The sequence below is a fragment of the Empedobacter sp. GD03865 genome, assembly GCF_029840775.1.
Lineage (GTDB): Bacteria > Bacteroidota > Bacteroidia > Flavobacteriales > Weeksellaceae > Empedobacter > Empedobacter falsenii_B.
Map to the genome: position 1 here is coordinate 1 of NZ_JAOCDF010000022.1, position 56640 is coordinate 56640.

Here is a 56640-nt window from a genome sequence, read left to right on the forward strand (position 1 = left end):
TGACGCTTGGTAATTTTGAAAATAATTCTTTAGTTGTAGCAAGTTTATTAAAATTTGAATTGGCGACATCAATATTATAATTGCCATTTTCTATTTTGAAAGTTTCTTTTTTTCCATTGATTATAACTTCATCAATTTGTACAGTTTCATCAATGTTTAAGTGAAATGTTTTATTTTCGTTCAAATAAAAAGGTTCTTCATCTTGAATATTATTGTCATAAATAACAGAAATTAAATAGATTTTAGGTTCTAAATTTTCAAAGTTAAATTTAGAATTTTCAGTTTCAATTGTTTGAATAACATTTTGAAATTCATCGTATAAAATAACTTTTGCGTGAATTGTTTTTGACTCTTTTTCTGATGAAATATATCCTGTAATCGAATATTTTTCTTGTGCAAAAGCAAAAGAGCTAATCAAAATGAGAATTAATTGTAGAAACTTCATAATAAAATTGTGTTGATTATTGTTTTACTTACATTTAGAGGAAGTAAAATTTTTGTTTGAACAATTTTAATTTATATTTTTAAATGTTTTTTATCAACTTGGTGTCAAATGATAATTGTTTACAATGTTATTCAAATTAAAGAAATACAATATGTTACGTTTTATAATTTCAGAAAATAGGTTTCTTAAATTTATCACAGTTATTCTATTCATATTCAGTTCAATAAATATGTTTGGAAAAACACAAAATGATAAAGCTGAATTTTTGCGTCAAAAAAATAATGATTTGGTTGAAGAAAATCTTCGAATTATTGATTCTACGATTTCAACAGCTTATCGGTTGAATGATAAAGTTGTGTTGAGTGAAGCTTATATCGAAAAAGGAAATTATTTTTTGGAGCAGCGTAATTACAATAATGCTTTGAAAAATTTTACTATTTCAAAGGAATTATCAACTGAAATAAAAGATGATTTTACATTTTATTCTTCGCTTGTTGGAATTGCTAAAACAAAGGAAAACTTACATGAAACAAAGGAATCTATAGTCTTGTACGAAACTTCTTTACCTTATTTCGAAAAGCATAAAGAGCAACCAAAATCGTTCAGCATTTATCTCTCAATTCTTGGGAAATTGTCTTATTTATATAGCAAAACAAATCATCTGAACAAAAGTGATTATTACAACAAAATTGAATTATCTGAAACGGTTGATACGGTAAATTATCAATATGCTTTGAAGAATAAAGGAATTATTGATTTCTACAAAAAAGATTATAATTCGGCATTTAATACATTGAAAAAAGCACAACAAGCTTTCTGGAAGCAAAATGATATCAAATGGTATGTGATTTCGGAGCAATTTTTAGGTGAAATTTTATATCAACAAAAGCGAAATAGAGAAGCAATCCAATATTTTGAAAATGTTGTGGAATTCTCAAAACAATATAAAATTCTTGATGAAGAACTGCGACTTTCTTATGAACGAGTAGTTGAATACAACGAGAAATATGGAAATAGTCGAGATAAATTATTATCTGTAAATAATTTATTGTCTTTTGATAGTTTATTTTATGTGGCTGATCATACTGTTTTGAAACCAAATCTCGAGAAATATGAAAATACATTCCTGAAAACTGAACGAAATTTATTGAAAGAAAAGAATCAAAACTTCAAAAGATCTTCATTTTTTGGTTTGGTTGCAATTCTAATTTTTGGTGGAATTGTTTTTTATAAAATGAATCAAAAACATCAAAAAAAGAAGAATTATTTACAAAAATGTCTTGATGAAATAATGATAATTGAAGCAGATATCAAGGAAGAAAATCAAGTAGAAAAAACAAAATTTGAGGTTGAAATTGATGAAGATTTCGAACAAAGTTTGCAAATATTTGAAGAACAAAAGTTGTTTCTAAATCCAAAATTTTCGTTGAATGATTTGGTTCTAGAATTGAACGCCAATCGAACAATTGTGTCAAATTATATTAATCGTTCCAGATCGAAAAATTTTAACCAATATATCAACGAATTGAGAATTAATCATCTTTTGAAACGATTTGCAGATGAACCAAATCTAAAAAAATATACAATTGATGCATTAGCAGAAGAAACAGGTTTTAATTCGAGAAAGACTTTTTCGGATGCTTTTTTGGAACATACAGGTTTTCGTCCGTCTCAATATTTACGGAATATTCTTGAATAAAAAAAGCAATCCAATTGGATTGCTTTTTTTATTATTATATGAAATTGATTAATTCACTTTACTTAATGTACGAACTCTAATTTCTTGTAAAACATCTTCTACAGACATTCCTACATATGCACCTTCTTCTACAATTGGGTACAATTGATCATAAGACATAATACGCGTATTGTCGATACGTAAATTTACGTGAGAACGATTGAAATCTCTGTGAGATTTAACACCTGTTGCAGAAATTAATTCAGATAATATATGCATTGTTTTCTTGTGGAAATTATACATACGAGTTGCTTTATCTTCTACATCTAACCCTTTCATCAATTCACGATCTTGGGTCGCAACACCAACTGGACATGTATTTGTATTACATTGTAAAGCTTGGATACATCCTACAGCCATCATCATAGCACGAGCCGAATAAACTAAATCTGCACCAATCGCCATTGCACGAGCAATGTGGAAAGAAGAAATAATTTTTCCAGAAGCTACAACACGAATATCTTTTTTAAGACCATAACCACGTAAAGTATCAACTGCGAAAGCTAAACCATCTAACAAAGGCATACCTAGAGAGTTAGAGAACTCTACAGGAGCAGCTCCAGTTCCACCTTCACCACCGTCAATTGCGATATAATCTGGTTTGATACCCGTTTTAATCATTGCTTCACAAATTTCGATAAACTCACGTTTAATCCCTATACACAATTTGAAACCAACTGGTTTTCCACCTGATAATTCTCTTAATTGTTTGATGAAATGTAACATTCCTTCTGCATCAGAGAAAGCTGAATGAGATGGAGGAGAATCAACAGTTGTATATGGTTCTACAGCACGAATCTTAGCGATTTCTGGAGTATTTTTATTTGCTGGTAAAATTCCTCCGTGACCTGGTTTTGCACCTTGAGAAATTTTTAACTCAATCATTTTTACATTTGGTAAAGTAGCGCGTTCTACGTACTTATCTGGATCGAAACCACCATCAGTAGCACGACAACCAAAATATCCTGTACCAATTTGCCAAATCAAATCTCCACCTGGCTGTAAGTGATATGGAGAAATTCCCCCTTCACCTGTATTGTGCGCAAAATTTCCTAATTTAGCACCTTTGTTCATCGCTAATACAGCATTTTCACTTAACGAACCGAAAGACATTGCAGAAATGTTTAATAAACTTGCTAAATAAGGTTGTTTACATTCACTTCCACCAACTTTTACACGTGGATCATCAGCATGTTTGATTTTTCCTGCATACATCGAGTGATTTAACCACTCATATCCTGGTTCATAAACATCTAATTGCGTCCCAAAAGGAACTGTGTCAATTACATTTTTTGCACGACGATACACCATACTACGCATCAAACGGTCAATAGGTTTCCCTTCAGTATCCGTTTCAACAAAGTATTGCATAATTTCTGGACGAATACTTTCTAACAAATAACGTCCATGTCCAATAATTGGAAAGTTTCTTCTGATAGCGTGTTTTGTTTGCGAGATATCTGCAAATCCTAAAGCAATCAAAGGAAGAATAATTATTAAAGACCATAAGATACCTGGCCAAAAATAAGAGATTACTCCAATTGCAACAAGAGTAACGATAGATCCTACTACGAAAAGTTGTCTTACTTTCATAAGTAAAAATTTAAATGATTTTGATTAAAAATTTGGTGTCAAATATATCTAAAAAAACTCGGTTTAACGCCTATATTTCTGAAATAATTTCTTTTAAATTGTTGATTTCAAACGTTAGAGAAAACCCATTATTTCAAATAAGTTAACAATTATCTAATGTCGTGAAATAAAATGAAATATTATTTAGATTTTTTTAAAAGATGTTCAAACTTTTTGAGAAATGTCAAAGGAATTATTCTTTATAAACTCTCGTTAAATCTAATAATTTGATAGGTCCCATCGAAAAATTCTTAACTTTTTTATTCAAAAATAACGTCGTTTGATCATAAAATAATGGCAAAATTGGAGCGTTTTGCATCATCAATGCATCCATTTTTTGATAAATTTTGGCACGTTCGTCTGAATTATTAGTCAAAAATGCTTGTTCATACATTTTATCAAATTCACCATTTTTGTAATGTGAATAATTTGGTCCTTCTGGCGCAAAGTTTTTCGAATAATATAAGGACAAAAAGTTTTCGGCATCTGGATAATCTGCGCCCCAATTTGCACGAAACAACGTAAATTTCCCTGTTGCTTTTCCATCACGCATTGTTGGTCCAGGTACAACATTCACTTTTATCGGTAAACCTAATTTCGCCATTTCCGCCGCAATATATTCGCAAACATCTACATATTCTTGCACTGTTGTCAGCTCGATTGGCGTAATTTTTCCGTTCGTTTTTTTATAGCTATTGATTAATTCGCGTGCTTTTTCGGGAGAATATTTGTAACCACTTTCGGGAGAATAACCTGGTAAACCTTTCGGAATGAAACCTCCATCTGCTTCAAAAGCTTGCCCTTTCATCATATATTTGATGATTTTGTTTTTATCAACTCCATAATTTAAGGCTTGACGCAATTTCAAATCAATTGCATTTGGTGCATCAAGGTAAAAACATAAATAAACGGTACTTAAATAAGGAACTTTTTGAATCGTTAAAATATTCGAATATTTTGGATTCAGATCACCGATTGGATTTAGAATTTCGTCTTTATAAGAAGGATCCAAATCTGCCATCATATCCAAATTACCTTTGATTAATTCTAAAAATTCTGAATTTTTCTCTGGTAAAAATGATAAATTAACCGCTTCTAAATATGGTAAACGTTGTCCTTTTTCATCAAACTCGAAATACTTTGGATTTTTTCTAAAAACCATTTTCACATTATCTTCCCAAATCTTAAATTGAAAAGGGCCTGTACCAATTGGATGTTTCAAGAATTCATCGTTTCCATTTTTGAACAATTCTTTCGGAACAACCGAAGCATATTTCATCGAAATTAATCCCAAAAATGCAGGATAAGCCTCTTTTAATTTAATTTCAAAAAGTGTATCATTTATTGCTTTATACGAATCGATATTATTCATAATCCAACCTCCAGAACCTCCAGTTTTAGGATCTTTTAAACGATTAAAACTATATTCAAAATCTGAAGCAGTTACAATTCGAGTCGAATCTTTCCCAAAAGCTTCATGCTTGTGAAAAAAAACATCATTTCTCAAAGTAAAAGAATACGTTTTTCCATCTTCAGAAATTGTCCAAGATTTTGCAATATCTGGCTGAATTTCTAGTTCGTTATCAATCTTCACTAAACTATTGTACATTAAATTGCATGCCCAATTATTGGCTTGTGTACGTGCATTGATAGGATCTAAAGAAGAAATATTATCGTAACGATTTAATTTAAATACTTTGTTTTCATCGATTTCAATTTTCTTAGAACACGAAAATATTGAAACGAATAACATAATGTAGATAAAGTATTTAGTCATTTTGAATAGCTGATTTATTTATGTTTCAAAACTATGGATAATTTCTTAAATTTGCAGCTATGAATAATCAAACTAAAACAGTTGCATTTCATACATTGGGATGTAAACTTAATTTTTCTGAAACTTCGACGATCGCAAGAAACTTGAAAGATAATGGATATCAGAAGGTTGAGTTTACAGATTCTGCGAATGTGTACGTGATAAATACATGTTCGGTAACCGCAAATGCAGACAAAGAGTGCAGAACGATTGTGAAAAATGCAATGAAAGCAAATCCAGAAGGTTTTGTTGTCGTTGTAGGTTGTTATGCGCAGTTGAAACCGCAAGAAATTGCGGAAATGGAAGGTGTTGATTTGGTTTTAGGAGCTGCAGAAAAATTTAATATTGCTGAATATTTAGACGATATCAATAAAAAAGAAGAAACAATTGTACATTCTTGTGAGATTGAAGAAGCCGATTTTTACGTTGGTTCATACTCAATCGGTGATCGTACGCGTGCTTTTTTGAAAGTGCAAGATGGTTGCGACTACAAATGTACGTATTGTACAATTCCTTTGGCTCGTGGAATTTCGCGTTCAGATACAGTAGAAAATGTTATCAAAAATGCGAATGAAATTGCACAAAAAGGAATCAAAGAAATTGTATTAACGGGTGTAAATATTGGTGATTACGGTAAAGGTGAATTCGGGAATAAAAAACACGAACATACTTTCTTGGAATTGGTACAAGAATTAGATCAAGTTGATGCGATAGAACGAATCAGAATTTCTTCGATTGAACCAAATTTATTAAAAAATGAAACAATTGATTTTGTTTCAAAAAGTAATCGATTTGTTCCGCATTTCCATATTCCATTACAATCTGGTAGCGATGAGATTTTGAAGAAAATGAAACGTCGTTATTTATCTAATCTTTATTTAGATCGTGTAACAAAAATTCGCGAAGTGATGCCAAATGCGTGTATTGGTGTAGATGTAATTGTTGGTTTTCCAGGAGAAACAGAAGAATTGTTTATGGAAACATATAATTTCTTAAACGAATTACCAATTAGCTATTTACATGTATTTACTTATTCGGAAAGAGATAATACAGAAGCGATCGAATTTGAAGGAGTTGTTGATCAAGGAGAGCGTAAACGTCGTAATAAAATGTTAAGAATTTTATCGGAGAAAAAACGTCAAGCTTTTTATCAATCGCAATTAAATTCGACTCAGAAAGTATTGTGGGAACATGATAATAAAGATGGAAAAATGTTTGGTTTTACAGAAAATTATGTAAAAGTTCAGACAGATTTTAATCCAGAATTAGTCAACGAAACACAAATTGTAGATTTGGTTAGAATCAATCACAATGGAATTGTTGAAGTGAAAATTCAAGAGTTAGAATTAGCAAAATAAAATTGTAAATATTAGTTAAAAAGAAGTTCATGTATTTTGAGCTTCTTTTTTTTGATTTACCTTTACATTTAGGAATAATAATTGTAGTTTTAAATAAAAAATCAAGGTCATGAAAATTATACACTTTACTTTTATAATTTTGTTGTCATTATTTGTAACAAGCTGTGGAACAGTTCAAGTAAGTACAGATTACGACAGATCAACAAATTTTGCTTCATATAAAACTTATACTTTTCACCAAAAAGGATTAGATAAGTTAAAGGTTAACGATTTGGATAAGAATCGACTAATTAAAGCAATTGATGCACAAATGGCTACAAAAGGATTTACAAAAGTAAGTTCTGATGCAGACTTAGTCATTAATTTATTGACAAGTTCTAAAGAACAAGTTTCTGTAAATAATAACAATTGGGGCTACGGTCCTTATGGTTACTATGGCGGATATTACGGCGGAAATAGCGTTTCTTCTTATCAAGCAGGAACAATTGTAATAGACATTATTGATGATAAACGTAATATATTGGTTTGGCAAGGTGTTGGTTCTGATCTTAATTTGAGTAATATCAGTGCTAAAGCGGAAAGAATCCCGAAAGCAATTGAAGAAATTCTTGCTAAATTTCCTCCTCAACCAAAAAAATAAATTTTCGAAAATAATATAGAAAGTTCTTCATTTGGAGAGCTTTTTTTATGAAATGAAGTTTGTATTAAAAAAAGCTTTAATTTTGTTAAAATTATACAATAACTTATGAAAAATTTAAAAACCAATCTATTAAGTTTATTTCTTTTAAGTTTATCTACTTTTTCTTTTGCTCAAATCGAATTTGGAGTTAAAGGAGGTGTTGGACTTAGTAACACAACTATTGTTCATGGAGTTTCTAAAGAGAGAGTTGGATTTTTAGTTGGAGGAGTTGCAAAATATCAATTAACTACTCGAAACGAAAATCATTATTTACAAGCCGAAGTTTTATATACTACTCAAGGTGAATATTCGTTATATAAAGAAGGTGGAGAGAAATACAAAGCTTTCTTAAATTATATCAATATTCCAATTATGTATAAATACTATTTTGATGATCAAGGAAAAGATTTCTTCGTTGAAGGTGGTCCTCAATTAGGTTTCAAAGTATCAGAAAAATTTGATGAAAATGAACCTGAAAGAGAAAATAATGTTCCAAAATCGTTTGATTTAGCTTTTAATATCGGTGGAGGTTATTCTATTGATAGAAAATACGAAATTAATTTACGCTATCAATATGGTTTAATAGATACTTACGACTATAAACGTTGGGATAATGGAACAAATCGTTCATCATTTTTAACTTTAGGAATTACATATTTCTTCAAATAAATTCAAAACCGCTTTATCAAGCGGTTTTTTTATTATCTTGTTTTAAAATTTAGTCAATGAATTTTAAACAAATTATTATTTTAGGTTTTTTCTTAATTAGTAGTAATCTATTTGCACAAAATACAATTAAAGGAAAAGTGATTGATGAAAAATCGCTTCCAATTATTAATGCTGAAATCTATGTCGATAATTCTACGATTAAATCAAAAACGAACGAAAAAGGTGAATTTGAACTAAGTCTTCCTAATGGACAATATAACTTAATTGTTCGTGCAAGTTTGTTTGAAAATTATATTTTGAATGTTAATACAAATCAAATTACATTTTATAAAGTAGTTTTAGAACCTGAAGTGGTAGCGTTGCAAGAAACAGTTGTTCAAGCAATATCTAAAGAAGATTGGTTGTATTATTATCAGACTTTTTTGAAATTGTTTTTGGGAAGTAATGAAGCTGCAAAAAAATGCAAAATAGAAAATTCGAAAGACTTAAGGTTTAAATATGATAAAAATACACGACAATTATCTGCTACTTCTAGAAATCCTTTAATCATTACAAACAATTACTTAGGTTATAAAATCGAGTATGACTTGGTTGATTTTAATGTTGATTTTAAGTCAAATTATGTCTTAACTCTTGGAACAGCACTTTTTACTGAGTTAAAATCATCAGCTTCTAAAGAAAAAAAATGGCAAGAAAATCGTCGTAAATCTTATTTAGGAAGTATTACTCATTTTATGAAAGCAGTTTATGAGAATAAAATTGAGGAAGAAGGATATGATATAAAACGATTGATTCGCAAGGATAATCCTGAATACATAAAATTTAAAGAAGAAACTTTGTTAGGAGGTAGAATTGAAGGTAAAGTTCCTCCAAAAATAATTACTTACTTAGTTAATCAAAAAGTTCCATCTGATAGTTTGAAAATCGTTGATAATAATAATCAGTATCTTAATTTTAAAGGATTATATTCAGTTGAATACAAAAATGAAAAAGAGGATTTGGACTATGCAAAACAGAATGGTGCAAAATATATTTCGAACCAACTTTCTATTTTCGCTATAAAAAGCGATTTATTAAAAATTGAAGAAAATGGTACATATTACCATCCTGCTAATTTGGTTGTTGAAGGATATTGGAGCTGGGAAAAAATAGCAAACATGGTTCCTATGGATTATAAAATTGAGTAATATTTAAAACCTATTTCTTAATTCCATAATATCCATGACTTTTCTTTATTGCCCATTTTTCTTTAAAATGAATCCATTTTAGTTGAAAAATCTTGCGCATTAACTTATCTGTATAGCGCATAATAAATACATGATAAATGGTATTCATCACTTGAAAAAACTCATTAGGAAAGGCGCGTAAAGACATTGAAAATCCTGCTTCTAAATAACGATTATAATGCCAATAACCACGTGGGATAAATAAAGCATCGCCATGATTCATGACAAAATCAAAACCTTTTGCGTGTTTCAAAGCTGGGAATTTTTCGTAATCGGGATGATCATAATCAATTTCGTAAATTGTATGTACCGAAAGTGGAACTTTATATAAAGCTTTGGATTGTTTTGGATCAAACAACAAAATTCGTTTATCACCTTGGAACTGAAAATGAATGAAATCCGTCATATCGACATCATAATGCATCAAAACTTTAGCTTCACTTCCTCCAAAAAATAGTGTAGGCAAACGTTCAAAATATTTTAAACCTAGATCAGGATAAGTGAAATTTTTGAGTAATTCGGGAATTTTATCTTTGATGATAAAAAAGAAAATTCTCAAATCAGAGGGTTCTTTTTTGATTAAATCCACATATTCATTAAACTTCATATGTGTAGCAGGAGTGTCCGAACTTTTGTTAGCGTCAGCAGGTTTGCTATCGTATAAAGGTACAATTTGTTCTCCAGCTTTTTCTTTGATATAATCGAGATTCCATTTGTCAAAATCTTTCCAATTCTTTGCATAACCTTTCAATAACAAAGGTTTCCTTTTTTTGAGATAATTTTTGATGAAATCTTCTTTCGAAATTGATTCAACTGTATCAATAGTCTGAAATTGCATGCGTTTTAAAGTATTGGATTACTCAAAAATAGAGAATCTATCTGAATTAAAAACAAAAAAGCCAACATATTGTTGACTTTTCATTTATTCTGTTTCTTTAACCATTCGAATCAGATACGCCATATTCCGAATTACACTATTGTGTTTTTTTACAAATGGATTTTCTTTGTTCCAAACGTATCCTGCTAAAACAGCACAAATTTTTTCTTTGACATCAGGATTTTCAGGTTGATGGAAAAATAATTCTTGCAAATTTCCTGTGTACCATTCTTGCACATAAGTGGTGAAAACATCGATACCTTCTTTCATATAATCTTCGTAATCTGTCTGCCAGTCTACTTTTTCGCCATTCATTTCTTTAATAGCAAGTTTAGCAGCTTTCAAACCACTTTCTGTTGCGAAACAAACACCAGAAGAGAAGACAGGGTCTAAAAACTCGGTACTATTTCCTGTCAACACATAACCATCTCCATACATTTTAGTCACCGCAGCGGAATAATTTTTTAACCAAATTGGGTTAAATTCAAATGGTAAATTACCAAAACGATTGACGTAAAAATCGGATTTTTGAATTGCATTTTGCAAAGCTTCTGTTGTATCTTGATTGGTTGATAATTGATTGATATAATCTGTTGGGCCAACGATCCCTACACTTGTTTTTCCATTCGAAAAAGGAATTACCCACAACCAAACTTTCGTTTCAATAATATCAAAAGAAATCTGCGTTCTTTCTTGACCTTCAGAGCGACGAACATCATTAATATGTGTGAAAATTGCTGAATGTGGATTTAGTTTTGATGGACTATCAATATTTAATAATCGTGGTAAAACGCGTCCATATCCACTCGCATCAATCAAAAATTTTGCATTGATTTGATACGTTTCTCCATTTTGTTTTTTTACAGTTGTAATCGATTTTTTTCCTTCAAATTGAACATCAATTACTTCTTCATTAAAACGCAAATCTGCACCTTTGTCTATAATTGCATCAGCTAAAGTCATATCGAAATCAGCACGCGGAACTTGCCAAGTCCAATCTTGTCCTTTCCCAAACTTTTTACTGAAATCGAAAATACAAATTTGTTCGCCTCGAATAAATCTCGCACCAGGTTTTACTTCGAAATTTTGTTTCTCTAAATAAGGTAACAATCCAGCTTCTTCAAAATGATCCATAGAGCGAGGGATCAAACTTTCACCAACAACAATTCTGGGAAATTGAGTTTTTTCTAAAACAATAACTTTAATGTTTTTTTCTCTTAAATAGGCTGCTGCAACCGATCCCGAAGGTCCTGCACCAATGATTAAAACATCTGTATTTTCAATCATGACTTTTTGTATAGTTTTTTAATTATTTTTGCAACTGATTGAGGGAGTAAATAACCAAAATCGATAAATCTTTTACCTAATCAATAACATGACAAAATTAACAATTGACACTATAGAAAACATACTTTTTGAGAATAAAAAATTATTGCTTGATAAATCAACATTTGATCGTGTGGAGAATAGTTTTAAATTTTTAAAAGAATTTTCAAAAAATAAAATAATTTACGGCGTAAATACAGGTTTTGGACCAATGGCACAATATCGTATTGAAGATGAAAATACAATTCAGCTTCAATATAATCTAATCAGAAGTCATTGTACAGGAATTGGAGAACCGTTGACGTTAGACCAAACAAAAGCTGCGGTTATTGCACGTTTTAATACGCTTTCGTTGGGATATTCTGGGATTCATCCTTCAGTTTTAGTATTGATGCAAGAATTAGTAAACCGTGATATTTTACCTGTCATTTATCAACATGGAAGCGTTGGTGCTAGTGGAGATCTGGTTCAATTGGCGCATTTGGCTTTGACATTAATTGGAGAAGGAGAAGTTTTTTATAAAGGAGAAATCAAATCGACGAAAGAAGTGTTTGAACTTGAAAATCTTCAACCAATAGAAGTTCATATTCGCGAAGGTTTATCAATTATGAACGGAACTTCGGTAATGACGGGAATTGGAATGGTAAATTTGATTAAAGTTAATCAATTAATTAATCTTTCGATTACGTTAAGCTCGATGATGAATGAAATTGTACAATCTTTTGATGATCATTATTCAAAACCGTTGAACGAGGCTAAACAACATGTTGGTCAACGTTATGTGGCGAATAAAATGACCGATTTTTTGAATGATAGCAAATTAGTCAAAAAACGTGCAGACGAATTATATCAAGAACGTACTGAGAAAATTTTTGAAGAAAAAGTACAAGAATATTATTCGTTGCGTTGTGTTCCTCAGATTTTAGGACCAATTTATGATACTTGGAATGCCGCGAAAGAAGTACTAGAAAATGAAATAAATTCGGCGAGTGATAATCCAATTATCGATGTTGAAAATCAAACTGTTCATCATGGAGGAAATTTTCATGGCGATTATGTTTCATTAGAATTGGATAAATTAAAATTGGCTGTTACGCGTCTATCAATGCTAAGTGAACGTCAATTAAACTATTTAGTCAATCCAAAAATCAATAATATTTTACCACCTTTTGTCAATTTAGGAACGCTTGGTTTTAATTTCGGTTTGCAAGCTGCTCAATTTACGGCGACTTCTACAACAGCTGAAAATCAAACACTTTCTACGTCAATGTATGTGCATAGTATTCCAAACAACAATGATAATCAAGATATTGTGAGTATGGGAACAAATGCGGCTACGATTTGTGCAAAAGTGATTGATAATACGTTCGAAGTGTTGACGGTTCAGAGTATGGCTGTAACGCAAGCGATAGAATTTTTACAAATACAAGATAAATTATCTTCGAAAGGGAAAGCATTTTATGATTCGATTCGTAAAATTGTTCCTGTATTTAAAGAAGATGAGGTGATTTATCCTTATCTTAAGGAAGTTAAAAAATATTTACTAAATAATAAAGTAAACTAAAGCATGAAATGTGCAATTGTAACAGGTGGTTCTCGTGGAATTGGAAAAGCAATTTGTTTGAAAATTGCAGAAGAACATGATTATCATCTTTTGATAAATTATAATTCGAATGAAGCTGCTGCGTTAGAAACTTTGAAAGATGTTGAAGCATTAGGAGGAACAGGAGAAATTTTAAAATTTGATGTGGCTGATGCAAATCAAACACAACAAGTTTTAACCGAATGGACAGAGAAAAATACAAATGCAATTGTAGAAGTAATTGTAAACAATGCAGGGATTACGAAAGATAATTTGTTTATGTGGATTTCACAAGATGATTGGTCAAATGTGATTAATACGAGCTTGAATGGTTTTTACAACGTAACTCATTTCTTTATTAATCCATTATTGAGAAATAGATTCGGAAGAATTGTCAATATAGTTTCTGTTTCCGGTTTGAAAGGAACGCCAGGACAAACCAATTATTCTGCTGCAAAAGCTGCTGTGATAGGAGCGACGAAAGCATTGGCACAAGAAATAGCAAAACGTAATGTAACGGTGAATGCTGTTGCGCCAGGTTTTATCGAAACGGATATGACAGATGAATTGGATCAACAAGAATTAAAGAAGCTGATTCCAGCCAATCGTTTTGGAAAAGCCGAAGAGGTTGCCGATTTGGTAAGCTTTTTGGTTTCTAAAAAATCGAGTTATATCACGGGAGAAGTTATTAATATAAATGGAGGAATTTATTCTTAGATAAAATGAGCCAAAGAGTCGTAATAACAGGAATGGGTATCTATTCTTGCTTAGGAACATCATTAGAAGAAGTAACAGAATCTTTGCGTCAAGGAAAATCAGGGATTATTTTTGATGAAGAACGCAAAGAATTTGGCTTTAAATCTGCTTTGACAGGAACTGTTCCTGCACCAGATTTGAAACCTTTTTTGAATCGTAGACAACGAATTACAATTGGTCAAGAAACAGAGTTTGCGTATATGGCAACTTTAGAAGCGTTGAAAAATGCTAATTTGACGGAAGAATATATCAAGACTAACGAGGTTGGAATTATATATGGAAATGATAGTGTTTCGAAAGCAATTATTGATGCAATAGATATTGTTCGCGAGAAAAAAGATACTGAATTAATTGGTTCTGGAGCGATTTTCAAGTCAATGAATTCCACTGTAACCATGAATCTTGCGACAATTTTTGAATTGACTGGAATCAATTTTACGATTAGTGCAGCTTGTGCAAGTGGCTCGCATTCGATTGGATTAGGTTATATGATGATCAAAGATGGTCTGCAAGATATGATTATTTGTGGAGGAGCACAGGAAATCAATAAATATGCAATGGCAAGTTTTGATGGTTTGGGTGTTTTTTCCGAAAATGAAGCAAATCCTACACAAGCTTGTCGTCCTTTCGATAAAAATCGTGATGGATTGGTGCCGAGTGGAGGTGGAGCAACATTGATTTTAGAAAGCTATGAATCCGCAGTAAAACGTGGTGCGCCAATTATTGCTGAGGTTTTGGGTTATGGTTTTTCATCGAATGGTGGACACATTTCTACGCCAAATGTAGATGGGCCAGCAATTGCGATGAATAGAGCGTTGAAACAAGCAAAAATTTCTGCTGATGAAATTCAATATATCAATGCACATGCGACTTCTACGCCAGTTGGTGATGCGAACGAAGCAAAAGCGATTGACCAAGTTTTTGGAAAAACGAAACCTTTTGTAAGTTCTACAAAATCGATGACGGGACACGAATGTTGGATGGCAGGAGCAAGTGAGATTATTTATTCTAACTTAATGATGATGAATAACTTTATTGCACCAAATATTAATTTCGAAGAAGCAGACGAAGATTCAGCTAAATTAAACATTGTTAAAGAAACCTTAAATAAAGAATTTGATGTATATTTGTCGAATTCTTTTGGATTTGGTGGAACGAATTCTGCCTTAGTAATTAAAAAATTTAACTCCTAATATGGTGAAAAGTAAAATCGCTGAAAAATTAAATGCTATCTTAATTGATGAATTTGAAGTTGATCCTTCTGTGATTTCAGAGGAAAAAAATATTAAAGAATCTTTAGATTTAGATAGTTTGGACTATGTTGATTTAGTGGTAATCATTGAATCTAATTTCGGTGTGAAATTAATTAAAGAAGATTTTCAAAATATGATAACTTTTGAAGATTTCTATGCAATTGTAGAACAAAAGTTAGAGAATAAATAACAGATATGAAACAATGGGATGGTCGTTCTAAAGGAACGGTCCTGGGATACAAAATATTTGTCAACGTTATGAAAAAGCTCGGAATTAAGGCTGCTTACTCAGTCTTAATTTTTGTAGCTTTTTATTATTTTATAACGGCTTATAGTAGTAACAAATCTATTTACGAATACTTTCGTTATCGATTAAATTTTTCGGTTTTCAAATCAATTTTAAGTGTTTACAAAAGTTACTATACTTTTGGACAAACCTTGATTGATAAAACAGCGATTAATGCAGGTTTACGTAACAAATATTCGTACGAATTTGATGGAATAGAATTATTAAGAAATCTATTGAATCAAAAACAAGGCGGAATCTTAATAAGTGCACATGTTGGTAATTTCGAAGTTGCAGAACATTTTTTTGCAGATATTGACTTTGATTGTCAAATTAATTTGGTTACAACAGATTTAGAACGAAATGTTATCAAAGAATATTTAGAAAGTATTTCGAAGAAACCTTCGGTAAAGTTTATCTTGATTCAAGAAGATTTATCTCATATTTTCGAAATAAATAATGCGCTTAGTCGAAACGAATTAATTTGTTTTACAGGAGATCGTTATTTCGAGGGAAATAAAACGATGTCAGAAGTGCTTCTTGGAAAACAAGCTAATTTTCCTGCAGGACCATTTTCTATTGCTTCTCGCTTGAAAGTGCCCGTTGCTTTTGTGTATGTAATGAAGGAAAAAAATTTACACTATCACTTATATGCGCGTCAAGCAAATTTCAAACATCGTGATGCAAATGCACTTTTGAAAGAGTTTTGCGTCAATCTAGAAACCATTGTAAAAAAATATCCTTATCAATGGTTTAATTATTTCGATTTTTGGATGTAAATTAGACCACAATATGAATTTTCAAACCACTAAAAAACCTAAACTTTTACATGAAATGCAACGTATTAGTTGTTTATTACTCTCAGTCAGGACAGTTAAATGAGATTGTCGATCAAACAACATATGATTTAGTTCAAAATCAAGATATTAATTTAACGAAATACAAGATAGAAATGGAAGAGGAATTTCCTTTTCCGTGGGATTTTTATTCTTTTTTCAATGCTTTTCCAGATAGTTTTCTTCAAAAAGAAAAGAAGATTAAACCAATTCCGACTGAAATCTTGAATCAGAAATATGATTTAATTTTATTGTATTATCAAGTTTGGTTTTTATCACCATCTATTCCAATAAATTCTTTTTTAAAGGATAAACAAGCACAGCAAATTTTAGAAAATTCTAAAATAATTACAATTAGTGGTTCGCGAAATATGTGGTTTTTGGCACAAGAAAAAATTAAAAAAATATTGAAAGAACGACAGTCTATATTAGTCGGAAACATCGCATTGGTCGATCATACACCAAATTTAGTAAGTGCAATGACAATTGTAAATTGGATGTTTTCGGGCGTTAAAAAACGAATGTTCAATTTGTTGCCTTTGCCAGGAATTAGTGAAAAAACTATTCAGGAAAGTAGAAGATTTGGTAAAATTATTCTAAATTCAATCCAAAATAATAATTACTCTAATCTACAAGAAAACTTAATTGAATCTGGAGCCGTTGAGGTAAAACCTTTTTTAGTTTCTGTTGATACAAAAGGGAATCGAATGTTTAAAGTTTGGTCTAAAATTATTGATTCTAAACAAGGTAAACAGCGAGAAAAGTATTTGAAATTCTTTTATTATTATTTAATTTTAGCTATTTGGATAATATCTCCATTAGTAAATTTGTTATATATTATATTTTATCCGTTCAACTATTTTAAATATAAAAAACAGGTAAAATATTTTCAAGGAATAGAATAATATGCAAAATGTATATATAACGAAAACGTCGAAGTTTTTGCCAAATCAACCAATTTCTAACGAAGAAATGGAAGATTTTTTAGGAAAAATTAATCAAATTCCTTCAAAAGCTCGAAGAATCGTTTTAAGAAATAATGGAATCAAAACGCGTTATTACGCTCTCGATAAAACTGGAAATGTCACACATTCTAATGCCGAATTGACGAGTAATGCAATTACAAATTTATTTGATACACAGTTCACAAAAAATGAGGTAGAAGTGTTGTCTTGTGGGACTTCAACGCCAGATTTGTTGTTGCCTTCTCATGCCGCGATGGTACACGGTTTATTGCAAAATAGTGTTTCGGTAGAGTTAAATTCTTCTTCGGGAGTTTGTAATTCGGGGATGAATGCGCTGAAATTTGGTTATCTTTCGGTAAAGTCAGGTAATTCTAAAAATGCAGTTTGTTCAGGTTCTGAGCGAGTTTCGACATGGATGAAAGCAGAAAAATTTGAGCATGAAGTTGAGAATTTAAAAGAATTAGAAGAGCAACCAATTATAGCATTCAAAAAAGATTTTTTACGTTGGATGTTATCAGATGGGGCCGCAGCTTTTTTATTGCAAAATCAACCAAACGAAGATTCGATTTCGCTTAAAATAGAGTGGATGGAATCTTATTCTTACGCACACGAATTGGAAACATGTATGTATGCCGGAGGTGATAAATTACCGAATGGAGAAATGAAATCTTGGAGCGATTTTTCTTCGGAAGAATGGTTAAAAGAATCCGTTTTTTCTTTGAAACAAGATGTCAAAGTTCTGAATGATAATATTTTGATAAAAGGCGTAGAAAGCATGAAAGCTGCAATGGATAAACATCAATTATCTTCAAATGAAATTGATTATTTATTACCGCATGTCTCGTCAAATTATTTTGTTCAAGGTTTATATGACGAATTTTGTAAGAGAGATATTTATATTCCGTTAGAGAAATGGTTTATGAATTTAAGCAAAGTTGGAAATGTGGGTTCAGCGTCTGTTTTTTTGATGCTTGACGAACTATTTCAAGACGGAAATCTTAAAAAAGGAGATCGTATTATGCTTTGTGTACCAGAAAGTGGGCGTTTTTCGTATTCGTACGTCTATTTAACAGTCGTTTAAAAAATGAATAAAATACAATTACCCAATCATACAATAGGATTTATCAAACAATTGATTCCACAGCGTGAACCAATTATTATGGTAGATGCTATTTTTGAATATGAAGAGGAAAAAGTTGTTGGAGGCTTAACGGTCAAAAACGATTCGATTTTTGTCGAAAATAATCAATTGAAAGAATCTGGAATATTAGAACACATGGCACAAACAGTTGCTTTGTATACAGGTTATCAATTTTACATTCGAGATGAATCGGTTCCAACAGGATATATTGGCTCGATGAAATCAATAGAGATTAATCGTTTGCCAAAAGTGAATGAGAATTTAACAACAACAGCAACTATTTTGCACGAAGTAATGGGAGTGACTTTGGTTTCGATTGAAACAAAGATAGAAGGAGAAGTAATTGCAAAAGGAGAGATGAAAACAGTGATTGCAGAAACATAATTTTATGAAAGTAAATCAGGAAATTGATATTCAACAATTTCTTCCACATCGTGAACCAATGCTTTTTGTAGACACGATTTCTTGGATTGAGAAAACCTATGTTGAAGCTTTATTTACGATAAAATCGAATCAATTATTTATTCAGAACGAATATTTTGCAGAAGTTGGTTTATTGGAAAATATGGCGCAAGTTTGTTCGACAATTATTGGACAAAATTATTTTATCAATTTTTCTGATGTACATAAAGGTGATGTAATAGGTTTTATTAGTTCGATTAAACAAGCTGAAATTATGCAATTGCCAAAAGTTAATCAAACCATTACAACAAAAGCAACGTTGTTAGAAGTTTTTGATTACGATGAATTTGCAATTAGTTTGATGCAAGCAAAAGTTATATTGAATGACGAAATAATTGCGACAGCTACAATGAATTTAATGCTTCAAAACCATAAAAAATGAAACAATCTGAAGTACCACAAGATAAAGGACATCTCAAGAATTTCAACGAAGTGTATTATGCAATCGATGAACAAGGAGAATTTTCTCAAACATTGAGTGCAGGTTGGGAAGCGAAAAATATTGTTCAGTCCGAAACTTTAAAAATTTTGGATGAACGAACAGAGGAAGCAAGACAAAAAGTAATTGATGGAAAAGCAAGTCCAATTTTATATTTCATGGAATTGAAACGTATGGATTGGGAAATTTTGTCTAATTATGTCGAAATTTGGAAGATTTTTGTCAAAAGACATGCGAAACCAACTGTTTTCTCAAAATTAAAAGAATCAACACTAAAAAAATATGCCGAAGCTTTTGAAATTTCGGTTGATGAATTAAAAAACTTTGATGGAAACCATAACTGATTTTAAACATTTTCAATCAGCACATTGCGAAAATGGAGTAGCATCTAATTTATTAAAAAATAAAGGAATTGAGATTTCAGAACCAATGATTTTTGGAATTGGCTCAGGACTTTTTTTTGTGTTTTTACCTTTTCTAAAAGTCAATCACGCACCTGCAATTAGTTATCGTCCGATGCCAGGAATGATTTTTAATCGTGCAGCAAAAAATCTTGGTATAAAGGTTAAACGTCATAAATTTCGCTCTACAAAATCTGCCCAAACATTCTTAGACGAACAGCTTTTGGCCAATCGACCTTGCGGCTTACAGGTTGGTGTGTATAATTTAACTTATTTTCCAGAAGAATATAAATTTCATTTTAACGGACATAATTTAGTTGTTTTCGGTAAGCAAAATCAAACGTATTTAATCAGTGATCCTGTGATGCAAGAAACGACAAAGTTGACTGAAAATGAGTTAGAAAAAGTTCGTTTTTCGAAAGGTGTTTTAGCTCCAAAAGGACATTTATATTATCCTGAATTTATTCCAGAAAATATAAATTTTGAGAAAGCAATCAAAAAAGGAATTAAGAAAACGTGTCGTGAAATGTTAGCACCAGTTCCGATTGTTGGTGTTCGTGGAATTAGAATGGTTGCGAAACGAATTAAAAAAATGCCAAAGAAAATTGGGAATGCAAAAACGAATTATTTTTTGGCACAAATGATTCGAATGCAAGAAGAGATTGGGACAGGAGGTGGAGGTTTTCGTTATATTTATGCTGCTTTTTTACAAGAAGCTTCACAAAAATTGAATCAACCAAATCTGAATGATTTTGCCTTAGAAATTTCTGTAATTGGGGATAAATGGCGAGATTTTGCTCTAAATGCATCAAGAGTTTATAAAAAACGAAACAATGCACAAGATATTTACGATGTGATTTCGGATCAATTATTGGAATTAGCAGATTTGGAAGAATCGTTTTTTAAACGTTTAAGAAAAGCAATTTAGCAACAGATGATTGAGATTGAAAAACTATATAAAAAATATAAAAATTCGGATGTTTTTGCGCTAGAAGATTTTTCTTTGACGATAAAACAGAACGAAATTCATGGTTTACTTGGTCCAAATGGAGCAGGGAAAACAACCTTGATGTCGATACTTTCAGGATTGATTAAACCAACTTCTGGTAATGTTGTGATTCAAAATTTAAATCAAAAAATAGATTTAAAAAAGATTCAGAAAATCATTGGAATTGTTCCGCAAGAATATGCGTTGTATCCAACGTTGACAGCGCGTGAAAATTTAGAATTTTTTGGAAAAATTTATAAAGTTCCTTCAAAAGAATTAGACGAAAAGATTCAGCTTTTGACTGAAAAAGTAGGAATGTCTAAGTTTTTGGATAAAAAAATTGATTCTTTTTCGGGAGGAATGAAACGTCGCATTAATTTATTGGCAGGAATTCTTCATCAGCCAGAAATTCTTTTTTTAGATGAGCCAACTGTTGGCGTTGATATACAATCAAAAATTGCATTATTAGACTATTTACAAGAGCTTCATCAACAAGGAATGTCGATTGTTTATACATCTCATCATATGGCAGAAGCCGAAGGTTTTTGTACGCAAGTCACGATTATGAATCAAGGAAAATCAATTGTTACAGCTGAACCGAAAGAATTAATCAAGCAAGTGAATGCATATAATTTGGAGGAGGCTTTTGTTAATTTAACTAAATTATCGTGATATGTTGAGCCAACTTTTAGCATGTATAAAGAAAGAAATTTTATTACTTATTCGTGATATTGGCGGATTGGTGATTCTTTTTATTATGCCTTTGATTTTGGTTATTACGGTGACTAAAATTCAGAAAAGTACCTATGATTCTTTTGCTGAAGCGAGTATTCCTGTTCTATTTATTGATCATGATCAAGATAGTATTTCTGCGATTGTAAAAAAACATATTTCACATTCAGGAAATTTAAAAATTGTAACTGAATTAAATGGGAAAAAATTAACGGAAGATGAACTGAAAACTGAAGTTTTTAAAGGAAAATACCAAGTTGGAATTGTAATTCCAGCGAAATTATCAAAGGATTTGAATTATAAAATCAATCAGAATGTTGAGAAAATTCTGAACGAATTTGCTTTTGATAGCACGCAAGTTAAATATAATCAACAAGTAAATCCAAAAACGATTAAATTATACTTTGATCCTGCAACTTCACTGGCTTTCAAAGAAAATGTGTCGAATGTTTTGGATAAATTAATTACAGATACTGAGAATAAAAGTATTTACAAAGCATTTCAACAAGAGATGGGATCAAATGATTTAGGATTTCAAAATGAGAAGTTTATTCATTTTCAAGAGATTGTTCCCGAAGATTCTAAATCAGTTTTGAAACCAAATGTTACACAACATAATGTGCCTGCATGGACATTATTTGCGATATTTTTTATTGTTGTTCCGCTTTCTATCAACATTGTAAAAGAAAAAAGTTTAGGCACACATATTCGACTATTAACAAGTCCAATGCCTTATTCTGTTCAAATTATCGGAAAAACCATCACGTATTTAATCATAAGTTTATTGCAATTTACAATGATTTTATGTGTCGCTAAATTAGTCTTTCCATTGATTGATTTACCAGGTTTCAAAACGGATGGCATATTATTTTCTATTTACGGATTAACTGTATTTGCTTCTTTGGCAGCAATTGGATTAGGACTTTTAATAGGTACAATTGCGAAAACCCAAGAACAATCTGCACCTTTTGGAGCGACTTTAGTCGTTATTTTAGCTGCAATTGGCGGTGTTTGGATTCCAGTTTTTGCGATGTCAGATTTTATGCAACATTTCGCGAAAATATCACCGATGAATTGGGCACTCGATGGCTATTATAGTTTAATTCTGCGAAATCAATCTTTTCTTCAGATTGTTCCGAATATTATTTTGTTAACTTTGTTCTATATTATTACCTTGTTTGCCGCTATATATTATGATAAGTTCAGAAGAGAAGATTAAAACGTTAGTACATAATTCCAATTTCGCAGTACGATTCAATGAAACCCATCCGTTGGGAATCGTGTGGCATGGGAATTATATTACGTATTTTGAAGATGGAAGGGAATCTTTTGGACGTCATTTTGGGATTAGTTATTTGGATATTCAAAAAAGCGGATTTGTAATACCAATCATTAAGTCGGTTTGTGAACATAAATTTCCATTGAAATATGGCGATAAATGTAGAATAGAAACAACTTTTGAAGATACTTTGGCTGCTAAAATGATATACAAATTCAAGATTTTTAATCAAGATGAAAAATTGGTTTGTATTGGAGAAACGACTCAAGTTTTTTTAGACAACGAAGGAGATTTAATGTTAACATTGCCACCATTTTTTGAAGAATGGAAGAAAAAAGTAGGATTGTTGTAATGGAAAAAGTTTACATTAATCGTGCAAATATTTTAACACCTTTCGGAAATTCTATTCAAACCAATTGGAATGAATTGTTGAAAGGAAATTCGGCTGTTTCTAAAATTGATTCATTTGGTCATTTAAAGAATTTTTACGCTGGGAAAATTGAGAATGAAATTTTCTTAAATTTAAAAAATGAACTAAAAGATAATCAACATTATACACGATTAGAAATAATTGGTATTTCAGCTCTTCAATCTATTATTGAAAAATCAAAAATTTCACAACGAACTGCTTTTGTACTTTCAACTACAAAAGGAAATATTGATCAACTTTCTGATTCTTTAGAAAAAGCTTCAATTCCAAATTTTGCAAAGAAAATTGCAGATTATTTTGGATTTAAAACTGAACCAATTATCATTTCAAATGCTTGTGTTTCTGGAGTTTTAGCAGTTAATGTTGCAAAACGTTTCATTGAAATTGATGAGTTTGATGATGCATATGTTTTGGCTTTGGATGAGTTGACAGATTTTGTTTTGACAGGTTTCAATTCTTTTCAAGCAATGGATTTTGAATTATGTAAACCATTTGACAAAGATAGAAAAGGTGTTAATTTAGGCGAAGCTGCGGCTTGTGTTTATCTTTCAAAAAGTCAAGAAAAAAATAGTTTTCAGATCTTGGGTGAATCTTCAATTAACGATGCAAATCATATTTCTGGACCATCTCGCACGGGCGAAGGTTTGGTCTTGAGTATAGAATCTGCGATAAAAGAGGCGAATATTTCATCAAATGAAATTGATTATATTTCGGCACATGGAACGGCGACATTGTATAACGATGAAATGGAAGCAATTGCATTTCATCGTTTACAAATGGATAAAACTCCGACAAATAGTTTAAAAGCTTTTTACGGACATACATTGGGCGCTTCTGGATTGTTGGAATTAATTATTGCGATGAAGCAAGCAGAAAAAAATTTGCTTTTGAAAAGTCATAATTTTGATGAATTAGGAGTTTCAGTTCCATTAAATATTTTGAAAGAAAATCTTCAAAAAGAAGTCAATATTATTTTGAAAACTTCATCTGGTTTTGGAGGAAGTAATGCTGTAATTATTTTAAAAAAAGTTCAGAATGACTAAAGTTGAGATTAAAAACGAACAAGTTTGGTTGAATGATGAACTTTATTTTGAAGATTCTTCAGGAGATTTTGGTATATTTTCGAAAAATTTCTTCAAATCTTTCGAGATTGATTATCCAAAATTTTATAAAATGGATCATCAGAGTAAATTAGCTTTTTTAGCTGCCGAAATTTTATTGAAAGATGAAAATACATTGAACGAAAATCAAGATATTGCATTGGTTTTTGCAAATCGAAATTCGAGTTTAGAATCAGATTTGAAACATCAACAAAGTATTCAATCTACGGATGAAATTTTTCCGAGTCCAGCAGTTTTTGTTTACACATTAGCAAATATTTGTTTGGGTGAGGTGAGTATTCGTCATCGATTGAAGACTGAAAATGCTTTTTTTATTTCGGAAAATTTTAATGAAGAACAATTAAAAAAGTATGCGAATTATTTAATTCAAAAAAATAAAGCAAAGAAAGTTGTTTTGGCTTGGGTAGATTATTTAAAAGGTGATTACGAAGCGAAAATGTACTTAATAGATTAAAAACAATATTAGTTAACAATAAAAAATACTATGGAAAATTTAATTAACGATTTGAAAGTTAAAATCATTGAAATTTTAAATCTTGAAGATGTATCAGTAGAGGATATCAGAAATGATGATCCTTTATTTGGAGATGGTTTGGGATTAGATTCAATCGATGCTTTGGAGTTGATTGTTTTATTGGATAAAGAATATGGAATCAAAATTACAGATCCGAAAGAAGGAAAAACGATCTTTCAATCGGTTGAAGTAATGGCAGATTATATTGAGAAAAATAGAACAAAATAATGCATAAAAAAGTTGCAATAACAGGAATGGGAATTATTTCGGCAATTGGTAAAAATGTCGAAGAGAATTTCGATTCATTAATTCATCAAAAGCATGGTTTGTCACGCCTCGAAAATTTTGATTCTATTCATAAAAACGAAATTTTTGTAGGAGAAATTAAATTATCGAACGATGAATTAGCAACTTTTTTAAATTTATCTCCGGATAATAATTTCTCTCGAACAGCGATGTTAGGACTAATTGCTGTGAAAGAAGCTCTGCAAAATGCAGGAATCGAAAATGTAAATGAAGTCAGAACAGGACTGATTTCTTCAACAAGTGTAGGAGGAATGGATAGGACAGAAAATTACTTTTTGGATTATGAAAATCTGCCTGAAAAACAAAAGTATATTTCGAGTCATGATGCTGGTGCTTCTTCTAATCAAATTGCAAATGAAATTGGTTTGAAAGGCTTTGTATCGACTATTAGTACGGCTTGTTCTTCAGCTGCAAATGCGATTATGTATGGCGCGCGCTTGATTAATTCAGGAAAATTGGATCGAGTGATTGTTGGCGGAACGGATGCTTTGTCAAAATTTACCATTAATGGATTCAAAAGTTTGATGATTCTGAGTGATGAATTTAATCAACCATTTGATAAAAATCGAAAAGGTTTGAATCTTGGTGAAGCAGCTGCTTATTTGGTTTTAGAGTCAGAAGAATCTGTTCAAAAATCAAAGAAAAAAGTCCTTGGCTATTTGATTGGTGCAGGAAATTCGAACGATGCATTTCATCAAACAGCTTCGTCTGAAAATGGAGAAGGAGCGTATTTGGCGATGAAAAAAGCATTCGAAACTTCTATTATTCAGCCTTCAGAAATCGATTATATTAATGTTCATGGAACTGCAACAAACAATAATGATATAACAGAAGGTCGAGCTTTGAAGAGAATTTTCCGAGAAAATGTCCCTAATTTTAGTTCTACAAAACCATTTACAGGTCATACGTTGGCTGCTGCAGCGAGTGTAGAAGCGGTATTCAGTTTGTTGAGTATTCAACATAATCTTGTTTATCCAAATCTTAATTTTCAATCTCCGATTGAAGAGTTGAATATCTTTCCGACCACAAAATTGGAAAAGAAAGATATTGAATATGTGTTATCAAATTCGTTTGGTTTTGGAGGAAATTGTTCAACTTTAATTTTTTCTAAATCATGAAAGAAGTATTTGTAAACGGATTAGGCTTTGTAAATGTGCGATTTATAGATAAAATAACTGATGATTTTCTTCCTTTAGAAGCTTCTATTACTAAGGCAAAATCGCCTTCGTTAAAAGATATTATTTCTCCTGCGATGAGTCGTAGAATGGCTTCTGGTGTAAAAATGGGAATTTATTCTTCTCTAAAAGCATTGAATGAGGCAGGAATTAAACAACCAGAAGCAATAATTACTGGAACTGCTTTGGGTTGTTTGGTTGATTCTGAGAAGTTTTTGACAAATATTATTCAAAACAAAGAAGAGTTTTTGACGCCAACAGCTTTTATTCAATCTACGCACAATACAGTTGGTTCTCAAATTGCTTTGCATCTTGGTTGTAATGCGTATAATTTCACGTATACAAATGGTTTTAATTCGTTTGAAAATGCACTTCTAGATGGTTTTTTACAAGTTGAAAATCAAGAAGTAAATAACGTTTTGGTTGGTGGAATTGATGAAATTGGAGAAAGAACATATCAGTTGTTACAATTAATTGGTGAGATTGAATCAGAAGAAAATCAAGGAATTAAATATAGTGAAGGTGCTCATTTTTGTGTTTTATCTAATAAAAGAAATGAAAATTCTTATACAAAAGTTTTAGATGTTTCTATTTTAAATCAATTTGAAGATTTATATTCCGAAATTTTAAAATTCATTCAATTGAATCATATTGATTTAACCGATATTGATTCGATTATTTCTGGTGAAAATTTATTGAATATTAATGATTTAAATCAACTTGAGTTATTTGGATACAAAGATTTTATTGGAGAATTTGGAACTTCCTCTGCTTTCGGATTTGTGTTAGGTTGTGAATTATTGAAAAATCAAACTTTACCAAACCAATTCAAAAAGAATGACGTAAAAGCTGAAAGTTATAAAAACGTACTTTTAGTGAATGGTCATAAAGGTAAAGATTTGAGTTTAGTATTGCTTCAATCGATATGAAATTCAGAGTAGTCACAATCCTTTTTGTAGTTATACTAATTTGTTTATCAATTGGTTGTTTTACAAAAGGTTTGTCTTTTTTTTATTTGTTTATACCTTTTATTATTTGGTTGTTATTGACAATTTTTGGAGCTTTTGAAATTCGATTTAACTATTTTTTGAAAGCTTATCATCGAGGGAATAATCATTCAGAGAAAATAATTTCTCTTACTTTTGATGATGGACCGACGGAATTTACACCAAGAATTTTAGCCATTTTAGAAAAAAATAATGCGAAAGCAACTTTTTTTTGCATTGGTAAACAAATCGAAAATTATCCTGAAATTCTTCAAATAACTCATCAATCAGGACATTTGATAGGGAATCATACATTTCATCACTCTTCTAAAAATGGTTTTTATTCAACAGAAAAAATCATTGATGAAATCGTTTCTACCAATCAACTTATTGGAGAAAAAATAAACGTTACGACGAAAATTTTTAGACCACCTTTTGGTGTCACAAATCCACATATAGCAAAGGCTTTAAATAAAACACAACATAATGTAATTGGTTGGGATATTCGTTCTTTGGATACAGTTATCAATGATGAAAAAAAATTATTGAACCGAATTACTGGTCAAATAAAGCCTGGTTCTATTATTTTGATGCACGATACTTCAGACAAAACTGCGAATGTTTTAGAGCAATTATTCGTATTTTTACAAAAGGAAAATTATAAAGTAGTTCCGTTAAATGAACTCTTGAAAATTGATGTATATGAAAACTAAAATCTTCATTTTATTTACTTTTTTTCACTTGACAATATTTGCGCAAGAAAGTAAAATGAGTAATGTTGAAATTGAAAATTTCAAAAAAGATATTATAGCTGATTCTAAGAAAATACAGACGTTGACGGCTGATTTTACGCAATATAAAGTAATGAGTTTCTTGGATAAACCAATTGTTTCGAAAGGAAAATTGTACTTGCAAAATCCGAAAGCGATGCGTTGGAATTATACTCAACCAATTGATTATAATGTGATTTTTAACAATGGAAAAATCTATATTAATGATGAAGGAAAAAAATCGAGTGTAGATTTACAAGGAAATAAAAAATTTGAAAAATTAAATCAATTAATCGTAGGAAGTGTAAGTGGAAATTTGTTTGATACAAACGATTTTGTAATAACTTATGTAAAAACAGATAAATCTCGAATTGCGAAATTACAACCAAAAATAAAGGATGTAAAAAAGTACATTAAAGAAATTCAGTTGACGTTTTATTCAGGTCAATCGACAGTTACGGAAGTCAAATTAATTGAACCTTCGGATGATTACACGAAAATTTTATTTACCAACAAATCTTTAAATAAAACAATAAATGCGTCTGTTTTTAATCCTTAGTTTTTTCATTTTAACCTCTTGTGGAACGACTTACAAAATTGCTGATATACAAGGACAACAAAAGGATGAAAGGAAGTTTTTAAACCCATATTTTAGTTCAATTGATAAAGAATATAGTTACCGTTTCAAGATTACGTTCATGAAAAAGGAAATGAAAGGTAATTTTGTTGTGAAAAAATTGGGTTACAACTCGCATCGTGTGGTAATGACGTCTGATTTTGGGAATACTTTATTCGATTTGTCAGTTACAGACCACGATTATACATTGAATTATGCGATGCCAGATTTGAATAAAAAAGTGGTTATAAAAACTCTTGCAGAAGATTTACAAGCTATTTTTAAGAATGATTTTCTAGTTGATGAGCGTATAAAAACGACAAATCAAATGATTTTAAAATCAAAAGAAGTGAGTTTAATTTTTGCTAAGAATGAATCAAATTATTTTCAAGAATTGGTTCATTTAAAGAATAATAAAATAAAAACAATTAATCAATTTTCGACAGATAAAACAGATTTTCCGGATCAGATTTTAATCAAACATAATCACTTCAATTTAAGTATCACACTTACAAAAGTAAATATACAATTAGAGGAAGAGTAAACTAACGTACAAATCATCTTTTTTTAGATTATATTTGTAACTCAAAACAATTACAAATGCTTATTCCTAATCTATATATCATTAAAAATACTGAGAAAATTGATGAAAATAATTTTAAAGTTCAAATTGAATTAAATCCAAATCATCAAGTTTTCGAAGGTCATTTTCCAAATAACCCAATTACACCTGGTGTTTGCATGATGCAGATAATAAAGGAGATAACAGAAGGTTTTGTTTCGAAAGATTTGTTTTTGTCTAAAGTTTCGAATGTGAAATTTATGGCGACAATAAATCCGTTTATTAATCCTATTTTGGATTTGAGTTTGAATGTTGTTTGTGAAAATAATGAAGTGAAAGTGAAAAATTCTTCATTTTTTGAAACGACAAATGCGTTAAAATTTAGTGCAATTTATAAAGTTTTAGATTAATGAAAACTCTATTATCTATTTTTTTATCGGTTTCATTTTTCTTTGGATTAACCTTATCCGAATTGAGAACAGATTTTGAAAACGCTTCAAAATCATCGAATAATGTATCTATTTTGTATAATAAATTAGATAATTATTCAGGTGATAATCAAACAATTATTGCATATAAAGGTGCGTCTAAAATTCTGAAAGCAAGGTATATAAAAGATAAGGAAACGAAGAAACAATATTTTACAGATGGTGCAACTTTGATCAATAATTCGATAAAAAAGGACTCGAAAGATGTTGAAAATCGTTTAATTCGATTGATTATTCAAGAGAATATTCCAAAGTTTATCAAATACAATCAAAATATACAAGAAGATAAAACATTTATTGTCGAAAATTATAGTTCTGCACCAAAAGAAGTTAAAACTTTGGTGAAATCTTACGCCAAAAAATACAATACTTTTACAGCGCAACAGCTGAAAAAACTAAATTAATCAATGGATTTTTCGATTATTCGACATAAAATAGACGAACAAAAAGTTTGTGTACTTATTCCGACTTACAACAATCATAAAACATTGAAGCGTGTGATTGACGGAGTTTTAGATTACACGAATCAAATTATAGTTATAAATGATGGATCGACGGATTCTACTTCTGAAATTTTAAAAGATTATCAGAATCAGTTTATTGTTGTTGAACTTTCAGAGAACAAAGGAAAAGGAAATGCACTACGTATTGGTTTTAAAACTGCGCGAGAAAAAGGCTACCAATATGCCTTAACAATCGATTCGGATGGTCAACATTTTCCACATGATATTCCAAATTTTATTACAGAATTAGATCAAAAAAATAAACCTGTTTTAATTATTGGAAGTCGTCAAATGGAACAAAATGGAATTCCGAAGAAAAGTAGTTTTGGAAATAAGTTTTCTAACTTTTGGTTTTGGTTCGAGACAGGAATTAAACTGAATGATACGCAATCTGGTTATCGTTTGTATCCGTTGAAATTCATTCCGAAAAAGTTCTGGACAAATAAATTCGAATTCGAAATTGAAATCATTGTGCGAACAGCTTGGAAAGGAATTGAGGTGACGAATATTCCAATTGATATTTTGTACGATCCAAACGAACGCGTATCTCATTTTCGTCCATTTCAAGATTTTACGCGAATTAGTATTTTGAATACTTTTCTGGTTTTTTTGACGATTTTTTACATTAAACCACGTAATTTTTTCTTCAGTTTCAAAAAAAAAATATACGAACATTCATTAAAGAAGATATCCTAGGAAGTAATGATAGCAATAAAGTAAAAGCGCTTTCAATTGCTTTGGGAATTTTCCTTGGAATCGCTCCATTTTGGGGCTTTCAAACTTTTTTATCTATTTTTTTAGCGTCAATGTTTCGTTTAAATAAAGTGATTTGTTTCTTTTGTTCCAATATTAGTATTCCGCCAATGATTCCGATAATTATTTATCTTTCTTTGCTGACAGGTGGATTTATTTTGCAGGACAATTTTCATTTAGATTTGAGTTTGGTTTCTTTCGAAATTATCAAAAAAAATCTGCTTCGTTATATTGTCGGAAGCTTTGTTTTAGCAACTTTTTGTAGTATTGTTAGTGGAATTGTAAGTTATTTTTTATTAACTTATTTCAGTCAAAAGAAGGTTAAGAATGCATAAATTTTTCTATAACATATTTTTACAAATCAAAGCGAATAAATGGTTGAGTGTATTCTTTTTTGTTCTCTTTTTAGTTGGTTGTGCATTTTTTGCAAATCGACTAAAATTTGAAGAAGATATTACGCGAATCATTCCGAAAGATGAGAAAAATGATGCAATGGCAAAGGTTATTGCTCAATTAAAATTTACGGATAAAGTTGCGGTGATTATCGAAAAAGATAAAGTAGGAACGCTTGATGATATGACGGCACAGGCAACTGATTTTTTAGATAGTATCCAACCGTTAAATAACTATTATAATGATATTCAAGGGCAATATGATTTAGATAATTTTGCTTCGACTTTTGATTTTGTTCATCAAAATTTACCGCTTTTTTTAGAGAAAGAAGATTATAAAACGTTAGAGCAAAAATTGTCTAAAGATTCGATAGCTTCTATTGTTGAAAGTAATTACAAAAGCTTAATTACGCCGACTGGAATTGTTTCGAAAGAGTTTATGTTGAAAGATCCGCTTGGATTGACTTTTGTTGCGTTAAATCGATTAAAAGAAAAGAATTTGACGGATGATTTCGAGGTTTACAATGGATTTATTGTAACGAAAGATCATTCGAAATTATTTCTTTTTATCAATCCTAAATTTTCAGGAAGTGAAACAGAACATAATACCGAATTTGTCAATCGTTTAGAGGAAATTCAACTGCATTTAAATCCTGAATATAGCGGAAAATCAACATTAAGTTATTTCGGTTCAAGCTTTATTGCAGTTGCGAATGCAAAACAAATTAAACAAGATATTATAACAACCGTTTTGATTTCGATGATTACATTAATGATCATTTTAATGGTATTTTATCGAAAAATTTACATTCCGATAATTATTTTTATTCCTTCCGTTTTTGGTTTTTTCTTTGCTTTGGCACTTTTGTATTTTATTCAAGGTACAATTTCTGCAATTTCTTTGAGTATTGGAGCAGTTTTATTAGGAATAACGATTGATTATTCGTTGCATATCATGACGCATTATAAGCACAATAGCGATTCTAAAACATTGTTTAAGGAGATTACAAAACCGCTTATCATGAGCTGTACAACTACAGCGATTGCATTTTTGTGTTTACTTTTTGTGAAATCGGATGTGTTGAAAGATTTAGGAATTTTTGCTGGAATAACAGTTATTGTTTCTGGTGTTTTTTCTTTATTGATTATTCCACATTTGTATCATCCGAAAGAAGATGCTGTTGAAAATAATTCTTCAATAATAGAGAAGTTAGCGTTCTTTTCATTTCATAATAACAAGATATTGATTGGTGCTTGTGTTCTTTTGATTATAGTGAGTTGTTTTACGTTTAATAATGTCAATTTTGACAAAGATTTATCTAAATTGAATTACGTTCCAACCGATCAAAAAATAGCGGAACAAAAGCTAGAAACTTCTTCAAATTCTATCTCAAAATCGTTGTATGTTGTCAATTATGGAAACAATGTAGAAGATGTTTTAAATCAAAATATTGCGTTAACAAATAAGCTTGAACTAGCAGAAAATAAGGATGAGATTTTAAGTTATAATTCCATTCAATCGTTGGTTTTACCAATTTCAGTTCAACAAGAAAAAATTAAAGATTGGGAAAATTTTTGGACTTCAGAGAAAGTGAATTTTGTAAAGAATGAATTTATCAAGGATGGAAAAAAATATGGTTTTAAAGAAGAAATTTATACTCAATTTTTCTCAATTTTCGATAAAGCATATAAACCTTTAAAATTAGAAGATTACCGCGCGTTTAATCCTTCGCTTTTTGAAGAATTTGTTTCTCATAAAAATGGTTTTTATACGATCTCAACTTTAGTAAAATTAAAAGAAGAAAGCCGAGAAAATTTTGTTCAACAATATCATAATAAAGAAACAATTGTAATTGATCGTAAACAGTTAAACGAAAACTTTTTAGGAAATTTAGCTACTGATTTTAATAATCTTGTCAATTACTCATTTATTGCTGTTTTATTAATATTGTGGTATTTCTTTCGACGTATCGAATTGGTTATTATTAGTGCGATTCCTATCGCATTATCAGGTTTGGTTACAGCTGGATTGATGGGACTTTTTGATATTAAATTCAATATTTTCAGTAGTATTGTATGTACATTAGTTTTTGGTCATGGAGTAGATTTTAGTATTTTTATGACGAGTGCTTTACAAAAAGAATATACGACTGGAAAAGATGAAATGCCTACTTATCGCACTTCGATTTTATTAGCAGTTATCACGACAATTTTAGCAATTGGAGCGTTAATTTTTGCCAAACATCCAGCGTTAAAATCAATTGCATCAGTTTCGTTAGTTGGAGTTGTGGCAGCGCTAGTGATTACATTTATTTTCTACCCAATTTTATTTCGATTTTTCATCTCAAATCGTCCTAAAAAAGGTAAAAGTCCAATGACGTTGTGGTTAGCAATTCAAAGTGGAATTTTCTTCATTTATTTTGGATTATTTGGTACGGTAACTTCATTAATTCTTCGATTTTTGATGCTTATTTTACCAATTTCGAAAGAAAGAAAATATGCACTTTTTGGATGGGGAATGTCAACTTTTATGAAATCTGTGTTGATGTTAAAGCCAACTGTTGTCAAGAAAATTATTAATCCAAATCAAGAAGACTTCAAGAAACAGTCAATCATAATTGCGAATCACACTTCGTTCTTGGATACGTTGGCGATTGGAATGTGTACGCCTAAAATTGTGTTCTTAGTGAACGATTGGGTTTATAAATCGCCGATTTTTGGTCGAGCTGTGAAAATGGCAGGTTTTTATCCTGTTTCAAACGGTGTTGAAAATAATATTGAAGAGATTAAAACTCGAATTGGGAATGAGTTTTCGTTGATGATTTTCCCTGAAGGAACACGTTCTCGAACGAATAATATTAATCGTTTTCATAAAGGTGCATTTTATTTGGCGGAGAAATTGAAACTTGATATTTTACCAATTTATATTCATGGAAATTCAGAGATTATTCCAAAAGGAGATTTTTTAATTTTTGATGGACATATTTATTCAATAATAGGTAAAAGAATTGCTTGGAATGATGAAAACTATGGTTTGAATTATTCAGAACGAACTAAAAGAATCAGTAAGGAATTTAAAAATAATTTTCAAGAAATTCGAGATAAATATGAAGATAAAAACTATTGGAAACAGAAATTATTTTTAAGTTTTTTGTACAAAGAATCTGAAATTATTCAAGTTGTAAAAAAGGATTTTAGTTTGAATAAATCTGTTTATCATCAATTAAATAATGCATTTACAAAAGATGAAAAAATAGTTCATTTTTCGAATGATTTTGGACAAATTGATTTTTTATTATTGATGCAACAAGCAAACCGAAAAATAATAACGTTTGTAAAAGAGGAAGAAAAGCGAGAGATTGCAGCAACAAATTACATTACAAAAATTCGTTCGTTAGAATATCGTTCTGATCTTGATGTTATAGATGATTATAAGACGCTTTTAATTTCTACTGATATTGAAAATATTTATCAAGAAACAATAAATCAATTTGAGAAAATTGTTGTTTTAAAGAATAGAAATATTGACGAATCACTTTTTACAAGTTTTGCCCAACAAACCGAAACAAATGAATACACAATTTACACAAAATAATTCTGAATCTCATTACGATGTAGTCGTTATTGGTAGTGGTTTGGGAGGACTTGTTTCTGCGCTTATTTTGGCAAAAGAAGGAAAGAAAGTTGTTGTATTAGAAAAGAACAATCAGTTTGGAGGGAATTTGCAAACTTTTGTTCGAAATAAAACAATTTTTGATACTGGTGTTCACTATGTTGGAGGTTTGGATAAAGGAGAAAATTTGTATAACTATTTCAGTTATTTGAATATATCCGACAAATTGAAATTGCGCCAGTTGAATAAAAATGGTTTTGATATGATTTCGTTTGATGATGATTCTCAGGAATATCCAATTGCGCAAACGTATCAGAATTTTGTTGATCAATTAGCTGTTTTTTTTCCTGAAGAGAGAGAAAATTTAATCAAATACAGCAAAAAATTAGAGGAAATTTGTTCTGCTTTTCCTATGTATAATTTGAATATCGGAACTTTTGCTGATGAAGAAGATTTTTTGTCGCTTAATGCGAAAGAATACATCGATTCGGTTTTCACAAATAAGCGTTTGAAAGCGGTTTTAGTAGGAAATAATTTTCTTTATGTAGGACAAGCAGAGAAAACGCCTTTGTACATACACGCGCTTTCGGTTAACTCTTATATACATTCGGCTTGGCGATGTGTAAATGGAGGAAGTCAAATCGCAAAACTTTTGATCAAAGAACTGAAGAAATATGGTGGTGAAATTTATAAATACCAAGAAATAAAATCATTTGTACAAAACGAGAATGAAGAAGTAATTGGTTGTAAAACAACAAAAGGAAAACGTTTCTTTGGTAATTTATTCATTTCGAATATTGACATTAAAAAAACAATAGATATGTTAGGCGAGCGTAAGTTTGGTAAACCATTTTCTCGACGCGTCAAAAGCTTGGAAGTAACGCCTTCTGCATTTACTATTTATATTGTTTTTAAGCCAAAAAGTTTTTCCTATATCAATCATAATATTTATCATTTTAACTCGATAAATGATGTGTGGGACAGCTACGAAAAAACTACAAATGATTGGCCAAATACATACATTGCAACATTTAGTATGGATCAAAAAGATGAAGAGTATTCGGAAAGTATGACGGTTATGACGTATATGATGTTTGATGAAGTACAAAAATGGGAAGAATCGTATAATGTTGATATTAATGATAATTACGGAAATAGAGGAGAAGAATATGAAGAATTTAAACGTCAGAAAACGGAATTAATCATTCGTAAATTAGAGAAAAAATTTCCTAAAATTAGAGAAAAAATTTCTTCAATTCATACTTCTACGCCTTTATCTTATCGGGATTTTATAGGTTCTGAAAAAGGAAATATGTATGGATATTTGAAAGATAGTAATCATCCGATGAAAACATTTATTTCACCAAGATCTAAAGTGAAAAATGTTTTTTTTACTGGTCAGAATGTCCGTGTTCATGGAGTTTTGGGTGTAACGGTTGGTGCATTTGTAACGTGTTGCGAAATCCTTGGGGCTGACTATTTAATGAATAAAGTTCATCGTGAAATAAAACTAAATGCGAATGAATAAAACTATTTACTTTTTTACGTTTATTTTTTTTACGTTTATATCTTGTGGCATTAGAAAAAGTTTAGAAAATCGTCCTGATTTGTCTACTTTTCAATCAAAACAATATAGTAGAAATGAGATCAATGACTCACTTTTTTATATTGAAAATAATTTTTTTAAGAAAAATAAAACACAAAATTGGGAACTTTTTGTTTCGGGAGATCCGTTAGAAATTGGTCAAAAAACAGGTGTTTTAACGAAAGAATTATATGCTTTTCAAGAGCAATCTTTCATGAATTTGATAACTGATTTTATTCCTTCTGAAAAGCGCAGAAAATTTCTTTTCAAAGTACTCAAATATTATAATCGAGATTTACATAAATATGTCAACAACGAATATAAAGCACAAATTTATGGACTTTCTGAGTCTGCAAATAGCCGCTATGATTCGTTAATAGACAAATATAATCGTAACCTTTTTTTACATGGGGCGCACGATATAGGACATGCTATGCATGATTTGATGTTGGTTGGTTGTTCATCTTTGGCTGTTTTGGATAATAAATCTGAAGATGGAGGTTTGTTGATTGGTCGCAATTTTGACTTTTATGCAAATGATGATTTTGCGAAGAATAAAATAGTTTCGTTTGTCAAGCCAAATTCTGGTTATCCATATATGTCGGTGACTTGGGGTGGAATGATTGGTGTTTCGTCTGGAATGAATCTGGAAGGGCTTACAGTAACGATAAATGCGGGAAAATCTTCTATTCCACTTAAAGCAAAAACGCCTATTTCTCTCGTTGCTTTAGAAATTTTACAATATGCCTCAACGATTGATCAAGCAATTGAATTAGCAAAGACTAAAAAGGTTTTCGTTTCTGAGAGTATTATGATTGGTAGTTCAAAAGATCATCGTGTGGTGTTGATAGAAATTTCTCCTAAAAAGTTTGGTGTTTATGAAGTTCAAAATCAACCTTATTTAGCATGTACTAACCATTTTCAGAGTGATGTTTATTTGGATGATAAGCGAAATAATATTCAAAAAGAGGAAAGTCATTCGGTTTATCGTTTTGAAAAAATTGAAGAACATCTTTCGAATGAAAATAAGCTAAATCCCACTAAAATGGTTGAATTATTGCGTGATACAAATGGTTTGAAAAACACTAAATTAGGTTACGGAAATGAAAAGGCTTTGAATCAACTATTGGCGCATCACGCAGTTGTTTTTCAACCAGATAAACGATTGGTTTGGGTTTCGTCAAATCCATATCAATTAGGTGAGTTTACAGCTTATGATTTGAATAAAATTTTTAATGATTCTATTTCAAATTATATGTTAAATGTAGATAGTTTGAGAATAGAAAAAGACAAGTTTGTCTTATCTGCTGATTATTCTAATTATGAAAAATATCGTGAACAAACACACCAAATAAGTAAGTTGATAAAAGAAAATAAGAAAATTGATGAAACTTTTTTAACAAGTTACATTCAAAATAATCCTGATTTTTGGTTGGTTTATGACAAAGTTGGTGATTATTATTTTCAGCAGAAAGATTATCAACAAGCGAGTTTTTATTATAAATTAGCATTGACAAAGGAGGTGACTACAGTTCCTGACCGAAATAAAATTCAGAAAAAATTATCCAAATGTTCTCGAAAAACGCGTTAACATCCTTAGAACTTCAATCTTTAGAAGAGATTAAAGAATTTCAAAATCAGAAACTTCAAGAACAGATAAAGTATCTTGCGACGCATTCCAAATTTTATCAAGATTTATTCAAAAAATATCAAATTGATTGGCAATCTATTCAAACAACAGAAGATTTAAAATTAATTCCTGTTACAACAAAGAATGATTTACATCAATATAATTTTGATTTTTTATGTGTTCCGTCAACTGAAATCATTGATTATTCCACAACTTCTGGAACGTTAGGTGATCCTGTAACCTTTGGTTTGACGGATAAGGATTTGGATCGTTTAGCAACAAATGAAATGAATTCTTTTCAACGAATTGGTGTTCAAAAAGGTGATGTTGTACAATTGATGACAACAATTGATCGTCGTTTTATGGCTGGTTTGGCGTATTTTCTTGGTTTGAGAAAAATAGGCGCGGGAGTTATTCGTGTTGGTGCTGGTGTTCCGCAATTGCAATGGGATTCTATTCTAAAATATCAACCTAAATTTTTGGTTGCTGTTCCATCTTTTTTATTGAAAATGTTAGATTATGCAGAGAAAAATAACATCGATTATCAAAATTCATCCGTAAAATCGGTTTTGTGTATTGGAGAGTCGTTGCGTGATAAAGATTTGAATTCGTCTTTGTTGGCGCAAAAAATAAATTCGAAATGGGATATTCAACTTTTTTCGACTTATGCTTCAACCGAGATGGGAACAGCGTTTACAGAATGTAATGAATCGGTTGGAGGACATCATCAGCCAGATTTGATTATCACAGAAATTTTAGACGAGAATAATGAAGTTGTACAAGATGGTGAATTAGGTGAATTGACAATTACAACATTAGGAATAGAAGGAATGCCTTTATTGCGTTTTAAAACAGGTGATTTAGTACGCAAACATTCCGATAAATGTAAATGCGGGAGTAATTCGTATCGATTAGGACCAGTTGAAGGTAGAAAGCAACATATGATAAAGTACAAAGGAACAACCTTGTATCCGCCAGCTTTACATGATATTTTGAATCATTTTGATGAAATCAAATTACATTTAATCGAAATTTATTCGAACGAATTTGGAACAGATGAAATTTTAATTCGATTAGTTTCAACAGACGAAACCGATGATTTTTTAGCAAAAATAAAAGATTATTTCAGAGCAAAATTACGCGTAACGCCTTCTATAAAATTTGAAACTTTTGAAGAATTACAATCAATTGTTTTCAAGCCAGAAAGTAGAAAACCAATTACGTTTGTTGATTATAGAGAAAGTTAAATATATGAAATAAAAAGTCCACTGAAAGTGGACTTTTTATTTGAAAATATCTTATTTTAAATAAGTATCAGAATTTCTTGCCGGGCTTTTAACCTCTGGCCATTCTTGCTGTTTTCCGTCTCTACCATTAGGTAAAATACGACGCTCACGACTTACTAAATCTTTTTCTTGATCTGCCATCATCGTTAAAGTAGCACTCAAAATTGCATTCGTTTGTACTTCTTCAAAAACGATTTTATCATACGTATCTTTGTTTGTGTGCCAAGTATACGTACCGTAACCCCAATTTAATGAACTAAGTCCGAAAGCTGGCGCTCCTGCAGCGATAAAAGATGCATGATCCGATCCTCCACCACTTGGCATTCCAGGGAAATCTGTCTTGATTTCTTTCGTAATAAAATTAGGAACAGCTTGTAACCAGCGCGTCATGTATTCATATGATTTTTCAAAACCAGATCCATTGATGTTTACTACACGTCCTGTTCCATTATCTTGGTTAAATACAGCTTGAGTGTTTTTAATAATTTCTGGATGATCTTCTACAAAAGCACGAGAACCATTCAATCCTTGTTCTTCACTTCCCCATAAACAAATCAAAATTGTACGTTTGTTATTTGGGTATAATTTTTTGATTGTACGAATTGTTTCCATCATTGTGATAGTTCCAGTTCCGTTATCTGTTGCTCCTTGCGCTCCATCCCAAGAATCGAAGTGAGCAGAAAGAATAATGTACTCGTTTGGTTTTTCTTTTCCTTTAATTTCTCCAATAATATTGAATGTTTTCGCAACTCCATTGTGTTTAGATTGTGCATTAACAGTCAATTTTGGAGCAGTTCCATTTTCAGCTAAACGATATAACATTCCGTAATCTTCATTCGAAATATCTAACATTGGGATAGTTTTCGTTTTTGCACCAAAAATTCTATTTGCTCCCATAATTCCTGTCCAATAAGAAATTGCAACCGCTGCAGCTCCATTTTTCTCAAAAACTTCTGGAAGTGTATTGTTGTTGTAACCTGTCACTTTTATAGAATTTGCCCAAGCTTCGGCTTCAGCTTTTCTTGTTTCAGTAACTTTTTTATACAAATCCTCTAAACCAAAATCTTTGTATTGATAATCAGAACGTCCATATGATTGGTTTTGTGACATCAAAACAACTTTTCCTTTTACAGAAGGTAACCATGCGTCAAATTCAGCTTTTGTTTTGAAAACTGGCATTGCAATAGCATCTGCATTCACAGCTTTTTTAGTAGCTGGTGACCACGCTAATTGCGTAGCTTCGATAGATTTTGCTCTTGGATACGTCATATCTACATGCGTTATTCCGCGTTCCCATGCTTTCCATGTTCCATAATCTTCACGGCGTGCATCAATTCCCCAAGATTTCAACGTTTTAATTGCCCATTCTCCTGCTTGATCCATTTGTGGAGTTCCTACTAAACGAGGTCCGATTCCGTCTAATAATTCGTGCGAAATTTTCTTCAACTGCGAATTATTTTGAATTTCAGTTACAAAACTTTGTACAGTTGGATCTAATTTTTCTTGTGCTTGCGCATGTACCGCAATAGACGATAATACGATTGTAGAGTAGGTTAATGTGTTAATCAATTTCATAACTAAAGTAATTTCGTGTGATAAATTTTACAAATTAGGTCTAAAATAGAATATTTTGTGAAATAAAAAAAGACATCTACGGATGTCTTTCATGTATTTGTGTTTTTTTGAAAATATAATATTGTTTTTTAATTATCTTTCATCTTAATGAATCGATTATTTTGCAGCACAAATATTTTGTCAGGATTATACGCATGATTCTTTTTTGATTCTTCATTTAATGGAAAAACTGTAATTGCCAAAACAGGAAAATCATTGAAACTAAATATTTGCAAATGAACATTTTTGTATAAATATTTGTCCTTAGAAAAAGTAGAATCAAGCAAATTATAATAATTAATCAATTCAACATCGCTCATTATACTTTCGGTTAAATTTTCTGGATGATAACCAACAAATAATAAACCTCCCTGACCATGCAGCATTGCATAAATATTTTTTTCAATTTCTTTCGGACAATTCTTTTCTAAAAACTGAACATAATCAAAATCTTGATAATGAAAAAGATGATCGTAAAGACAATCTAAAATAAATTCTCGGTTCGAAATATTATTTATAAAAAATTGTCTTGTTGAGTTATTCCACAAAAAAGGTGTGTCTAAAATTTCAAAATGATCAGCTTTAATATCAAAATTTGAGAATAGATTTTTATTTAATTTTATTGCATCTATTTGTTCTTCAAAACCTAAGTTTTTCAGTAATTTATATTCATTTATTAAACTGTTGAGTTGTTCAGAATAATTAATTTGTTCAAAATTTTTTAAAGAATAAATTTCATATTCGTTATCTTTTTTTAAAGTATCGAAATCTTCATTTAAAACAAAAGATAAACTGATTCCATAAGGAAAAACAGTTTCATTTGGAGTGATAAAAATAGCTTCTTGATTAACTAGTTTTAAACGTTTGTAATTATTTCCGTTAGGAAAATTGATTTCAGTATTTATTCGATCAATTGCTTTTGGTTGAATAAAATTACTTTCAATTTGTAGCAAACCTTCATTTGAAATAATTTCGATGTAATTTTCAAGAAAACTAAAAGCATCCAACCTGTTTTTTAATCCATTATCCGAATTAAATTCAGTTATTTGAAATTCTTTTGAGCTTGTGCAAAAACGTGTTTTTACAACATAAGTTATTGTAGATAAAATGTTTTTGTGCATAGTTGAATTTTAGTCTTTTGTAAATGTAAAAGATTAGTTTTTAATAATTTTCACTAAAAAGCACTTTTTTCTAAAAATTATTAAGTGTTTTTGTTAAGAACTTTTTCATTCCGTTTTCGATAAAATAGTTACTTTTTTGAACATTGTTTTTGAGGAAATGATAAAATTATAAATTTGATTTAAACAAAAATCCTCAACTCCGAAGAATTGAGGATTTAATAACCAACTAAAATTAACTATATCTATGAAATTTGTATGCTACGTTTTTCTTTTGGTAAAGCTTCTTCTTTTTTAGGTAAAACTAATTGTAAAATTCCGTTTACATAAGAAGCTTCTATTTTGTCTTCGTTTATGGTTTCTGGCAATGTAAATGCTCTTTTGAAACTTGAAAAATTAAATTCTCTTCTCGAAAATTTTTCATCTTTTACTTCTTCATTTTGTTTAAATTCTGATGAAATTTTCAAAATATTTTCATCAATTTCAATTGAAAAGTCTTCTTTGTTTAAACCTGGTGCAGCTAATAAAATCTCGAAACTATCTTCGTTTTCTTTGATATTTACTGCAGGAAATTGATTTTGAGAATTTACAAAAGTTTCAAATTTTGGACGCATTGCATTTTCAAATCCAAAAGGAAAATAATTTGCTCTGTTTTTTCTAACTGTATTCATGTCTTGTATGTTTAAATTTTTGATTTCATTGTTCATGCTTACTTCTTTTCAAATTACATGCAAAATGATTTTATCGGACAAAATGACTTGTTTTGTAATTTATTAAATGTCAAAAAGTCCGAATATTAAATTTAACGCATAAAAAATCCTGAAAAATTGACTTTTCAGGATTTGAATTTATTTTAGAATGATCTAAAAATCTATTTTATTTGAATACATCGTCTAAAACTTTTGCTAAACGAATTCCTCCTTTTAACAGTTGATCTTCGATGATAAATTTATTATCAAAATGGTAACGATAACCTAATTTATCGTCCATTTTTACTCCTGCATAGATATTGTTTGCAAGAATGTACGAACCATAAATCCAATCAGCATAAGTACCTTCTTTCATTGCTTTTTGACGTTCTTTTGACGCAATATCCAATAAATTAGAATATTCTGTGTACGAATAGTTTTCGTAATCTACCAATTTAGAATCCCAAACGGTGTGGATATTTACTTTATCACGGAACCATTCAACTTTGATACGATTTCCTCCCAAATCATCTGGACGACCAACGTGAAGTGGTTGATGTGCATCTCCAAGAATGTGAATCAAGAAATATAAATCGTGTTGTTTTTGCTCGATTGTAAGGTTTTTATTGTTTTTTAATTCATTCATTAAAAACAAACCTTTTTTGTACATGTTTTCATCTGAAGTTTGCTCTAAAGCAGCATCAAATTGTTGACGATTTAAATCTCCAGGAATGTTAACATAGTGATAAGAATCTGCATGTTTCCAAGAATCATCAGACTTGATAAAATCTGGCCAGTTTGCCCAATAAGCTAACTTTTGAGGACCAATAATTTTTGTAATTTCTTTACGAGTTTTCTTGCTAATGTGTTGTTCTGCAATCTGAGAAACCACTCGGTGACCTGTTAATCCCCAAGCTAAAGCACTTTCTGAAGCTAAAAATGCACCTAAAAGCATTGCACTTCCTATAATTTTTTTCATTGTGTGAGCTCGATTTTTGACAAAGGTAAGGAAAGTTAATTATTGATGAATTATGATTAATGCTATTAAAAAAAAGTTTGATTATATATTAAAGGAAATAATTCTAAATCAAAAGGATTAATAGTATTTGTACAAAAAGTAAGTGGTAAATCTTCGTAAGTAATCAAGCACCAACTTAAATCATCGGGAAAAAGAAAGGAATTAGAATCGAAATCTGAGTTTTTCTGAAAATCAAGATATTCTGAAATTAAAACATTACTATTCCTTTGCTTATAATTTTCTTCCCAATAAAATTCCTCGATATTGCTGATATATAAATGTAAGGTTTGAGAATTTATAATTTTATTTAATCCTTTATCTATACAATCAATTGTTTGATTATCTAGAAATTCAATTGCTGGATTATCTTTAAAATTGTCTAGAATATTTATATTTTTTTCAAGTTTAAATTTTTGAGAAAGTTCATCAAGATTTATTTCTCTGTAAAGATTACTTTTTTGAGGATTAAGAAATAATCCAAATTCTCTTTCAATCTTTATTCTTTGGTTGATTTCTTCTATGGTTAAGTTATTTGATGGATATTTTTCGAAAGGAAAATCATCTATAATTCCAATTTTCCAATGAATCATATAATATTGTTTAAATAAATCTGGAATAATATCAGTTAACGTTTCTATATTTTCGTTGTTTTTATAATCTTTTATCCAAGAGAATTGATCCATAATTAGCTTTAATTATTCTCTAAATTTAATAAAAATCATCTTTAAAAGTTCTTTTTTTGGAGATTTAGAAATTTTCTAAAAAAAACTTTAAAAAAATATTAATTCAGCAAACCTTGATAAACAGACCGTTTGTTGTGTTTTTTATTTATAATACTAAAAATAATTCAGTACTTTGTTTTGCATAATACTAAAACTTTTATATATATTTGTATAACAAAATAAAACAAGCCGTTCTTATGAATATAGAGAAAACAAAAGTTCAGATGCGAAAAGGTGTACTGGAATATTGTATTCTCAGCATTATCAAAAAAGGAGATGCGTATGCATCTGATATCATAGACGAATTGAAAAAAGCAGAGATGATTGTTGTTGAAGGAACATTATATCCGCTTTTGACAAGACTTAAAAATGATGACCTTTTACAGTATCGCTGGGAAGAATCAACGTCAGGACCACCTCGCAAATATTATGCACTTACAGAGTTAGGTGAAAATTTTTTAAAAGAATTAGCTGAAACTTGGGAACAGTTAATTGAAGCCGTGAATAAAGTAACCACAGAAACGCAGAAAAATGGATAAAACAGTATCAATAAGTATAGGAGGATTTTCTTTCGTGTTAGACGAAATTGCCTATAATAAATTAAAGACCTATTTACAAGATGTAAAAACTTCTTTGAGAGGTACGGAAGGTGTAGAAGATATTATTGAAGATGTAGAAATCCGTATTTCTGAATTATTTCGTGAGCGATTAAAATTTAGAGAAGTCGTAAACGAAGATGATATCAATTTTGTAATTGCTACGATGGGACATCCAGATCAATACAAAGTTGAAGAAGATGAAGAGAACGAAAAAACGTCTACAAATTCATCGTACAATTATTCGTCAAATAATCAATCGTATGGAGGACAACAAACTGGTGCGAAACGTTTGTACCGCGATCCAGATGATACAATTGTAACAGGATTATCTGCTGGTTTGGCGCATTATATGGGCGTTGATCCTTGGTTTGTACGTTCTATTTGGTTAGTTCTGGGAATTTTAGGAATTTTCACAGCTGGTGTATCATTTTTATTGGTTTTGTTTTGCTACTTTATCTTGTTAATTTTTGTTCCAAAAGCAAAAACTACATCAGAGAAGTTACAGATGTACGGACAACCAGCAAACATTGATACATTAAAAAAAAACGTAGAACAAGCCAGTGAAGCTGTTGTAAGTGGGAGCAAAGAATTAAGTAATAAACTAGGTGGAGCCTTTGGCGTTTTTGGTCGAATTCTACTTTGGTTCATCGGATTTATCATTCTAAGTACAGGAATTGGATTAATCATTGGAGGATTCTTTTTCTTCTTTACAACTTGGACAGAAATGCCTACTGAATTATTCGGTTATCTTGTAGAAGAAGAATGGATGAGTATGGCAGCCAAAATATTTGGAGGAGTACTAATGGTAATTCCAGGTGTTTTGTTGACAATTTTAGGTGTAAAATGTTTCTGGAATAGAGTAAAAGTTAGTAAAGCTGTAATATTTGGAGCAATTGCTCTTTGGTTTGTTGCTTTATTTGCAATCATTGGAATTTCTGTAAGTACAGCAAGTAAATTTAGAAACTCAGTTGAAATGACACAAGAAAAAAGTTATGTTATTCCTTCTGATACGCTACAAGTCTATTTTAGAGAAAATAATGAAGGAAACTTAAAGTTTAAAACTTTTAACGATTTAGATCAATTAATTGATGCTGATGGAAACTTAATTATTCCAATTGATGATATTTTTGAGATTGAAGAAAGTACAGACGATAAACTTCATATTCAAGTAACTTATTCTTCTAAAGGAGGAAGCAAAGAAGAAGCAAAACGCAATTTAGAAGCAATTAGATATAATTACGAATTAAATGGAAATAAACTTTATTTAGATGAGTTCATTAAAATTCCTAAAGATGGTAAATTTAGAAATCAAACGGTTGATATCAAATTGTATATTCCTAAGAACAAATTAATTCATACGAATAACACTGATCGAATGACAATTATTAATAATGATAATGATCGTGATTATTTATATGATTTGAAGAATAAATTTATTGGGTATAATGGAAAAAAATTCGTATGTTTGAATTGTCAAAAAGATTCAGATTCTGAGGACGATATTAATCTTGATTCAGAGGATGTAAACATAAATTTGAATGACGGAAACGATTCGGCGAGAGTTAGAATTGATAAAAATGGTATTCGTGTCGAAAGTAAAGACGGTTCAGTAGGACTAAATTTACCAAGAACTGAAAACAAAAAAGAAAAATCAAACCAAGAAATACACTATAAAGATGATACAGATTCTATTAACATTAACTACAGAAATCATTCAAATAATCGTTGATTTCTTTGCGTAGACTTAAGAAGTATTTTAATTAATAATATTCAAAAAGAGACATTTCATTTCGGAATGTCTCTTTTTATTTTTGGTTACATTGACTAATATCCGTTTCGAGTTTTGTATGTTTGCAAATGCATAAAGCATCATTTTATGAAAAATTTTTTAGGTAAACTTTTGTACTCATTAGGAGGTTGGAAATTAGATAATCATCTCGATTTATCAAAAGTAGATAAATGCGTTTTGGTTTGCGCTCCGCACACTTCCAATTGGGATTTTTACTACACTATTTTGGCTTTTTGGCAAATGGGAATTCCAATGAAAATGTTTATCAAAGATGCTTGGACAAAGCCTTGGTATGGATATTTTATCAAGAAAATGGGCGGAATCGGAATTGATCGTTCTCAACGACATAATATGGTTGATTTTGCTTCAGATATTTTAAAAAAATCAGATAAATTATATTTAATCAATACACCAGAAGGAACACGTTCTCGTGCAGAAAAATGGAAAAATGGATTTTTCTATATCGCTCAAAAAGCAGATGTTCCGATTGTTTTGGCTTATTGTGATTTCAAGAAAAAAAGAGCTGGAATTTCAAAAATTGTTGAAACAGAAAACAGAACTTTAGAAGATGTGATGGATGAAATTCAAGATTTTTACAAAAATGTTACGGCAAAACATCCAGCACTTTATAACCCAAAAATACATTAAATCATGAACGAACAAGATATTTTACAGAAGTTCAACGAAATGTCGAAAAATACATTACTTGAAACTTTAGATATAGAATTTACGGCAGTTGGAGAAGATTTTTTATCAGGAAAAATGCCTATTACGCCTAAAGTTCATCAACCATTTGGGTTATTGCATGGAGGTGCTTCTATCGTTTTGGCAGAAACGTTGGGAAGTACATTGTCAAATATTATTTTACATTCGGATGATTTTGTGGCGGTTGGTCAACATGTTGACGCAAACCATCTTCGTCCAAAAAAGGAAGGAACAATTTTTGGGCATGCAACAGTCGTAAAACAAGGTCGTACTTCGCATTTGATTAAGATTGAAATCAAAGATGAAAACGATAAATTAATCTGTTATACACATTTAACAAACGCTATTATTTCTAAAAAACATGTTTAAAAAATTTCAAGATAAACTTGAAAGATTAATTCAGAATCAAGAACCTTTTCTTCTTTTTAGAAAACCAAATTCTACACAAGTGGAGTTGTGGGAAAATAAAAATTTCGAATCGGATAACAAGTTTATTTGTAATAGTTTCGATAATACAAAATTGGTTGAATTTAATGATGATGAGGTTATAGATATTGGAATAAATGAATTACCAAATTTTGAACTTTCTTTACCAGAATCAGATCAAAATGAAGCAATTTCGTATGAAAATTATATTGATTTAATTCAAAAAACAGTTGAAGAATTACAAAGTGATTCACCAACTAAAAAAATTGTAATTAGTCGAATCAATTCACTTCCAGAAACGAATATTAATTTAGTTGAAACTTTCAAAAATTTACATCAACATTATCCAAATGCCTATGTGTATTTGCGATTTGATACAGAAGAAGGTTGTTGGATTGGAGCTTCGCCAGAGCTTTTATTAAAAGAAAATAATCAATTTATACAAACTGTTTCTTTGGCTGGAACAAAAGCAAAAGAAGATGAATGGACGGAGAAAGAATATCACGAACAACAAGTAGTAACTGATTATATTTCGTCAACTTTAGAACCTTATACTTCTTACATTGATGTAGACGGACCATTTTCGGTAAATGCAGGATTTTTTGAACATTTGAAATCATTTATTTCAGCTCAATTAAAAGACAAATCTCAGCTGTATGACTTGTTGAAAGCTTTGCATCCAACGCCTGCTGTAGGAGGAATGCCAAAGGATCTGTCAAAAGATTTTATTCTCGAAAACGAAGGTTATAATCGTACTTTTTATGCAGGTTTTATGGGCTTTCAAAATAAAACAGAATCGGAGTATTTTGTTAATCTTAGATGTGCAAAAATCTATTCTAATAAAGTAAATTTATATGTAGGAGGAGGTATTATGCCCGATTCTATTCCTGAAAATGAATGGCGAGAAACAGAACTGAAATCAAAAACAATAGGTGAGTTGTTGGTGAAAACAGAGAATTAAATCAACTTAGGACGTTTAGATTTTGGTAAAGTTAAGATGACTAAATTATAAGAATCTTTTATCCATTCTTTGATTTGAATGTTTTTCACGTCTTGATGAATTTTAACAGTATTCCAATGTTTTTTGTTCATGTGATAACCAGGAATTACAGCTTCGAAAGTTGCGCGTAATTCAATTGCATTATCTGGATCACATTTGATATTTACAGAATCAAAATCGTCAATATTACAAAGGCAAAACATTTTTCCAGCGATATAAAAGACCAAAGTAGATTGATCAAAAGGAAATTTTTCTTCGACCAATGGAAGTCCTAAACAAAACTCTCTTAACTCTTCTATATGCATAAAAATATTTTTAGTGAAGATACAAATAAAACGAAAACGACCTTAATTACAAGGTCGTTTTCTATTAAATGTGGAATGTATGCAATTAATTTACATCCCACCAAACACGCGTATTGATGTTATCTGGTCCCATTTGTTGAAGTGCGTTCTGATAGCCTTCTGGGTTATAATTTCTAACACTTGTTGGATAAAGCATACGACGAGGCATTTTTTTATCATTCAACATGGTAGAAGTTGTCGGTAATTTTGGAAAACCAGTTCTTTTATATTCAAACCATTGTTGGTAATCTGTAAAGAATAAAGCAAAATATTTTTGATCGATGATACGTTCTAATGTATTGTTGTATTTAATTTTTTCTTGTGCCATAAATTCAGCAGTAGGCTCGATATTCGTCCATAATTGTACAGCAGCTTTTACAGCTTTATCATAATGAGTTTTTGCATCACCACCTAAACCTTTTTGAGCCATTTCAGCTTTTATAAACTCAACTTCAGCATAAGTCATTAATGGAATTTTCATCGGAGCGACAACAATTGCATTATTTGGAGAAGATGGTGTAAAATTATAATCAGAACTATTTCCTTCGTAAGCAGCAGGGATACCTTTGTATCCTAAAGAACCATTTTTATCTGAAGCTTTATTAACTAAAATTGGTAAACGAGGATCATTAGTTTCATTCATTTTATCAATAAAAAATGTTGTGAATGTTCGGCTATCTCTATAATCTTGTGCTCTTGGCCAAGGAGATAAACTTGGTGCTAAACCAGAAATTTGTAAAATAGCAGATTCTGATTCACTTTCGAAAACTGGATAAGTTGTTGGATTATCAATGATTTTTTTTATTTCTGTTAAAGCAGATGCATCACGATTAGAGATTCTTAATAATAATCTCATTTTTAATGAATTGGTAAATTTTTTCCAACGTGTTATATTGATGTTTTTTTCACTACTTGGGAATAAAATATCTGTACCATATTTCAGACCTAAATTAGTTACATATAATTGATTTGCTTTTTCTAAATCATTAATTAATTGCTTATAAATATCTTCTTGTTTGTCAAACTTAGGTTTTGTAATACCTTCTTCGGCTTTTGCTGCTTCTGTAAAAGGAACATCGCCAAACATATCGGTTAAATTAGAAATTACCAATGAGCGAAGCGTTAATGCAATTGCTTGATAATTGACATCTCCAGCTTTTTGCGAAACTTTTAGCATTTCCTCCAAATTAACAAGATTTGTGTAGGCATTATTCCAAGTCGAATTTCCCGTTCCTGTTGTTACATCATATCTATGAAGCCCCATAGCATTGCTTGGAAAAGGGATGTGTACTTGCATTAATTGTGCTGTGATATCATAGTTTTTTAGAACATTGTTTTCAGCTAAATTATATAATACAGGATTTAAAACGGAACCTGAATTAATTTCTGTGATTAAGTTTGGATCTTCATTCGCTTTCTCAAAATCGTTTGTACAAGAGAAAACAGTTGAAATTATAGTGAAGGCAAAAAATAGTTGAATTGAAATCTTTTTCATTTTAATAAATTGAATGTTGTAAATTATAATGAAGCTTTTAGAGTAACTCCGTATGTTGCAGTTGATGGCATTTGCCCCATTTCAACTCCAGGTACATAAACGTTACCGTTTAATGATGCTGTTTCAGGATCATATAAAGGGAAGTCACTAATGGTAAATAAATCGCGTCCGTAAACTGTTAATGACAATGCTTGTAAACCTGTTTTTGATAATAATCTTTTAGGGAAATCAAATGTTAAACTGACATCTCTTAATTTTAAATATGAAGCTTCGAATGAGTTAGATTCTACATTTGCACGACGATTATATTCTGCATAATAAGTTGCCACATCGGCTTTTGTTGTATTTGGAGAATAAGTTCCGTCAGAGTTTAAAACAACACCGTCACCAATAATAAAACCATCTTCGCGACCTGGTAAAGAATCTGCTAGTTTTCCTTGCTCCATCATTTTATGGTAACTTTGTGAATAGACAATTCCACCATATTGTCCGTCTAAAGTAAAACTGAAACGCAATGTTTTGTATTTGAATTCGTTTGTAAACCCTGCTCGCCATTTTGGAGTTGCATCGCCAACGTATTCTAACGATCCATTTTTAATAGGAACACCAGTTTTTTTGTCATAAATGATTTGTCCTGCTTCGTTTCTAACAAATTTTTCTCCATATAAAGCAGTTGAAGATCCACCGATTTTTGCAATTTGATAAACAGTTCCAGATTGACCAAGAATCATTTGATCATCTTCAATTCCATCGACCAAAGATTTTACTTTATTTTCATTTTTTGTCCAAGTTCCAGACATTTTCCAACTAAAATTATTATTTTTTATAGCTGTATATGAAGCGGCTATTTCGATTCCTCGGTTTTCTATTTCACCACCATTAACAACTCTCTTCGAGTATCCAGTTGTTATATCATTTGGCAATTCTATAATTTGATTTTCTGTACTTTGTTGATAAATAGTGAAATCTAAGCTTAGTCTTTTCTTGAATAATAAAGCCTCGAAACCAGTTTCCCATGATGTTGTAGATTCAGGTTTAATATCAGGATTAAATAATCTTCCAGGTACTACTGCAGATGCTGTAAAATCGCTTTGATCGTAATATCTATTTGTCCAACCTGTTGTACCTCCGTTACCAACTTTTGCAAATGATAAACGGTATTTTAAGTAATTAATAGGTCCTTTTATTTTGAATAAATCTGACAGAATAAAACTTGAAGAGACTGAAGGATAAAAGAATGAGCTATATTTTACTGCAACAGAAGAATTCCAGTCGTTACGACCTGTAAAATCAACGAAAATCATGTCTTTCCAACCAAATGAAGCCATTCCATATAATGAATTTTCTTTTAAATTAGAATCATACGTTCTTGCAAAAGGAGAAGTTAATCCATTCGAAAGTTTATAAACTCCAGGCGAAGCTAAACCATTTACCCAAGCCGTTAAATTTCTGTATTCATAATTTTTTCTATTACCTCCAACATTTGCATTGAAACCAAAATCTCCCCATTTATCAGTATAAGTTAATAAGAAATCGATATTTGTTTCAGTTTTAGATATGTCTTGTCTTTTGTAATATCCATTCGGCGTACGATTCATATCAAATGGACGTTTTTGTTCGCGCAATTGGGTATAGGTATTAATTGCAGGACGTAACATTAAGCTTAATTTATTGCTTAATTTAAAATCTGCTCTAATATTTCCAACAATTTGATTACTACTCATTGGATTAACAGCTTCGTAAGCAATAGCATAAGGATTGTCCATGTATGAACTAAATGGGCGAATCATTTTTACTCCATTGAAATCCTTTTTCCAAATTGGTTTGTACCAATTTAAATCTACGTTTGGATTTTGGAAGATCATAAAATAAGCAATAGATCCATTATTGTAACCAGTTCCTGGTAAATTATCACTTGTTTTGCGAGTATAGTTTAAAGCCGTCGAAACTTTGATACGATCACTTACTTGATAGTTTCCATTAATAGCTGCAGTATAATTTTCGTAGCCAGTATTTGGCATAATCCAGCTATTTTTCTGATGTCCAATAGAAGCTCTCATACTTCCTTTGTTATTTCCACCAGAAAGTGTAACTGCATTACTGAAAGTAAAACCTGTTTGCCAAAACCCTTTTCTATTATCTTTATAGGCACGCCATAAAGTTCTTTCAGTTCCTTGTTTTTCTAAAGTTGGATCATATTGGAAAAATGATTGCCCATCGAATTTTGGTCCGAATGCAGAAGAAGTACTTCCTGTGTTTGGACCATCTGCTGAGGCTTGATACGAGTAATAAGGATTCCCGTTTTTATCGAAACTTTTTCCAGTTCCTTGACCATATTCATATTGAAAATCTGGCCAATTGTTAATAACGTCAATAGCTACAGTTGATTTATATTCTAAACCTAATTGTTTACCTTTTTTACCTGATTTTGTAGTGATAATTAAAGCCCCATTTGCAGCTTTATTTCCATAAAGCGCCGCTGCTGAAGGTCCTTTTAAAACGGTTACACTTTCGATATCTGCTTGATTAATATCAGAAATACCATTACCAAAATCGATAGGAGAATCATCGCCCATATAAGCAGTATTGTTTCCAGAAGAAGTCATTTCTGTACTCATTGGAACACCATCAATGACAATTAAAGCATAATTTTTTGATTGATCTATTGAATTTGCTCCTCGTAAAATAATTTGTTGAGAATTGATTGGTCCATTTCCTCCAGAAATAATATTAAGACCAGCTACTTTTCCTTTCAATCCCGAAGACCAGTTATTCGCTTCTGCTGTTGCAAGTTCTTCTGAACCTATATTTTGTTGAGCAAATCCTAATTTTTTCTGCTCTCGCTTTATCCCTAAAGCAGTGACAATTACCTCATTCAGTTGGTTAGATTCTTCTTGTAAAGTAATTTTTACTTGAGAAATATCTTTCGGTGTGTATTCAATAAATTTGTGTTGAGATGAATTTACCAATAATGTTGGATGAGCAACATTTACTGAAACAAATTCGAAAAAACCATCTCCGTCTGTAAATGTTTTAAAAGATGTTCCCTTGATGATGATTTCTACATCTGCAACTCCTAATCCGTTTTGATCAACGATTTGACCTTTGATTGGATTTTGATCTTGAGAAATCGATTGATGATAATCTGTTTCGGTATAAGTTTTAGCATTGGCGTGTAAACTTAAAAATCCACCTAGTAGAAGTAGTGGTAATTTTAATTGCTTCATGACTGTAAAAATGAAATGTTTATGTGTTAAAAATTTTAACAAAACTAGAACTTCTGTTTATGAAGTTGTTTAACTCAGGATTAAGAGATTTTTAAGTAAACATTACTAAAATAGAGGTCTTGATATTAGTTTTACATCTGATTAATGGTTTATTGATTTTTATTTAACATGAATAAATTGTAAAATATTTTATTTAAAAAAGCCACTTCTTTTGAAGTGGCTCATCAAGATGTGTATAAAACGGTTATTTAATAACTTCGAAAGAAGATTTTTCTGTAAAAGTGTTTCCGTACAAATCGGTTGCGCGAACTTCAATTGGATAAGTTCCAACTTTTAGTTTATTCGGTAAACGAACAGACCAAATATGTTTCGAAATTTCTGGAGCAGAAGGTCTGTTACCAATATTTGTAATTTCTGCATTATCAATTTTCATGATGGTTTCCATATAATTGTAATCAACTGTTGGATCCCAATTCATCCCTTTCCATTCACCATTATTTACGCGATATTCAACTTTATTTGATTCATGTCCCATAAAGAAATTAGCATATAAAAAAGCACGATTGCGTTTACCTTCTTTTACTTTTTTTGTGTGGTACAAGTCGATTTGTTTTTCTTTTGGTGAATTTGCAACTTTATAATCAAATTTATATTGATTACCATCTACATGCAAAAAGGCATAACCTTTTGGTGTACCATCGCGCATCGTAGAAGCCGGAACTCCTTTTGCATCTTTCGGTCCCGAATACCAATCACCAGAAGTTGTTCCAACATTGTACTCGTGATGAGGTTTTTGTTGTTGCCAACCATCTTGATTTGCATAAAAAATCTGTTCTTGGAAATGTGTATGAGCAGACATTGAAATTGTATTTGGGTAATCTTTTAATAATTCGAATAATTGATTTCTATCTTCTGGACGTGTGTCACGCAACGGAATATGAAATGCTAAAACGATTAAATGATTCTTTGGAACAAATTTTAAATCATTTTTAATGAATTCTAATTGATCAGGACGGAAACCTCCCCAATATCCTTTTCCATCGCGAGGATCAGGATATAAAATATCATCTAAAACAATAAAATGTGCTTTACCAATATTATATGAATAATTATTTGGACCGAAATTTTTCTCGAACGTTTCATCCGAATATTGATCTTCTTTTGCATCATAATTCATATCATGATTTCCCATTACATTGTACCAAGGCAAACCAACTTTCGAAACAGTTTTTATATAAGATGGATGCAAATTCAAATCATCACCAACCAAATCTCCTAAAGAAAGTCCGAATTCCATTCCTTTAATTCCTTTAACATCGTCAATTACACCTTTAGAGAAATATTCGATTTCTTCTTCTGTATAAGCTTGAGGATCACCAAAAATTAAAGCCGAAAATTTTTCGTTTTCCTTTGTAGGAATTAAAGCAAAATCAATACTCTTTGGAGTGTTTCCAGTCGGAGAAGAACCTGCATATTCTAATTTTGGAGAACCATTAGGTTTGTTGATGTAGTAGAATTGCGGCTGATTGAATTCGTTTGTCGGAACTTTGTAATTTGTTGGTTTAATGACAAACAAAATAGTTTCGTTGTCAATCTCGATTTGATATTCTCCTTTATCATTTGTAGAAACAACTTGTTTTCCGTTACTAACTTGTACATTCGATAAACGTTTTTCAGATTTATCGAATTTGTTGTTTTGATTTTTATCTTCAAAAACAATTCCTTTAGCAAGTTGTTGAGCGTTGACAGAAGTATAAAAACTTCCAAATAATACCAGCGATAATACGATTTTTTTCATTGTGTGAATCTCTTGTTTTGTAGATGTTAAAATTCTATATTTTATGCGGTACTCGGATTAACACAACAATAAGTAAAGATTAAATTTAAGTAAATAAGAATAACATATTTTCAAATTTAATAATGGATGAATAATTGTCTTTGATTATTAAATATTCTAAATTTGTAACCGATTGCATTATGTTATGGAAGAGAAATTAAGCATGAGTTCACGACAAATTTTCATGCAAATTATAGGTTATGTAAGTTTTTCATTTATAGGTTATTTACTGATAGGTTTACCTTTGGCTATTCTACCTATTTTTATTACAAAAACATTAGGTTTTACTGAGCTTGTAGCGGGTATTGTAATTAGTTTGCAATATGTGACAACTTTTATATTGAGAGGTTATGCCGGAAAAATTGTAGACACAAAAGGTCCTAAACCAGCCGTTTTATTAAGTATGAGTTTGTTTATTTTAGCTGGAGTTTTATTATACTT

At 30.6% G+C, this 56640-nt stretch carries 52 protein-coding genes and 2 pseudogenes; 40 read left to right on the plus strand and 14 right to left on the minus strand.

Translation table 11 applies throughout. From position 1 onward, the window contains the following. The coding region (locus N5D46_RS09245; protein WP_280049810.1) for a hypothetical protein at positions 1 to 445 on the minus strand (445 nt) is incomplete at its 3' end. A gap of 229 nt (positions 446 to 674) precedes the next feature. On the opposite strand from N5D46_RS09245, the gene N5D46_RS09250 reads away from it, so the two are divergent. Further along, complete coding sequence (locus tag N5D46_RS09250; protein WP_280049811.1) at positions 675 to 2144, plus strand: helix-turn-helix domain-containing protein; 1470 nt, start codon at positions 675 to 677, stop codon at positions 2142 to 2144. 48 nt (positions 2145 to 2192) lie between these two features. Here N5D46_RS09250 and N5D46_RS09255 read toward each other — a convergent pair whose 3' ends face one another. Together N5D46_RS09255 and N5D46_RS09260 are read right to left on the minus strand one after the other, a co-directional pair. Next, entirely contained in the window at positions 2193 to 3776 is a 1584-nt protein-coding gene (locus N5D46_RS09255) for an FMN-binding glutamate synthase family protein (RefSeq protein WP_221855006.1), read from the minus strand. A gap of 232 nt (positions 3777 to 4008) precedes the next feature. Further along, positions 4009 to 5592: an ABC transporter substrate-binding protein gene (locus tag N5D46_RS09260; protein ID WP_280049812.1), complete on the minus strand. Its 1584-nt coding sequence runs from the start codon at positions 5590 to 5592 to the stop codon at positions 4009 to 4011. Positions 5593 to 5651: 59 nt separating this feature from the next. Here N5D46_RS09260 and mtaB point away from each other — a divergent pair, with 59 nt between their 5' ends. The 4 genes from mtaB (at position 5652) to N5D46_RS09280 (ending at position 9524) form a co-directional block, all read left to right on the plus strand. Further along, positions 5652 to 6989, plus strand: coding sequence for a tRNA (N(6)-L-threonylcarbamoyladenosine(37)-C(2))-methylthiotransferase MtaB (gene mtaB / locus N5D46_RS09265; protein ID WP_038332401.1), 1338 nt, complete (start codon positions 5652 to 5654; stop codon positions 6987 to 6989). 109 nt (positions 6990 to 7098) lie between these two features. Further along, positions 7099 to 7629: a DUF4136 domain-containing protein gene (locus N5D46_RS09270; RefSeq protein WP_114999525.1), complete on the plus strand. Its 531-nt coding sequence runs from the start codon at positions 7099 to 7101 to the stop codon at positions 7627 to 7629. Between the two features lie 105 nt (positions 7630 to 7734). Next, positions 7735 to 8337, plus strand: coding sequence for a porin family protein (locus N5D46_RS09275; RefSeq protein ID WP_114999523.1), 603 nt, complete (start codon positions 7735 to 7737; stop codon positions 8335 to 8337). A 56-nt stretch (positions 8338 to 8393) separates the two neighbouring features. After that, a complete protein-coding gene (locus N5D46_RS09280; protein ID WP_280049813.1) occupies positions 8394 to 9524 on the plus strand; it encodes a carboxypeptidase-like regulatory domain-containing protein in 1131 nt (376 codons plus the stop codon). 10 nt (positions 9525 to 9534) lie between these two features. Here the strand turns inward: N5D46_RS09280 and N5D46_RS09285 are convergent, their stop codons facing one another. Both N5D46_RS09285 and N5D46_RS09290 read right to left on the minus strand, forming a co-directional pair. Then, positions 9535 to 10401: a cupin-like domain-containing protein gene (locus N5D46_RS09285; protein WP_280035766.1), complete on the minus strand. Its 867-nt coding sequence runs from the start codon at positions 10399 to 10401 to the stop codon at positions 9535 to 9537. 84 nt (positions 10402 to 10485) lie between these two features. Then, the gene (locus tag N5D46_RS09290; RefSeq protein WP_280049814.1) at positions 10486 to 11727 is read right to left on the minus strand and encodes an NAD(P)/FAD-dependent oxidoreductase; all 1242 of its coding nucleotides are present in this window, start codon (positions 11725 to 11727) and stop codon (positions 10486 to 10488) included. Between the two features lie 88 nt (positions 11728 to 11815). Between N5D46_RS09290 and N5D46_RS09295 the strand changes: the two genes are divergently transcribed. The 29 genes and pseudogenes from N5D46_RS09295 to N5D46_RS09435 all read left to right on the plus strand — a co-directional run bounded on the left by N5D46_RS09295 (position 11816) and on the right by N5D46_RS09435 (position 39577). Continuing rightward, positions 11816 to 13330 carry an aromatic amino acid ammonia-lyase gene (locus N5D46_RS09295; RefSeq protein WP_038332296.1) on the plus strand — a complete coding sequence of 505 codons (1515 nt, stop codon included), beginning with the start codon at positions 11816 to 11818 and terminating at the stop codon, positions 13328 to 13330. 3 nt (positions 13331 to 13333) lie between these two features. Then, positions 13334 to 14065 carry a 3-oxoacyl-ACP reductase FabG gene (fabG, locus tag N5D46_RS09300; protein WP_038332295.1) on the plus strand — a complete coding sequence of 244 codons (732 nt, stop codon included), beginning with the start codon at positions 13334 to 13336 and terminating at the stop codon, positions 14063 to 14065. 5 nt (positions 14066 to 14070) lie between these two features. Then, complete coding sequence (locus N5D46_RS09305) at positions 14071 to 15297, plus strand: beta-ketoacyl-[acyl-carrier-protein] synthase family protein (RefSeq protein ID WP_114999642.1); 1227 nt, start codon at positions 14071 to 14073, stop codon at positions 15295 to 15297. A gap of 1 nt (position 15298) precedes the next feature. Beyond that, positions 15299 to 15547, plus strand: a complete 249-nt coding sequence (locus N5D46_RS09310) for a phosphopantetheine-binding protein (protein WP_038332291.1) — start codon at positions 15299 to 15301, stop codon at positions 15545 to 15547. Positions 15548 to 15552: 5 nt separating this feature from the next. Continuing rightward, positions 15553 to 16422, plus strand: coding sequence for a lipid A biosynthesis acyltransferase (locus tag N5D46_RS09315; RefSeq protein ID WP_280049815.1), 870 nt, complete (start codon positions 15553 to 15555; stop codon positions 16420 to 16422). Positions 16423 to 16472: 50 nt separating this feature from the next. Then, on the plus strand, positions 16473 to 17384 hold the full coding sequence (locus tag N5D46_RS09320) for a dialkylrecorsinol condensing enzyme DarA (protein ID WP_280049816.1): 912 nt from the start codon (positions 16473 to 16475) through the stop codon (positions 17382 to 17384). Position 17385: 1 nt separating this feature from the next. Next, entirely contained in the window at positions 17386 to 18525 is a 1140-nt protein-coding gene (locus N5D46_RS09325; protein ID WP_280049818.1) for a beta-ketoacyl-ACP synthase III, read from the plus strand. A 3-nt stretch (positions 18526 to 18528) separates the two neighbouring features. Next, positions 18529 to 18969, plus strand: a complete 441-nt coding sequence (locus tag N5D46_RS09330) for a hypothetical protein (protein ID WP_114999650.1) — start codon at positions 18529 to 18531, stop codon at positions 18967 to 18969. Between the two features lie 4 nt (positions 18970 to 18973). Continuing rightward, positions 18974 to 19429, plus strand: a complete 456-nt coding sequence (locus N5D46_RS09335) for a hypothetical protein (protein ID WP_280049819.1) — start codon at positions 18974 to 18976, stop codon at positions 19427 to 19429. Continuing rightward, a complete protein-coding gene (locus N5D46_RS09340; RefSeq protein WP_280049820.1) occupies positions 19426 to 19830 on the plus strand; it encodes a hypothetical protein in 405 nt (134 codons plus the stop codon). The genes N5D46_RS09335 and N5D46_RS09340 overlap by 4 nt, the downstream gene beginning before the upstream one ends. Then, positions 19814 to 20815, plus strand: coding sequence for a BtrH N-terminal domain-containing protein (locus tag N5D46_RS09345; protein ID WP_280049821.1), 1002 nt, complete (start codon positions 19814 to 19816; stop codon positions 20813 to 20815). The genes N5D46_RS09340 and N5D46_RS09345 overlap by 17 nt, the downstream gene beginning before the upstream one ends. A gap of 6 nt (positions 20816 to 20821) precedes the next feature. Further along, the gene (locus tag N5D46_RS09350; RefSeq protein ID WP_125350381.1) at positions 20822 to 21547 is read left to right on the plus strand and encodes an ABC transporter ATP-binding protein; all 726 of its coding nucleotides are present in this window, start codon (positions 20822 to 20824) and stop codon (positions 21545 to 21547) included. A gap of 1 nt (position 21548) precedes the next feature. Next, complete coding sequence (locus tag N5D46_RS09355) at positions 21549 to 22826, plus strand: ABC transporter permease (RefSeq protein ID WP_125350380.1); 1278 nt, start codon at positions 21549 to 21551, stop codon at positions 22824 to 22826. Beyond that, positions 22801 to 23238 (plus strand): acyl-CoA thioesterase, encoded by a 438-nt coding sequence (locus N5D46_RS09360; protein ID WP_280049822.1) that lies wholly within the window; start codon positions 22801 to 22803, stop codon positions 23236 to 23238. Before N5D46_RS09355 ends, N5D46_RS09360 begins: the two co-directional genes overlap by 26 nt. Then, entirely contained in the window at positions 23211 to 24359 is a 1149-nt protein-coding gene (locus N5D46_RS09365) for a beta-ketoacyl synthase N-terminal-like domain-containing protein (protein WP_280049823.1), read from the plus strand. The genes N5D46_RS09360 and N5D46_RS09365 overlap by 28 nt, the downstream gene beginning before the upstream one ends. After that, positions 24352 to 24891, plus strand: coding sequence for a 3-oxoacyl-ACP synthase (locus N5D46_RS09370; protein ID WP_114999665.1), 540 nt, complete (start codon positions 24352 to 24354; stop codon positions 24889 to 24891). Before N5D46_RS09365 ends, N5D46_RS09370 begins: the two co-directional genes overlap by 8 nt. 30 nt (positions 24892 to 24921) lie before the next feature. Next, positions 24922 to 25179, plus strand: coding sequence for a phosphopantetheine-binding protein (locus tag N5D46_RS09375; RefSeq protein ID WP_114999667.1), 258 nt, complete (start codon positions 24922 to 24924; stop codon positions 25177 to 25179). After that, on the plus strand, positions 25179 to 26375 hold the full coding sequence (locus tag N5D46_RS09380) for a beta-ketoacyl-[acyl-carrier-protein] synthase family protein (RefSeq protein WP_280049824.1): 1197 nt from the start codon (positions 25179 to 25181) through the stop codon (positions 26373 to 26375). The genes N5D46_RS09375 and N5D46_RS09380 overlap by 1 nt, the downstream gene beginning before the upstream one ends. Further along, on the plus strand, positions 26372 to 27361 hold the full coding sequence (locus N5D46_RS09385) for a beta-ketoacyl synthase chain length factor (protein ID WP_125350375.1): 990 nt from the start codon (positions 26372 to 26374) through the stop codon (positions 27359 to 27361). Before N5D46_RS09380 ends, N5D46_RS09385 begins: the two co-directional genes overlap by 4 nt. Beyond that, entirely contained in the window at positions 27358 to 28131 is a 774-nt protein-coding gene (locus N5D46_RS09390) for a polysaccharide deacetylase family protein (RefSeq protein ID WP_280049825.1), read from the plus strand. Before N5D46_RS09385 ends, N5D46_RS09390 begins: the two co-directional genes overlap by 4 nt. Beyond that, positions 28115 to 28747: an outer membrane lipoprotein carrier protein LolA gene (locus tag N5D46_RS09395; RefSeq protein ID WP_114999674.1), complete on the plus strand. Its 633-nt coding sequence runs from the start codon at positions 28115 to 28117 to the stop codon at positions 28745 to 28747. The genes N5D46_RS09390 and N5D46_RS09395 overlap by 17 nt, the downstream gene beginning before the upstream one ends. Next, entirely contained in the window at positions 28725 to 29348 is a 624-nt protein-coding gene (locus N5D46_RS09400; RefSeq protein WP_038332263.1) for a hypothetical protein, read from the plus strand. The genes N5D46_RS09395 and N5D46_RS09400 overlap by 23 nt, the downstream gene beginning before the upstream one ends. Before the next feature lie 56 nt (positions 29349 to 29404). After that, positions 29405 to 29776, plus strand: coding sequence for a 3-hydroxyacyl-ACP dehydratase (locus tag N5D46_RS09405; RefSeq protein ID WP_125350372.1), 372 nt, complete (start codon positions 29405 to 29407; stop codon positions 29774 to 29776). Continuing rightward, the gene (locus tag N5D46_RS09410; RefSeq protein ID WP_280049826.1) at positions 29776 to 30258 is read left to right on the plus strand and encodes a hypothetical protein; all 483 of its coding nucleotides are present in this window, start codon (positions 29776 to 29778) and stop codon (positions 30256 to 30258) included. The genes N5D46_RS09405 and N5D46_RS09410 overlap by 1 nt, the downstream gene beginning before the upstream one ends. A 3-nt stretch (positions 30259 to 30261) precedes the next feature. Next, a pseudogene (locus N5D46_RS09415) lies at positions 30262 to 31445 on the plus strand (DUF2062 domain-containing protein). Continuing rightward, positions 31438 to 35097, plus strand: a complete 3660-nt coding sequence (locus N5D46_RS09420) for a 1-acyl-sn-glycerol-3-phosphate acyltransferase (protein ID WP_280049827.1) — start codon at positions 31438 to 31440, stop codon at positions 35095 to 35097. Before N5D46_RS09415 ends, N5D46_RS09420 begins: the two are co-directional and overlap by 8 nt. Then, a complete protein-coding gene (locus N5D46_RS09425) occupies positions 35072 to 36643 on the plus strand; it encodes an NAD(P)/FAD-dependent oxidoreductase (protein ID WP_280049829.1) in 1572 nt (523 codons plus the stop codon). The genes N5D46_RS09420 and N5D46_RS09425 overlap by 26 nt, the downstream gene beginning before the upstream one ends. Then, positions 36630 to 38291 carry a C45 family peptidase gene (locus N5D46_RS09430; protein ID WP_280049830.1) on the plus strand — a complete coding sequence of 554 codons (1662 nt, stop codon included), beginning with the start codon at positions 36630 to 36632 and terminating at the stop codon, positions 38289 to 38291. Before N5D46_RS09425 ends, N5D46_RS09430 begins: the two co-directional genes overlap by 14 nt. Beyond that, a complete protein-coding gene (locus N5D46_RS09435) occupies positions 38270 to 39577 on the plus strand; it encodes an AMP-binding protein (RefSeq protein WP_280049831.1) in 1308 nt (435 codons plus the stop codon). The genes N5D46_RS09430 and N5D46_RS09435 overlap by 22 nt, the downstream gene beginning before the upstream one ends. 51 nt (positions 39578 to 39628) lie before the next feature. On the opposite strand, the gene N5D46_RS09440 is transcribed toward N5D46_RS09435, so the two are convergent. From N5D46_RS09440 to N5D46_RS09460, 5 genes are all read right to left on the minus strand, one after another. Further along, a complete protein-coding gene (locus N5D46_RS09440; protein ID WP_125350368.1) occupies positions 39629 to 41191 on the minus strand; it encodes a M20/M25/M40 family metallo-hydrolase in 1563 nt (520 codons plus the stop codon). Positions 41192 to 41319: 128 nt separating this feature from the next. Next, positions 41320 to 42351: a hypothetical protein gene (locus N5D46_RS09445; protein ID WP_280049832.1), complete on the minus strand. Its 1032-nt coding sequence runs from the start codon at positions 42349 to 42351 to the stop codon at positions 41320 to 41322. A gap of 242 nt (positions 42352 to 42593) precedes the next feature. Then, positions 42594 to 43019 (minus strand): Hsp20/alpha crystallin family protein, encoded by a 426-nt coding sequence (locus N5D46_RS09450; protein WP_280045364.1) that lies wholly within the window; start codon positions 43017 to 43019, stop codon positions 42594 to 42596. A 205-nt stretch (positions 43020 to 43224) separates the two neighbouring features. Next, positions 43225 to 44016: a S1/P1 nuclease gene (locus N5D46_RS09455; RefSeq protein ID WP_038332246.1), complete on the minus strand. Its 792-nt coding sequence runs from the start codon at positions 44014 to 44016 to the stop codon at positions 43225 to 43227. A gap of 65 nt (positions 44017 to 44081) precedes the next feature. Next, on the minus strand, positions 44082 to 44738 hold the full coding sequence (locus N5D46_RS09460) for a hypothetical protein (protein ID WP_125350364.1): 657 nt from the start codon (positions 44736 to 44738) through the stop codon (positions 44082 to 44084). Between the two features lie 236 nt (positions 44739 to 44974). Here N5D46_RS09460 and N5D46_RS09465 point away from each other — a divergent pair, with 236 nt between their 5' ends. From N5D46_RS09465 to N5D46_RS09485, 5 genes are all read left to right on the plus strand, one after another. Further along, positions 44975 to 45316, plus strand: coding sequence for a PadR family transcriptional regulator (locus tag N5D46_RS09465; protein ID WP_125350363.1), 342 nt, complete (start codon positions 44975 to 44977; stop codon positions 45314 to 45316). After that, positions 45309 to 47105, plus strand: a complete 1797-nt coding sequence (locus N5D46_RS09470) for a PspC domain-containing protein (protein WP_280049833.1) — start codon at positions 45309 to 45311, stop codon at positions 47103 to 47105. Before N5D46_RS09465 ends, N5D46_RS09470 begins: the two co-directional genes overlap by 8 nt. Positions 47106 to 47252: 147 nt before the next feature. Next, positions 47253 to 47813, plus strand: a complete 561-nt coding sequence (locus tag N5D46_RS09475; RefSeq protein ID WP_280049834.1) for a 1-acyl-sn-glycerol-3-phosphate acyltransferase — start codon at positions 47253 to 47255, stop codon at positions 47811 to 47813. A gap of 3 nt (positions 47814 to 47816) precedes the next feature. Further along, complete coding sequence (locus N5D46_RS09480) at positions 47817 to 48239, plus strand: hotdog fold thioesterase (protein WP_125350361.1); 423 nt, start codon at positions 47817 to 47819, stop codon at positions 48237 to 48239. Further along, positions 48232 to 49257, plus strand: a complete 1026-nt coding sequence (locus tag N5D46_RS09485) for an isochorismate synthase (RefSeq protein WP_280049835.1) — start codon at positions 48232 to 48234, stop codon at positions 49255 to 49257. Before N5D46_RS09480 ends, N5D46_RS09485 begins: the two co-directional genes overlap by 8 nt. Here the strand turns inward: N5D46_RS09485 and N5D46_RS09490 are convergent. The 4 genes from N5D46_RS09490 to N5D46_RS09505 form a co-directional block, all read right to left on the minus strand. Further along, entirely contained in the window at positions 49254 to 49601 is a 348-nt protein-coding gene (locus N5D46_RS09490) for an MmcQ/YjbR family DNA-binding protein (protein WP_125350359.1), read from the minus strand. The two genes, N5D46_RS09485 and N5D46_RS09490, sit on opposite strands and share 4 nt — an antisense overlap. Positions 49602 to 49686: 85 nt before the next feature. Further along, positions 49687 to 51135, minus strand: coding sequence for a SusD/RagB family nutrient-binding outer membrane lipoprotein (locus tag N5D46_RS09495; protein ID WP_280049836.1), 1449 nt, complete (start codon positions 51133 to 51135; stop codon positions 49687 to 49689). A 23-nt stretch (positions 51136 to 51158) separates the two neighbouring features. Beyond that, a complete protein-coding gene (locus tag N5D46_RS09500; RefSeq protein ID WP_280049837.1) occupies positions 51159 to 54362 on the minus strand; it encodes a SusC/RagA family TonB-linked outer membrane protein in 3204 nt (1067 codons plus the stop codon). A gap of 244 nt (positions 54363 to 54606) precedes the next feature. Next, positions 54607 to 56160 (minus strand): calcineurin-like phosphoesterase C-terminal domain-containing protein, encoded by a 1554-nt coding sequence (locus N5D46_RS09505; RefSeq protein ID WP_280049838.1) that lies wholly within the window; start codon positions 56158 to 56160, stop codon positions 54607 to 54609. A 202-nt stretch (positions 56161 to 56362) separates the two neighbouring features. On the opposite strand from N5D46_RS09505, the pseudogene N5D46_RS09510 reads away from it, so the two are divergent. Then, positions 56363 to 56640, plus strand: a pseudogene (locus N5D46_RS09510) (hypothetical protein); the annotation flags it as partial.

What these genes read in the sequence shown, in the direction of transcription:
- N5D46_RS09505 (WP_280049838.1), bottom strand. Translation starts at nt 56,160, where the DNA reads ATGAAAAAAATCGTATTATCGCTGGTATTATTTGGAAGTTTTTATACT.
- N5D46_RS09325 (WP_280049818.1), top strand. Translation starts at nt 17,386, where the DNA reads ATGCAAAATGTATATATAACGAAAACGTCGAAGTTTTTGCCAAATCAA.
- N5D46_RS09400 (WP_038332263.1), top strand. Translation starts at nt 28,725, where the DNA reads ATGCGTCTGTTTTTAATCCTTAGTTTTTTCATTTTAACCTCTTGTGGA.
- N5D46_RS09295 (WP_038332296.1), top strand. Translation starts at nt 11,816, where the DNA reads ATGACAAAATTAACAATTGACACTATAGAAAACATACTTTTTGAGAAT.
- N5D46_RS09440 (WP_125350368.1), bottom strand. Translation starts at nt 41,191, where the DNA reads ATGAAATTGATTAACACATTAACCTACTCTACAATCGTATTATCGTCT.
- N5D46_RS09255 (WP_221855006.1), bottom strand. Translation starts at nt 3,776, where the DNA reads ATGAAAGTAAGACAACTTTTCGTAGTAGGATCTATCGTTACTCTTGTT.
- N5D46_RS09350 (WP_125350381.1), top strand. Translation starts at nt 20,822, where the DNA reads ATGATTGAGATTGAAAAACTATATAAAAAATATAAAAATTCGGATGTT.
- N5D46_RS09480 (WP_125350361.1), top strand. Translation starts at nt 47,817, where the DNA reads ATGAACGAACAAGATATTTTACAGAAGTTCAACGAAATGTCGAAAAAT.
- N5D46_RS09395 (WP_114999674.1), top strand. Translation starts at nt 28,115, where the DNA reads ATGTATATGAAAACTAAAATCTTCATTTTATTTACTTTTTTTCACTTG.
- N5D46_RS09375 (WP_114999667.1), top strand. Translation starts at nt 24,922, where the DNA reads ATGGAAAATTTAATTAACGATTTGAAAGTTAAAATCATTGAAATTTTA.
- N5D46_RS09345 (WP_280049821.1), top strand. Translation starts at nt 19,814, where the DNA reads ATGGAAACCATAACTGATTTTAAACATTTTCAATCAGCACATTGCGAA.
- N5D46_RS09380 (WP_280049824.1), top strand. Translation starts at nt 25,179, where the DNA reads ATGCATAAAAAAGTTGCAATAACAGGAATGGGAATTATTTCGGCAATT.
- fabG (WP_038332295.1), top strand. Translation starts at nt 13,334, where the DNA reads ATGAAATGTGCAATTGTAACAGGTGGTTCTCGTGGAATTGGAAAAGCA.
- N5D46_RS09460 (WP_125350364.1), bottom strand. Translation starts at nt 44,738, where the DNA reads ATGGATCAATTCTCTTGGATAAAAGATTATAAAAACAACGAAAATATA.
- N5D46_RS09285 (WP_280035766.1), bottom strand. Translation starts at nt 10,401, where the DNA reads ATGCAATTTCAGACTATTGATACAGTTGAATCAATTTCGAAAGAAGAT.
- N5D46_RS09430 (WP_280049830.1), top strand. Translation starts at nt 36,630, where the DNA reads ATGCGAATGAATAAAACTATTTACTTTTTTACGTTTATTTTTTTTACG.
- N5D46_RS09490 (WP_125350359.1), bottom strand. Translation starts at nt 49,601, where the DNA reads ATGCATATAGAAGAGTTAAGAGAGTTTTGTTTAGGACTTCCATTGGTC.
- N5D46_RS09365 (WP_280049823.1), top strand. Translation starts at nt 23,211, where the DNA reads ATGGAAGAAAAAAGTAGGATTGTTGTAATGGAAAAAGTTTACATTAAT.
- N5D46_RS09420 (WP_280049827.1), top strand. Translation starts at nt 31,438, where the DNA reads ATGCATAAATTTTTCTATAACATATTTTTACAAATCAAAGCGAATAAA.
- N5D46_RS09475 (WP_280049834.1), top strand. Translation starts at nt 47,253, where the DNA reads ATGAAAAATTTTTTAGGTAAACTTTTGTACTCATTAGGAGGTTGGAAA.
- N5D46_RS09320 (WP_280049816.1), top strand. Translation starts at nt 16,473, where the DNA reads ATGAAATGCAACGTATTAGTTGTTTATTACTCTCAGTCAGGACAGTTA.
- N5D46_RS09455 (WP_038332246.1), bottom strand. Translation starts at nt 44,016, where the DNA reads ATGAAAAAAATTATAGGAAGTGCAATGCTTTTAGGTGCATTTTTAGCT.
- N5D46_RS09340 (WP_280049820.1), top strand. Translation starts at nt 19,426, where the DNA reads ATGAAACAATCTGAAGTACCACAAGATAAAGGACATCTCAAGAATTTC.
- N5D46_RS09405 (WP_125350372.1), top strand. Translation starts at nt 29,405, where the DNA reads ATGCTTATTCCTAATCTATATATCATTAAAAATACTGAGAAAATTGAT.
- N5D46_RS09310 (WP_038332291.1), top strand. Translation starts at nt 15,299, where the DNA reads ATGGTGAAAAGTAAAATCGCTGAAAAATTAAATGCTATCTTAATTGAT.
- N5D46_RS09425 (WP_280049829.1), top strand. Translation starts at nt 35,072, where the DNA reads ATGAATACACAATTTACACAAAATAATTCTGAATCTCATTACGATGTA.
- N5D46_RS09355 (WP_125350380.1), top strand. Translation starts at nt 21,549, where the DNA reads ATGTTGAGCCAACTTTTAGCATGTATAAAGAAAGAAATTTTATTACTT.
- N5D46_RS09465 (WP_125350363.1), top strand. Translation starts at nt 44,975, where the DNA reads ATGAATATAGAGAAAACAAAAGTTCAGATGCGAAAAGGTGTACTGGAA.
- N5D46_RS09360 (WP_280049822.1), top strand. Translation starts at nt 22,801, where the DNA reads ATGATAAGTTCAGAAGAGAAGATTAAAACGTTAGTACATAATTCCAAT.
- N5D46_RS09250 (WP_280049811.1), top strand. Translation starts at nt 675, where the DNA reads ATGTTTGGAAAAACACAAAATGATAAAGCTGAATTTTTGCGTCAAAAA.
- N5D46_RS09275 (WP_114999523.1), top strand. Translation starts at nt 7,735, where the DNA reads ATGAAAAATTTAAAAACCAATCTATTAAGTTTATTTCTTTTAAGTTTA.
- N5D46_RS09370 (WP_114999665.1), top strand. Translation starts at nt 24,352, where the DNA reads ATGACTAAAGTTGAGATTAAAAACGAACAAGTTTGGTTGAATGATGAA.
- N5D46_RS09495 (WP_280049836.1), bottom strand. Translation starts at nt 51,135, where the DNA reads ATGAAAAAGATTTCAATTCAACTATTTTTTGCCTTCACTATAATTTCA.
- N5D46_RS09390 (WP_280049825.1), top strand. Translation starts at nt 27,358, where the DNA reads ATGAAATTCAGAGTAGTCACAATCCTTTTTGTAGTTATACTAATTTGT.
- N5D46_RS09335 (WP_280049819.1), top strand. Translation starts at nt 18,974, where the DNA reads ATGAAAGTAAATCAGGAAATTGATATTCAACAATTTCTTCCACATCGT.
- N5D46_RS09330 (WP_114999650.1), top strand. Translation starts at nt 18,529, where the DNA reads ATGAATAAAATACAATTACCCAATCATACAATAGGATTTATCAAACAA.
- N5D46_RS09485 (WP_280049835.1), top strand. Translation starts at nt 48,232, where the DNA reads ATGTTTAAAAAATTTCAAGATAAACTTGAAAGATTAATTCAGAATCAA.
- N5D46_RS09270 (WP_114999525.1), top strand. Translation starts at nt 7,099, where the DNA reads ATGAAAATTATACACTTTACTTTTATAATTTTGTTGTCATTATTTGTA.
- N5D46_RS09435 (WP_280049831.1), top strand. Translation starts at nt 38,270, where the DNA reads ATGTTCTCGAAAAACGCGTTAACATCCTTAGAACTTCAATCTTTAGAA.
- N5D46_RS09470 (WP_280049833.1), top strand. Translation starts at nt 45,309, where the DNA reads ATGGATAAAACAGTATCAATAAGTATAGGAGGATTTTCTTTCGTGTTA.
- N5D46_RS09280 (WP_280049813.1), top strand. Translation starts at nt 8,394, where the DNA reads ATGAATTTTAAACAAATTATTATTTTAGGTTTTTTCTTAATTAGTAGT.
- N5D46_RS09385 (WP_125350375.1), top strand. Translation starts at nt 26,372, where the DNA reads ATGAAAGAAGTATTTGTAAACGGATTAGGCTTTGTAAATGTGCGATTT.
- N5D46_RS09450 (WP_280045364.1), bottom strand. Translation starts at nt 43,019, where the DNA reads ATGAATACAGTTAGAAAAAACAGAGCAAATTATTTTCCTTTTGGATTT.
- mtaB (WP_038332401.1), top strand. Translation starts at nt 5,652, where the DNA reads ATGAATAATCAAACTAAAACAGTTGCATTTCATACATTGGGATGTAAA.
- N5D46_RS09305 (WP_114999642.1), top strand. Translation starts at nt 14,071, where the DNA reads ATGAGCCAAAGAGTCGTAATAACAGGAATGGGTATCTATTCTTGCTTA.
- N5D46_RS09260 (WP_280049812.1), bottom strand. Translation starts at nt 5,592, where the DNA reads ATGACTAAATACTTTATCTACATTATGTTATTCGTTTCAATATTTTCG.
- N5D46_RS09315 (WP_280049815.1), top strand. Translation starts at nt 15,553, where the DNA reads ATGAAACAATGGGATGGTCGTTCTAAAGGAACGGTCCTGGGATACAAA.
- N5D46_RS09500 (WP_280049837.1), bottom strand. Translation starts at nt 54,362, where the DNA reads ATGAAGCAATTAAAATTACCACTACTTCTACTAGGTGGATTTTTAAGT.
- N5D46_RS09410 (WP_280049826.1), top strand. Translation starts at nt 29,776, where the DNA reads ATGAAAACTCTATTATCTATTTTTTTATCGGTTTCATTTTTCTTTGGA.
- N5D46_RS09445 (WP_280049832.1), bottom strand. Translation starts at nt 42,351, where the DNA reads ATGCACAAAAACATTTTATCTACAATAACTTATGTTGTAAAAACACGT.
- N5D46_RS09290 (WP_280049814.1), bottom strand. Translation starts at nt 11,727, where the DNA reads ATGATTGAAAATACAGATGTTTTAATCATTGGTGCAGGACCTTCGGGA.